Genomic DNA, 57,047 nt, shown 5'->3' on the forward strand with positions numbered 1-57,047 from the left:
TCACCCAGAAAGCGCTGGCCTCGTTTCCACTCGTGCTCGGCTCGCTCGACGACCTGCCCACCTTCGAGCTGGGGAGCGAAGGCGGGACGGCATACCTGGTGAACGTGTCCTCCGGGCTGGTGCCCACGAAGCGGGTGGCGCCAGAGGCGTGGCAGGCCAAGAAGGGAGTGAGCCTGGAAGCAGAGCCCGCGCTACCCCAGGAGGCAGCAGGGGCCTCCCAGCGCATGGCCCTGTACTTCGAGCCGGTGAAGCACAGCTTCCAGGCCCGCTACGGCTCCTCGACGGAACCGGGCACGCGCAGCCGCGCCTTTCACCCGCTGGAGTGGGTGCGCGTGGAAGTCCACGGGCCACAGCCGCGCACCCAGGTCATGACGGCCATGGAGCTGGCCCTGCACGCCTCCCTGCCGGATGAAGCGCTCATCTGGGAGGCGGTGAGCCGCATCGTCGAGATGCACATGTTCTACCACGCCGTGTCCGCCTTGACGAAGGCACCGCTGCCGCCAGGGGTGGCGGCCACCGCCGTTGAAGGTGGCACCGTGGCCACGGCGCAACGGGCGGCGGTACGTCAGTTCGTGGGCCGCATGGCCCTGCTGACGACGCTGGCGGTGGTGGACACCTGGCGCGCGGAGCTGTCGCGGACGGCGGAGGGACGGTCCTTCCTCGCGGTGCATGACCTGGCACTGCTCGCACTGGCCGCGCGGGACATCTCCAAGCTCATCGACTCGGGCATAGGGCGCGAGCTGGCGTACCGGGGTGGGCTGGTGCTGAGCCAGTCTGGCGCCCGGGCCTCCGCGGGACTGCGCGAGTCCGTGGAGTCCATACAGGCCCTGGCCAGGACGTTGGAGCGGACACTCGCCGAGGGCAAGGCCGTTGCGACACCGGACGGACTGCGAGTTTCCCTTCCTGGCGGCGCCGAGGCTTTCAAGCAGGCCTTCTTCGCCATCCGCGGGGAAATGGCCGCCGCACGGGCCCTCGGTGGCATTCGCGGCGCGGGGCTCGCGGCCGAGGAGGCCGAGAAAACGCTGGAAGCGTTGAAGCTGCTGGCGGCGGAGAGCCAGGAAATGGCGCTCGCCTACGGTGCAGTGGCACGGCGTGCGGCGGCGCTGCCGGCCGACAAGGCCCAGGCCTACCTCGCCGCCGTGGAGTCGCTACGCGCCTCCGCCCGTAGTGCGGCGAAGCCGGCGCTGGCGCAGTTGCTGAGACGCTCGGGAGCTCCGAGCCTGAAGGATTCGCTCCCCTTCCTGAGGGAAGCCGAGTGGCTCGTCAGTCACCCGGAACTGGAAGCCGAGGCGGTGGCCGAACTGGTGAGGAAGGCATGCAATGGCAAAGTGGACCTGGGCTGGCTGCGCTCCACGGGACTGACCCTGGAGGACCTCAATTTCATGGCCAGGAACAAGATGACGCCCTGGAAAGACTTCCATCGGGCGGCGGCGGAGCCGGGGGATTTGAAGGCGCAACTGAGGGCGCGCGAGCAACTCCGCGGGATTGCGACGGAGATACTGACAGAGGACAATGCGCGCAAACTCTTTCCGGGCTTTCAGTTGACCGGGCGGCAGGTAAAAATGGAAGGAGGGCATATCATCGATGACGTGCTGACGGCCATGATGGGGCCGAAGCTTCAACATGGGGTGGAAGTCAAGGGTTGGAACGAAAACCGGTGGCGCAAGGCGCTCGACACCTGGCTGGCCAGACAACGCGGCGCCAGGCTCAGCGAACAGCAGGAGACGCTAATAAAGCAGCTTCAGCGCCTGCTCGACCAACTCGCGGATGCGGCGAAGGCACCTCGAGGGAAACCGTTTCTCGTCAGCACAGACAGCTTAAGCGGCCCTACTAGAGCCAAGCTTTTAGATTTTCTGGCAAAAAACGCACGGGGCACAAAGCTCATGCAGGTGGAGGAGGCAAAAATTTTGGAGAAGACGAAACAGTTGCGCGCGGCGCTGAAGTTGCCCGAGGTGCTGCCTGGAGGTGCGCCATGAGTCGGTGGCCTCTCTGGGCGGTCCTGGCTCCAGGCGAGCCCGCACGGTTGGAGAGCCGTGCGCGGGTCATCGTGATGACGGAAGAGGACGAAGAGGACGGAAAAGAGCAGCCCTTCGAGTTCATCCCGGGCAGTGGCCATTACCATGCCATCGTGGGGACGGACCCCAGCGATATCGGAGCCGAGATGCAAATTGCCGAGGCACTGTCGCTCGAATGTGATGAGCCCGTGTACTCGATTGAGCGCGCCAACGACCCTTGGGCCGTCACGGCATGGCGGAATGGAGTGCGAGACATCTTGGATGATAGGGACCCGGACTCTCTGGCGGAGTCCCTCGGTTGTCCGCTACCAGAAAGCGAGAGGTCTTCGGACTCGCCCGTGAGGAAGCCTCTACGAAAGGTCGCCTTGGTGGAAGGCGTCCGAGCGCAAGAGGCACCTCGCGTGCTGGAGGAGGCCGGCGACCCATTCCCTCCGGGACATTACCGATTCGAGGACACACCGCAAGGGCTCCGGATCTCCAGCGAAACAGGCGACATAGGCTTCGCTGACATCACTCTATCAGAGCGGCTTCCTAATGCGACTGCCTATGGAGTGATTGCCTCGCCGAGCTTGGATATGTTCGTTGTCAATGTACTTCGGGGAGGAGACTGCATCGGACAGTTCACGCATCCGCCTGATGATTTTCCGCCCTTCCTGGTTGTCAGCGACATCAAAGGCGAACGTTCACCCGAGCGGATTCTCGCGGCGCTGGGCATCCCCGCAGAGTGGTTCCAGAATGAGTGAGGAGCATCAGCGTAGCCACGTGAGTCCGAATCTGCCGGAGGAGAGGCTGTCTGGAGGTGCTCCATGAGTCGGTGGCCTCTCTGGGCGGTCCTTGCTTCAGGTGAGCCAGCATGGCTGGAGCGCCGTGCCTACGACGCATTGGGGTTGGAAAAGGGTGAGGAGGGCGAAGATGGACCACCTTTTGAGGTGTGCCTGGGACATGGCCGCTATCACGGCCTCGTAGGCTATAACCCCATCGACGTAGGCGCCGAGATTCAGATCGCCAAGGAACTATCGCTTGAAGGCAATGAGCCCGTGTACTCGATTGAGCGCGCTAACGACCCCTGGACCGTCATGTCGTGGCGAAAGGGCACCCCGGATGTCTTGGAGCGCGATCCAGAATCTCTGTCGAATTCTCTCGGTTGTGCGCTGCCAGGAGGCGACAAATCGCCTAACCGAGCAGAGAGACGTCCCTTGCGCAAGGCCGCACTGGTGGAAGGAGTTCGCGCACACGAGGCGCTTCGGGTGCTGGAGGAGGATGCTGGCGAGCCACTCACCCCAGGACGCTATCGGCTCGAGGACACGCCGCGTGGTCTGCTTATTTCCAGCGGAACCGGCGACATAGGATTTGCTGACATCACGGTGTCGGAACGGATTCCCCGTGCCACCATATACGCAGTTATCGCCTCGCCGGACCTGGAGGAATTTATTGTCACCGTACGGCGAGGTGGAGAAGGCATCGAAGAGTTTGCCCAGCCGCCTAATGAACTTCCACGGCTGCCAGTTGTTGGAGACATCAAGGGCGGGAAGTCGCCTGAGCGGATTCTTGCAGCACTGGGCATCCCAGCAGAGTGGTTCCGGAATGAATGACGGGTGCTGGGACGGCTTCGCCCAGGCGCCGGACACCCGGCCGAGCGGAGTAGCCTCGCCCATGTCCACGGGCCCCGCGTCCTCCAGGAAAACGTAAGGGAACGCAATTCCTACGGGTTAGGAGGGCCAGCATGCTGGAGGAAACGAAGCCGTTGCGTGCAGCACTTAGCCTGCCAGAGGACTTGTCCGGAGGTGCGCCATGAGTCGGTGGCCTCTCTGGGCAGTCCTGACTCCAGGCGATCCCGCACGGCTGGAAAGACGCGCCCTGGCCGTCGCGATGCCGGACTGGGATGAAGAGGACGGAGAAGAGCTGCCCTTCGAGTTCATCGCGGGCAGTGGCCGTTACCACGCCATCGTGGGGACGGACCCCATCGACATCGGCGCCGAGATGCAAATCGCCGAGGCCTTGTCGCTCGAATGTGATGAGCCCGTGTACTCGATTGAGCGCGCCAATGACCCGTGGACCGTCATGTCGTGGCGAAACGGTGCACTCGATGTTCTGGAGGACAGGGACCCGGACTCTCTGGCGAAGTCACTCGGGTGTCCGCTGCCAGAAAGCGAGAAGACTTCGGACTCACCCGAGAGGAAGTCGCTGCGGACGGTCGCGTTGATAGAAGGAGTCCGGGCGGAGAAGGCACAACGCGTGCTGGAGGAGGCCGACGATCCGTTTCCTCCGGGGCACTATCGCTTCGAGGACACCACGCGAGGGCTCCTCATTTCTAGCGGTACAGGCAATATAGGGTTCGCTGACATCACCGTTTCGGAACGGATTCCCCACGCGACCGTATATGCGGTGATGGCCTCACCGAACCTGGACGAGTTTTTTGTTACCGTGAGGCGAGGGGGTGAGGGCGTCGAAGAGTTCGCCCAGCCGCCAGGTGAGTTTCCGCGTCTGCGAGTTGTCAGCGACATCAAAGGCGAACGTTCACCCGAGCGGATTCTCGCGGCGCTGGGCATCCCCGCGGAGTGGTTCCGGAATGAGTGAGGAGCATCGGCGTCGCCACGTGAGGCCGAATCTACCGAAGGTGAGGCTGTCTGGAGGTGCGCCATGAGCCGGTGGCCTCTCTGGGCGGTCCTGGCTGCGTGCACCGGACCATCTGGAACACCGATTCCGGGGCAAGTGGAACACTGATTCCGGGGCAAGTGGAACACTGATTCCGGAGCAAGTGGAACGCCCATTCCGGCCATGTGGAACACCGATTCCGGGCAAGTGGAACCACCGGCCAGGTCCTGGAAGGCAGGAGTAGTCCCACCAAGCGACCATGCGCCCATCTCTCGATGACTGAGCAGGCCAGGGGACGTCCCACTCTGCGAGGTCAGCAGCCGACTCTGACCTCTCTGGTCGCTTCCCCCTTCCTTTCGGAATCCGCACATGTTACCTGTAAAGCAAGCGACTCACGAAAAAGGAACGTGATTGAACAGAAACGCGCGATGCAACATGCACCCACTGTAAATTCCCCGTCACTCTCCGTGACGACGTGCGCGTATCCGCGCTCCTTCTTTCCTTTGGTTCGCCGCTCGCCTGGCCTGTCGTCCCCCTCTTCCTGCCTGCATCTCAGGAGTGTTCATGCATCCGCCGCCCAGCTCCGACTTCCCCATCCGTCCCCAGGGACGCGGCGCGCTTCTCTTCCAGGGAAAGCAGCACCGCTACGAGTACCTGCGCACCCTTCTCGAGCACGAGGACTTCAGTCCCACGGCCGTGGCCCGGCGCAAGCCGCTCCGGGGTGACGAGCCCACCTGCGTCGTCATGCTGCGACGCATCGTCATGCCGCCCAGGAAGGAGCGCCGCCAACGCGCCTTGGAGGAGGTCCGGCTCGCCTGCCACCTCGACCACCCGAACATCGCCCGGGTGTTTGGACTGGAGGAGCACGAGGGGCGGCCCTATGTGGTGACGGAGTACGTGGCGGGCTGCTTTCTGGACACGGCCATCGCTGCCGCGCTCCTGGAGCGCCGCAAACTGTCACCCGCCTTCGCGTGCTACATCGCCGCCGAGGTGGCCGATGCGCTCCACCACGCCTGGAATTGCAAGGGTGAAGGTGACCGGCCGCTTCATGTCGTCCACCGGGCAGTGAGCCCCATGAGCATCCGGCTGGGCCGCCAGGGCGAGGTGAAGCTGACGGACTTCGGCGTGGCCTGGTCGGAGCTGACAGGGCGCGTCCACACGGCCCCCCGGGTGTTGCGCGCGGATCTGGCCTACGCCGCTCCAGAAATCATGCGCTTTCACCCGGCAGATGGGCGGGCGGATCTCTTCTCCCTGGGAATGGTGCTGCTGGAAATGCTCGCGGGCCGGTACCCATTGGACCCGCCAGACCTGGCTCTGCCGCAGGATGCATCGCCCGAGGTTGTCCGCTACAACGCCATCACCCAATCGGAGCGCACCACCTGGGCCAGCGTAGGGCAGTTGGCCGAACGCATCCTCCACTTTGACTCCGAGGACGTGGAACGCATGGCCTCGGGCATCCCTGCACAACTCAAGCACATCCTTCACAAGGCGCTGCGCGCCGACCCGGGAGACCGCTACCAGAGCGGAGCCGAGTTGAGCGCGGACCTGCGCTCATATCTTCACCAGGATAGGCCCTTCGGGAAGCGGGAGGCCGCAACGGAGGTGATATCCCTCATCTGCAACAAGACGTCCCCACATGCCACTCACGCCTTTCCCACCGAGAAGGGCGTAGTGCCCGTTCCCGAGGAAGACGTGGCAGACGAGATGTAATCAATCCGGCACGGCACGGACACCATGAGCACCGACAAGAAGGTCGATACGAAGAGGAAGGCACTGGCCAGCCACCTGGGAGACACATTTCGCGAGGCTCGCGAGCGTGCAGGGTTTACTCAGGCAGACGTAGCGGAGCGCGCGGGGATGTCCACCGAAGTGTACGGGAGGTTGGAACGGGGGCTGATGTTTCCCAGCGTCCCACGTATGCGGCGGCTGTGCCAGGTTCTCCGGGAGGATGCCAACACGGTCCTTGGACTCACCGGCCGCAAGGCGGCAGATTGGTTGCAGGAGGCAGTTGACCTCCCGGAGGACACACCGCGGATGCGCCGCATGGTACGCCACCTGCGCCAGTTGGAAGATCATCACGGAGAAGAGGCACTTGAAACCAACGCACTCACGACGTGAGGTGGGCGTCAGCCGTTTCCAACAGTTTGCGCAGCAGCGACAGCCGCTCCGGGGGCCAGCCCTGTAGGATGTGGATGATGCGGCTCAATTCTGGATGCTCACCAGATATGGGGTCGAGCGGGGCTGCCGACTGCTTGCCTTCTTGTTCCCCCAGAGATAGCAGCGTATCCGAGGAAACGCCCAGCGCCGCGCAGATGCGGCGCAGCGAAGGCACACTGGGCATCATATGACCGCGCTCTATCCGGCCGTAAACCCCCGGTTCCAGGTCAACCTTCGCGGCCACTTCCATCTGCGTAAGCCCCAGCCGTAACCGAGCAGCCCGGGCCGCGTCACCTAGCAGGCGTTGCAGCTTCTCGTCCATACCGTCCATCTACTGCATGGAAGACAACCGGGCTCAATCTTTATTTGGAACCAGGGAAGAACACCGCTCCTCGCGGATCGGCGCCCCTCCCCGTCATGACAACACTCCAGCACTACTTCCCAGCCCGAAGCAGCGAGGGCTCCAACGCGACGCACTCCTGCAGCACCGCGATGAGTTTCTCCAAATCCGCAACCGGTACCTCTTGGAAGGAAACGAACGCCTTCTCGCCCTCGGCCCGGACGCGGAGCCCTGTCGTTGTTGGGAAACGCTGGGGCACGAGTTCCTTCAGGACGAGAACACGCAGCCGTTCCCGCCTTCGCACCATTTCCCAGGCGGATTTGCGTCTGGGTGGCGAAACCGCTCGCCGGATGTCTTCCAGGCTACAGTCCGCGAAGGTCTTCACCACCACCGAGCCATCCGGTTGTGGAACCCGGATGTTCAAGAAACCCGGATCCGAATCCGGCCATGCACCCACATAAGCGTGTTGAGGCTGGTGGCAACCTTCTTCAACTCCGCGAGCGCCTCTTGCCTCGTCATGACTGTCACGTGTTCTACCTCCCCTTGTGAAGAGCCCCTGGTCGCGAACACGACGACGGGGAGGGAGGACCGACAAACGGTTCCTCCCTCCCCGCACGCCCGGTTCACCTTACGCGGAAGCCGGCGTCTCCTCGTCCGCGAGGGTGGGCTCGGCGTCGATGCCATCCTGGATGGCCTGCATGAGCCGCGTCAGCTCCGTCATCGGCACGTCCTGCAAACTGACGAGCGTCTTGCCCTCCTTGGTGCGCGAAGACAGGCGGATGTCAGCCACTCCCTCGAACTGGGTGGAGATGCTGTCGGCAATGAACAGCAGCCGAGCCTGATCCGCGACGGGGACGCGGCTCACGGGCGGAGCCCGCTTCGACCGCGTGGCGCGCTCCACATCATCCACGCTGCACTCGGCGAGCGGCTTCTTCTCCACCCTGCCATCATCCTTCGGCACGTCGAGCACCAGGGTGCTCAAATCCGTGGGCACGGTCACGTGGATCGCCTCCAGATACCGCAGGAGCGCCCGCAGGCGGTACATGCCGTACTGCATGCAGTCCTCCACCGTGAAGTTACGCGCCACGATGCCGTAGTTGCCCAGGGTCGACTGCGAGAGCGCCTTCACGTTCCTGCTGAAGTACTCCTGCGCGTTCTGGTAGCCGGCCAACTCCGCCAGCCTCCTGGCGACGACGTGGTTGTAGAGCGTGCCGATCTGGTGCTGGAACGTGCTGCCCTGCCGGGCCAGGTCGACGATGATGTCCTTGATCTCGTCGAGCGTCAGGTCCTCCAGCGTCAGGCCAGGCGCGGCCATCGTCTTGCTGGGAACGGCCATCATCTTCGCGGGAGCGGCCAGCGTCTTCTGCGTTGCCATGTGTCTTCCCCCTCTTTGCGTGGGTAGGACCCGCCGGAGTGGCGAGCCCGGACACAGGCAGAGCAGCCGACGCGCCAACGCTCGAGCCATCTCATTCCAGGGACTTACGGACGAAGCAGCCCCCACTACAGTCCACACGATGCAGTCTCCGTCCGGCTATCGAGACGGTTAGTGGTAGACGTCTACCAGCGATGTGGGCATACATGCGACAACGCGCACGAAGCAGGACAATGTGCGCCATCACTGGTAGACGTCTACCAGTGGGGCCCGCTGAGGCAGGGTACCAGCCAACACAGTCGCACCTGACGCCAGGGGCCCAAGAAGGGAGCAGGCGGCCGGGCGCGACGGGAGAGGTTCTGTTATTCAGGGAACCCCATGACGGACACGCTCCGATACGTCCCGAACGCCAGCCTGGATGCCACCTTCGTCTCCCCGGCCTCCCAGCCCGGAAACGCCCCCGCGTCGATCGCCCCGCCGCAGAGCCCTCCGACGGCCGCCGGGCGGCGCAGCACGGTGCTGCCCCGGGTGGAGTGGGCCGGAGACAAGCCCAACGTGGTTCCCTTCGAGCGCGAGCGCTTCGAGGAGCTGAGCCAGCTGGGCCAGGGCGGCATGGGCGAGGTGGTGCTGCTCAAGGACAACGACATCGAGCGGATGGTCGCCCTCAAGCGCCTGCCCGAGTCGAATGATCTGGATCGCCTGCTGCGCTTCGTGGAGGAGATCCGCACCATCGGGCAGTTGGATCACCCCAACATCGTCCCGGTGCACGACGTCGGTATCGACCACCTCGGCCGCTACTACTTCGTGATGAAGCACCTGCAGGGCGACACGCTCGAGTCCATCATCCACAAGCTCCGCCAGGGGGACCGCGCCACGCACGCGCGCTTCAGCTTCCCCGTGCGTGTGCAGCTCTTCACCGGCGTGCTCAACGCGCTGGCGTACGCGCACCGCAAGGGCTTCATCCACCGCGACCTCAAGCCCGCCAACATCATGGTGGGGCCCTATGGCGAAGTCACCGTGATGGACTGGGGCCTGGCCCGGCGCGTGCGCACCCCGGCGGGCGCGGCCGGCGCTCCGTCCACGGGCAACATGCCTCCCAGCCTGAGGGATGCCGCCGCGCTCCAGACGCAGCTGGGCGCCGTGGTGGGCACGCCCTTCTACATGTCTCCCGAGCAGGCCCGCGGCCAGCACGACGCCGTGGACGAGCGCAGCGACACCTACAGCCTCACCGTGCTCTTCCACGAGCTGCTCTTCCTGCGCCACTACCTGGAGGGCCGTGAGTCGCTGGCGGATGTGCTCGAGGGTGTGCAGAACGCGCCCTCCCCGGCCTTCATGCCGGACTCGAGCCCCCACCAGGCGCCGGTGCCCTCGGAGCTGCGCTGGTTCCTCCACAAGGGCTTCTCCAAGGAGCTGGACAAGCGCTTCCAGTCCGCCGACGAGATGATGCTGGAGCTGCAGGGCGTGATGGAGGGCCGCATCCACGTGCGGTGCCAGCGCACGCTGATGAAGCGCGGGCTCCACGAGGCCCTCCGCTCGGTGGACAAGCACCCGGTCCTGCTCACCGCCCTGGGCACGACGGCCGCCGCGGTGGTACTCGCCTCGTTCGCCCATCTGCTGCTGGTGTTCATCGGCTGACACCCGGGGTCCCGGGAGCGGAGGCGTGTCACTCCAGGGGAGATCCGTGTAGATTTCCGTCCCCGGACGCTGTCGCCGCACTCTCCCAAGGTCCCCTTCCATGGCTTCCCTCCCCCAAGGCCCGGCTCCGGTCTCCCGGGACTCTTCCGGTGTGACCATCGGTGGCGAGAGCTCCGCCGAGGAGAAGCTACGGGCCGGCAATGCCCTGCTGCGGGCCATCTCCGCGGCCCAGGCGGACTTCATCCGCGGGGGAGAGGCCCGGGACATCCTCCAGCGGCTGCTCGCGGGGGTGCTGGAGCTGACGGGCAGCACCTGCGGCGTCATCGGGGAGCTGCTCACCGGCGCCGAGGCCCCGCCCTCGCTGCGGCTCCTCGCCAGCGTTCCCCGGGAGGAGGAAGGCGCCACGTGGGAGCTGGCCGTCACGCGGGACGCACCGGCCCGGGAGCCGGGCACGCCGCGCGCGGTGGTGGGCGCCGTCTTCGCCTCGGGCGCGCCCGTGCAGGGCGGAGGCCCCGGCGCGAAGCACACCTTCCTCGGGCTGCCCCTGGAGTCCGGCGGGGAGCGGGTGGGGCTGGTGGCGCTCACCCAACGCCCGGGCGGCTACGACGCCGGGCTCATCGACTTCCTCCAGCCCTTCCTCAGCGCCTGCGGGGACCTGCTCGCCGGGAGCCGCAACGAGCAGCGGCGGCGGCGCGCCGAGCAGGAGCTGCGTCAGACACAGGAGGCCAGCGCGGAGCGCGTGCGGCTGCTGGCCGAGCGCCTGCGGCTGATGATGGACAGCGTGCAGGACGGCCTGTGGGACCTGGACATGACCACGGGCCGGCTGTTCGCGAACCGGCCCTGGCTGGGCATGCTGGGCTACGCCGAGGGCGAGCTGGAGCACACCCAGGCCACGTGGATGAGCCTGTGCCATCCCGAGGACGCGGACGAGACCGAGCGGCTCGTCCAGGAGCACCTGACGGGTGCCCTCGCGCTCATCGAGCGCGAGCAGCGCATGCGGCGCAAGGATGGCGGGTGGAGCTGGGTGCTGACGCGGGCCCGGGTGGTGGCGCGTGACGAGCAGGGCCGCCCGCTGCGCATGGTGGGCACCAACGTGGACATCACCACGCAGAAGCTCGCCGAGGAGCGCCTGCGCTCGCTGATCCGCACCCTGCCGGACATCGTCCTGCGCCAGAGCGCGGACGGCACCTACCTGGACTACCACGCCCCCCGGCCCGAGGACCTGGCCGTGCCCCCCGAGCGGCTCATCGGCGGCAACATGCGCCATCTGCCGTTCCCCGCGCCCCTGCTGGACAAGATGTTCATGCACCTGGGGCGCGCCATCCGGGAAGGCACCCTGGAGGTCTTCGACTACGCGTTGGAGATGCCGGAGGGGCGCGAGTACTACGAGGCCCGCATCCGCCGCAGCGGCCCCGACGAGGCCGTGTCCATCATCCGCAACATCACCGAGCGCAAGCTGTCCGAGGCGCGCCTGCTGCAGCAGGAGGAGGAGCTGCGGCGCCACCGCGACAGCCTCGAGGAGCTGGTGCGCAACCGCAGCGAGAAGCTGCTCAAGGCCACCATCGAGCTGGAGGAGCAGCAGGCCCAGCTCATCCAGGCCGAGAAGATGGCCTCGCTGGGGCAGATGGCCGCGGGCGTCGCGCATGAGATCAACAACCCGGTCAGCTACGTGATGAGCAACCTGGGGACGCTCGACCAGTACGTCTCCTCGCTCTCGCCGCTGCTGCAGCTGCAGCGCGAGCTGCTGACCCACCCGGACGCCGCCAGCGCGGAGCTGCTCGAGCGCATGGCCGAGCTGTGGAAGCAGGAGGAGGTGGACTACCTGCTCAGCGACATGCCGGAGCTCATCGAGGAGTCGCTGGCGGGCACCCGGCGCATCAAGGAGATCGCCCAGAGCCTGCGCTCGTTCGCCCGCGAGGACACGGGCGAGCCCCAGTTGGTGGACGTGAACACGGAGCTGTCCTCCACGCTGAAGATCGTCTGGAACGAGCTCAAGTACAAATGCGAGGTGAAGCGCGACTTCGGTCCGCTGCCGCCCGTGAGCTGCCACCCCACGCAGATCTCCCAGGTGTTCACCAACCTGCTCGTCAACGCGGCCCATGCCATTGAAACGCGGGGGGAGATCCGCATCCGCACCCGGCACGAGGGCAACGAGGTGGTGGTGGAGATCGCCGACACCGGCAAGGGGATGACGCCGGAGACGCTCTCCAAGCTCTTCACGCCCTTCTTCACCACCAAGCCGCGCGGCCAGGGCACGGGCCTGGGGCTGTCCGTGAGCTACGGCATCATCGCCAGGCACAAGGGCCGCATCGACGTGCAGAGCCAGCCGGGCCAGGGCAGCACCTTCACCATCCGCCTGCCCGCCGCGCAGCGCTGAGCCTCGCGGCACCCAAGCTCAACGCCGCAACCCGGCCGCGTTCAACGGCAGCCGCAGCCGCGCGCGGCCCCCCGGGCCCTCCGTCCGGTTCTCCAGACGCAGACTGCCCCCGTGCGCCTCGGCGATCTGCCGGCTGAGCGCCAGGCCGATGCCACTGCCCTCCGGCTTCGTCGTGAAGAAGGGCACGAAGAGGTTGGCCGTGTCCGCCAGGCCCGGGCCCTCGTCCTCCACCCACACCTCCACCGCGTCCGCCGACGGGGCCGTCCACGACACCCACACCCGGCCCTGACGCTCGCGCGCCGCGTCCACCGCGTTGCGCACCAGGTTGATGAGCAGCTGCTCCAGCTGATCTCCATCCGCGCTCACCGCGAGCATGGGCCCCGGGCGGACCTCCACCGCCAGCCGCGTCTCCAGCGCCGCCACCCGCCGCACCCAGGGGTCCACCTCCACCGGCGAGAGCCTCGGCGGCGGCAGGCGCGCCAGCCGGGCATAGGCGGACATGAAGCGCCCCAGCGCCTCGCTGCGCCGCGCGATGATGCCCAGGCCCATCCGCGCGTCCTCCTCCCAGTCCGCCGGCCGCGGCACCAGGGACAGCGACTCCTTCAACGAGTCCGAGATGGAGTGGATGGGCGTCAGCGAGTTGTTGATCTCATGGCTCAACACCCGGACCATCCGCCGCCACGCCTCGCGCTCCTCCTCGCGCAGCGCCAGCCGCAGATCCGCGAGCACCACCAGCTGGTGGGGCAGTCCGCCCTGCCGGAACGTCCCCCGGCGCAGCTCGTACGGCCCGCCCTCCACGGCGAAAGCGCGCGTGAGGCGCCGCGGCACCGGGCCCTCCAGCAGCTCCGCCAGGCCGAGCCCCTCCGCCTTCTGGTTCATCAGCCGCGCGCGCGGCAGTCCAAGCAGCCGCTCCCCGGCGCGGTTGACGAGCTTCAGCGTGCCCTCGCCATCGAAGGTCAGCACCGCGACGTCGATCTCCTCCATCACCTGGGTGAGGAGCACGTCCGCCTCCACGGCCCCCAGCCGTTGCTGGCGCAGCGTCTGGGCCAGGGTGTTGGTCTCCAGGTACACCTCGCCCAGGGGATCTCCCCCCCGCGCACCGCGCCCGCGCACCGAGTAGTCCCCCTCGCGCAGGGCCGCGAGCAGGTTGGCCACCGTCTGCAGCGGCCGGGTGACGCGCTCGCGGACGGCGAACGCCGCGCCCAGGTACACACCCACCACCAGGACGGTGAGCGTCCAGCACACCTTCGTGCTCGCGTCGCCCCCCCACAGGAGCACGAGCGCGGTGAGGGAGCCCGGCAGTCCCGCCAGCAGCGCCAGCAGGATCCAGCTCGCGCGCCCCGAGCGCCATGCGGATGCCCATCTCCCGGGTGCGCAGCGCCACCGTGTAGGACATGACGCTGTAGATGCCGATGCTCGAGAGCACCAGGGCCAGCACCGCGAACAGGCCCACCAGCCCCAGCACGAACCGGCGATCCGCCAGCGAGCCCTCCACCAGCGAGTCCATGGAGGCCAGCCCCGACAGCGCCTGATCCGGGTCCATCGCCTTGAACTCCTCGCGCACCCGGGGCACCAGCGCGTCGGTGTGGCCCTCGCCCCGGACGGCCAGCGTCAGCGAGCGGGCCACCTGGGGCAGGAACTCGTCCGGCACCTGCAGCAGCGGGAAGTAGAACTGGAAGGCCGCGTGCTCCGGCTCTCCAAGCCCATAGGCGATGACGTGCTTCGCCACCCCGATGATCTCGAACTCCCGGTCGCCCATGGAGAGGATCTTCTGCCCCAGCGCGCTCTGACCGGGGAAGAACCGCTTCGCCAGCACCTCGTCCACCACGACCACCGGTGCGCTCCCCACGCGATCCGTGGGCTGGAAACCCCGGCCCTCCAGCAGCGGGATGCCCATGGACTCGAAGAAGTTGGGCGCGGTGAAGAAGATGACCGCCTGCGGCGACTCGCCCTTCTCGGGAGGCGGCCGGCCCGCGCTCCGGAAGCTCGAGTCCGACAGGTCGAGCAGCGGCATCCCGTTGGAGTACGTGGCCACGCGCACCCCGGGCATCGCCGCCAGCCGCTCACGGGACTGCTCGATGAAGCCTCGGAGCGACTCCGCGCCCGGGAAGCGTGTCTGCGGCGCGGACATGCGCAGGATCAGCAGGTTCTCGGGCTTGAAGCCCAGCTCCAACCCCTTGAGCTGGACGAAGGTGCGCGTGAGCAACCCCGCGCCCACGAGCAGCGTGAGCGCCAGGGCCACCTCGGCCACCACCAGGGCATCGCGCGCCCGGCCCCGGAAGCGAGCCGCCCCCGCGCCCGTGTCCTTGAGCGTCTCCACCAACGACACCTGGCTGGCCCGGAACGCCGGCAGCAGGCCGAGCAGCACCCCCACGCCGAGCGACAGCACCAGCGTGAAGGCCAGCACCTTGCCGTCCACGGCGAAGGTCGCGGTGGTGGGAATGCCCTCCGGCCGCGAGGCCGCGAGCAGGTCCACGCCCCACAGCGCGAGCACCAGTCCGAAGCCACCGCCCACCAACGCCAGCAGCGCGGACTCCACCAGCATCTGGCGGATCAACCGGCCGCGCCCTGCCCCCAGCGAGGCGCGGATGACCAGCTCGCGCTGGCGCGCCGTGCCCCGGGCGAGCAGCAGGTTGACCACGTTGATGGCGGCGATCAGCAGCACGAAACCCACCGCCGCCATGAGGGCCAGCAGGCTGGGACGCAAGTCCCTCACGAGCCGCTCATGGAGCATCGACAACCGCGGCAGCACCTTGCTGTTGGAGTCCGGGTGGGCCTCCTGCAGCCGCTTGCCGATGGCCTCGAGGTCCGCCCGCGCCTGCTCCAGCGTCACGCCGGGCTTGAGCCGGCCCAGCACGTACATGCCCGGGTGGTTGCCCCGCTGCTCGAAGAAGCGGCGCTCCGTCCGGGCCAGGGGCACCCAGATGTCCTGGGCCGCGTAGAACTGGAAGTCCTGGGGCAGCACGCCCACCACGGTGTGCGGCACGCCATCGAGCGTCAGGGTCCTGCCGAGGATGTTCGGGTCCTGGGCGAAGCGCCGCACCCAGAAGCCATGGGAGAGCATCACCACCGGAGGCCCGCCGAGCACGTCCTCCTCGGGAAGGAAGTTGCGCCCCAGCACCGGGCTCACGCCCAGCAGCGGCAGCATCGAGGCGCTCACCAGCCGCGTCCCGAGCCGCTCGGGGATGTCCACCCCGGTGAGATCGAAGGCCCCCGTCCGGAAGGCGGCCAGGTCCGTGAAGGTCCGCTGGCCCGCCCGCCAGTCCATGAAGTCGGGGATGCTCACCGTCATCGCCGGGAAGCTGGGCGTGCCCTCCTGGATGAAGACGAGCTGCTCGGGCTCCTCGTACGGCAGCGGGCGCAGCAGCACGCCATTCACCACGCTGAAGATGGCGGTGTTTGCGCCGATACCGAGCGCCAGCGTGAGCACCGCGGCCACCGTGAAGGCCGGGCTCTTGCGGAGCATGCGCAGCGCGAAGCGAGCATCCTGGAGGAGGGTATCCATGGGGGTTCCCGGGGAAGGAACTGCGGAGGCGCTGCGGTTCCGCGGGGGCGCCGCGGTTCAGCGGAGGCGCTCGTCCTGGACGACGCGGCCGTCGAAGAGGCTCACCATGCGCGTGCCGAGCCGCGCCTGGTTCGGATCGTGCGTCACCATGATGAGGGTGGCGCCGCTCTTGTGGAGCTCGGAGAGCAGCTGCATCACCTGCTCGCCATTCTTGGAGTCGAGGTTGCCGGTGGGCTCGTCGGCCAGGAGGATGAGCGGCTCTCCGGCCACGGCGCGCGCCACGGCCACGCGCTGCTGCTGACCGCCGGAGAGCTGCCCCGGCATGTGCCGCGCCCGGTGGCCCATGCCCACCCGCTCCAGCGCCCGCTCCACCCGCTGGCGGCGCTCCTCCGCGGACATGCCCCGGTAGGTGAGCGGCAGCTCCACGTTCTCGTAGACGGACAGATCGCCAATGAGGTTGAAGCTCTGGAAGATGAAGCCGATGTGCTGGTTGCGCACCAGCGCGCGCTCCGCCGGGGACAGGTCCAACACCGAGCGCCCATCCAGCAGGTAGGTGCCCTGGGAGGCCGTGTCCAGCAGGCCCAGCAGCGCCAGCAGCGTCGTCTTCCCCGAGCCCGAGGGCCCCACGATGGAGACCCACTCGCCGGGCCGCACCGCGAAGTGGACGTCGGAGAGCGCGTGCGTCTCCACCTCCTCCGTCTCGAAGACCTTGGTGATGCCCTCGAGCTGCAGGAGGGCCTTCTGCTGCGCCATCGAAGGGGTTTCCACCGGAGCCGTCTCCTGGACCTGAACCGACGTCATCGTCATCGCCGTCATCGCAGACTCACCCGATCCACCGCGTCCCACGCGGTCATGTCCGAGAGCACCACCTGGTCTCCCTCGGCGAGGCCCTGGACGACCTCGATGGAATTCACCGAGCCCCGGCCCAGCTGCACCGGAACCCGCACCGCCTCGTCACTGCCCGGCACCAGCTTGAAGAGCGACACCGTGGCGTTCGGCTGGGCACCCGCCGGCCGGCCCATGGAGAGCACCTCTCCCAACCGCTCCAGCTCCACCGTGCCCTCCACGGTGAGATCCGGCCGCGCGCCCTTGGGCAGCTCGCCCGTGAGCATCACCTCCACCCGCACCGTGCCCTGGCTCGCCGCCGGAGCGATGCGCGCCACCGTGCCCTCGACGATGCCATTGCGCGTGTCCACCTCCGCGCGCTGGCCCACCACGATGTCCCGCGCCTGCGTCTCCGCGATGCGCAGCTCCGCCTTCAACCGCTCGGGCTTCACCACCTTGGCCAGTACGGTGCCCGGCGTCACCCATTGCCCCAGCTCCAGCGGCAGCTCCGACAGCACCCCGGCCTCCCCCGCCTTCACCTGCATGGACTCCACCTGCGCGCGGCGGAAACGCGCCACCGCCTTCAGCCGCTCGATCTGCCCCTGCTGCGCCGCGAGCTGCTCGCGCGTGCTGGACTGCAGCACCGCCAGCCGCTGGCGCTCGAGGCCGAGCCGCGTGGTCATCTCGTCCGCCTTGCCCTTCACCTGCTGCACCTCCAGCTTCGGCACGAAGGCGCGATCCATCAGCGCCACGGTGGCCTGGGCCTGGCTCTCGGCATTGGTGGCCTCGGTCTCCAGCGTGGCGAGGGCGGCCGCCTGGGAGATGCGCTGCGTCTCCAGGTTGGTGCGCAGGGAGATGAGCTCCGCCTCCGCGCTGGCCAGCTGGCGCTCGGCCTCCAGCGCCTGGAGCTGGACGTCCGGGTTGGACAGCTCGAGCAGCGGCGTGCCGGGCTCCACGGCCGTGCCGGGCCGGACGTGGATGCGCTCGACGCGGCCGGCGGTGTCGGCGGTGAGCCAGCGGATGCGCTCGGGCACCAGCGTGCCCGTGCCCTTGACCTGGCGGATCATCGGCCCGCGCTTCACCGTGTCGAGCCACACCGTGCCGCGCTCCACCGTGGGCGCGGCGGACCGGAGCCGCGAGAGCCCCACCGTCACGCCGAGGAGCACGAGCACACCCAGGCCCATGAGGAGCCAGGGCTTGCGTTGATTCTTGGGTTTCTTGGGAATGTCCACGTCCGAATCCTTGAGCGAAGGGCGTGCCAGCCCCGGACACCCGCTCAAGTCCTTGAAATCACTCGGAGAGACAGAGGGCTCCCGAGGGGTGCTACCCGGTTGTGGAAAGCGCCGTCCCAGGAACGAACACCGAGGCCCGCCCGCTCCGCGGCCGGGCGGGCGTGATGAAACCATGATGAAGAGCGGAGAACCGCATGCGGCACCATGAGGGCCACATCCGGATGATGGGTCGTGTCTCCCCGTTGCCCGAGGTGGCTCCGACGATGAAACACGCCCTGAGAAGTGCCCTCTGCTGTGTCCTGCTGCTGCTGTCCGCGCCGGCCCTGGCCGATAGCGTCATCATCGGCACGGTCATGTCCGCCGAGAACAAGAAGCCCATCGCGGACGTGGTGGTCACCGCCACCTCCCCCAACCTCATGGGCGAGCAGGTCGTGGTGACGGACTCCGAGGGCAACTACCGCATCCCCCAGCTGCCACCGGGCGTCTACACCCTGCGCTTCGACAAGGAGAACTACAGGCCGTTCTCCCGCTCGGACATCCCATTGCGCCTGGATCGCACCGTCCGTGTGAACGTGGAGCTCCTGCCCGAGAGCTTCGCCGAGGAGATGATCGTGGTCACGGGCGGAGGGAGCAGTGCGCCACCCCTCGACTTCGGCGCCATCGGCAGGAGCATCAGCGACTTCTTCAGTGGGGGAAAGAAGAACGCCAACCCGCCTCCGCCCCCGCCTCCTCCTTCGTCCAACCCCACCCCGGCGCCTCCGACGCCCGAGCGCACCGTGACGCTGCCCCAGCAGCCCTTCTCGGACATGTACTTCCAGAGCTACGGGGTGAACCCGACCATCGACACCGAGGAGGAGCGCTTCTCCACCTTCTCCGTGGACGTGGACAGGGCCTCCTATGCGCTGGCGCGCGGCTACCTGGAGCGGGGAGCGCTGCCGGATGAGCAGGCGGTGCGGGTGGAGGAGTTCGTCAACAGCTTCGACTACGGCTACAGGAGCGACCCCGAGGCCCCCTTCAGCGTGCACGTGGAGGGCTTCCCCTCGCCCAGCCGCAAGGGCTACCACGTGGTGCACATCGGGCTGAAGGCGCGCGAGGTGAGCCGGGAGGAGCGCAAGCCCGCGCACCTGGTCTTCGTCATCGACGTGTCCGGCTCCATGAACATCGAGAACCGGCTCGGGCTGGTGAAGCGGGCGCTGAAGCTGCTGGTGGACGAGCTGGACGAGCGCGACCGGGTGTCCATCGCCGTCTATGGCTCGACGGCGCGCCCGGTGCTCGGGCCCACGAGCGCCTTCGAGAAGAACAAGCTGTTCGCCGCCATCGACGGCCTCTCCTCCGACGGCGCCACCAATGCCCAGGCCGGCATCGAGCTGGGTTACTCCATCGCCTCGGAGCACCTGCTCGAGGGGGGCATCAACCGCGTCATCCTGTGCTCGGACGGCGTGGCCAACAACGGCATCACCGACGCGGATGGCATCTGGGAGCGGGTGCGCGCCCAGGCCTCGAAGGGCATCACCCTGACCACCGTGGGCTTCGGCATGGGCAACTACAATGACGTGCTGATGGAGCGGCTGGCGCAGGTGGGCGAGGGCAACTACGCGTACGTGGACCAGTTGGAGGAGGCGCGGCGCATCTTCGTGCAGAACCTCACCGGCACGCTCCAGGTGGTGGCCAAGGACGTGAAGCTGCAGGTGGAGTTCGACCGCAAGGCGGTGGCCCGCTACCGGCTGGTGGGCTACGAGAACCGGGTGCTCGCCAAGGAGCAGTTCGCCGATGACCGGGTGGACGCGGGCGAGGTGGGCGCGGGCCACAGCGTCACCGCCATCTACGAGGTGAAGCTGCGCGAGCCCGCCGAGTCCTTCGCCACGCTGCGCATCCGGTACAAGGCGCCGGAGGGCGGCGACTCGAAGGAGATGGAGAAGCACCTGCCCTCGAGCATCCTGCGGCCCGCCTACGGCCGCACCGCGCCCCCCACGCGCCTGTCCTACGTGGCGGCCGCCTTCGCCGAGAAGCTGCGCGGCTCGTACTGGGTGCGCACGCTCTCCTGGCCCCAGCTCGTCTCGCTGTGGGAGGAGCTGGACGAGCCCCTGCGTGACCGGCCGGACGTGAGGGAGCTGGGCGCGCTCATCCGCAAGGCGCAGGGGCTGGACCGGCGCACGGATCGCTTCGAGCAGCTCGCGCCGGTGGTCTCCATGGACTTCGACCGCGTGCCGGTCATCAAGTAGAGAGCGTCCATGTTCCGCCGGCTGCTGCCCACCCTCTCCGCCCTCGTGCTCGGCCTGGCCGGGCTCGGATGGGGTCTGTGGCAGCTACAGCGCATCTTCGCCACCGAGCGCGAGGATGCCCGGGCCTCGCTCCACTCCCGGCGCGAGGCCCTCGCGCAGTACGCGCTCGTCTCCCTGAGCCAGACGTTGAGGGAGAAGCTGGAGGAGGCAAGGCCCGCGCTGGAGCTCGCCGCGGCCGATCCGCTCGCTCCCGCCGGAGGGCTCTACCTGCGCGAGCGCGGGGAGCAGTTGCTGCCACGGCTGGCCCTCTTCGACGTGGGAGAGGACTCCCCGGCCCGCGACCGGTACATGCGGCTGCGCGCGGGCAAGGAGCCCCCCGAGGACGCGGAGGACCCCTGGACGGAGCGGCTCGCGCTGATGCGCGACCTGGAGCGGGCGCTCGAACGCCGGGATGCGCGGGCGGTGACCGACACGCTCGTGGCCTTCCTGCAGCACCGCGTCCGGTACGTGCTGGCCTCGACGCGGGACGTGCCCGGCTTCCTGGTGGTGCTGGAGTCCCTCGCGGCGCGGGCGATCCCCGAGCGCCCCCTCATGCAGTCGCTGTTGCACCATGGGATGGAGGACAACCAGGGCCACCGGCTGGAGGGATTGCAGCGGCTGCTGCTCCTCAAGCGCTCGCGCTTCACCCGTCCGGACTTCTACTTCCTGCACGAGCGCGTGGTGGAGCTGTCCAGGCGGACGGGGACGCCGGTGATCGAATTCGAGGCGCGCACCGCGGAGCTGGCGGCCACGCCCCTGCCCCTGCCCGAGTCCCTGCCCGGTCCGGTGCTGGTGCGCTCCGGTTGGTACCTGGAGCCGAAGGACAAGGACCACGTCCGGGGCGTGGCGGTGACGCCCGAGGCGCTGCTGGACATCCTCACCCGGGAGATGCGCGAGCGCGGGCTGCTCGGCCCCGAGGGACACGTGCGGCTGCTCGGGACGGAGGAGATGCTGCCGCTGGCGAACCTGCCCCTGGGGGTGGAGACGCCGGTGTGGGAGCAGGAGGAAGCGGCGCTGGAGCAGCGCTACCGGTTGAAGACGGGCATGGTGGTGCTGTGCGCGGGGCTGGCGCTGACCATCGCGGGACTCGCCTTCGTGGCGCAGCACCGCAAGTACCGCTTCCTGGAGCTCAAGAGCGACTTCGTGGCCACCGTGTCGCACGAGCTGCGCACGCCGCTGGCCTCCATCCGGCTGCTGGCCGAGACGCTCGAGTGGCGGCTGGCCCAGGGGGCCGAGACGAAGGACTACCCCGCGCGCATCATCCACGAGGCGGACGGGCTGGGATTCCTGGTGGAGAACCTGCTGTCGTTCAACCGGATCGACAAGGGCCGGTGGGTGCCGCACCTGTCGTTGGTACGGCTGGACGAGCTGGTGGCCACGCTGCGGAGGGACCTGGAGGCCTGGGCGCGGGTGCCGGTGGAGTTGACGGCCGACGTGGGCGAGCGCGAGCTGCTCGCGGATCCGCAGTTGATGCGGCTGCTGCTGGCGAACCTGGCGCGCAACGCGTGTGCCTACAACACGCGCAACCCGGTGTGCCTGCGCGTGGAGGCGCTCGCGGACGGACGGGTGCGCTTCTCGGACAACGGCGTGGGCATTCCCGAGGCCGAGTGGGAGCGCATCTTCGGCGAGTTCTACCGGTTGCGAGGACAGGGACGGGAGGTGCCCGGCAGCGGGCTCGGCCTGGCGCTGTGCCGGCGCATCCTGCGGCTGCACGGGGGAGAAATCCGCGTGGCGGCCTCCAGTCCCGAGGGAACCACCTTCGAGCTCACCTTTCCGGAGAGGCGCTGAATGACTGCCACGACTCCCGCCATCCTGCTGGTGGAGGACGATCTCAACCTGCGGCTCGCGCTGCGCGACAACCTGGAGAACCAGGGGGGCTACGGCGTGGAGGAGGCCACCACGGTGGCCGAGGCCCGCGCGCACCTGGCCCGGCGTGCGTTCCAGCTCATCCTGCTGGACGTGATGCTGCCGGATGGGGACGGCTACACGCTGTGCCGGACGCTGCGCCAGGAAGGGGTGACGACGCCGGTGCTGATGCTCACGGCGCGGACGCTCGAGGACGACGTGGTGCGGGGCTTCGAGGCGGGAGCGCAGGACTACCTGGGCAAACCCTACCGCCTGCGCGAACTGCTGGCGCGGGTGGGCGCGTTGGTGCGGCGAGGCGGAGGCGTGCCTGTGCAGGTGCTGCGCTTCGCGGGCTACCGGATGGACCTGGACCGGCGCAAGGTGGAGACGCCCGAGGGGAAGACGGTGGAGCTGACGCGCACCGAGTTCGACCTGCTGGCCTTCTTCGTGCGCGAGCGTGAGCGTGTGCTTCGCCGGGATGAAATCCTCGACGCGGTGTGGGGGCGGGACGTGGTGGTGGACCCGCACACGGTGGACAACTTCGTCTCCAGCCTCAAACGGAAGCTGGGGTGGAACAGCGCCTCACGGTTCGCGCTCCAGACGGTGCGCGGCGTGGGCTACCGCATGGAGATCGAGGGCGCGTGAGCCCTGCCTGAACCCGGGGAGAGCCAGGGACATTCAAGGCAGGTTGCCCGGCTCACTCGTGAAGAGGGCATGGAAGAGCGTCGTATTCGGAGGCTCCTTCCACTCCACGAAAAGCGGAACAGGGACTTCCGCGATATCGCGAGGAAGCGCACTGACGCCAAATACTGCTTCGATTCTTCTGGCGATGACGTCGGCCGGGAATCTCATACCGGGTGGGAGTGGCTCGAAGACAATCCTTGGATTGGACCGCGAGGCGCCCGTTCGTTCGTATTCTACGCCGTAGATGATGTAGACAGGTGCCAAGATGCTGACGCACCCCACGACGGCCTGGTCGAAAGACGGCGGCGGGGTTCCTTTTACTGGGTACGCGATGCAACGAAAGCTGGCATCGGCCGTCGTCACGACATTCCCGATGCTGAAGCCAGGAAGCTCCTGCTGGAGGTCCTTCAAGAATGCCTTCCAGCGCTCAACCTTTTCGAGTTCCCGCTCCCATAATGCCTGAAGCCTTTCGGTCTCGGGACTCTTCTCCTGCCTGAGATAATAGTCCTTATCCGAGCGCCAATAGCTTCGCGCGATACCGAGAAGTTGTTCCGCTGAAAGTGGCATCGGCTCAGGGGCTGAACTCGCCAAATATAACGGGCCTGGTCTTCTTGTCACACACTCTCGTCACCCGTGCCCCTCCGATGGCGGCATTCAGCAGCGCACCATAAGTTGTCTTGAATGTTTCGCACAAAATGCCAAGGGGAGGATCCGGCTCCCTTGCTGCCGCACCAAGAACGCTGATTGCTGCTTCGTTGGCGCAATCCGCCGCGAGGCGCTGCGCCAGGGAGATCGAGACAGGTCCGTCCCTGTTTTCGATGGGAACCTCAACGCCGAATTTGCAGAAGAAGAACTCTCCCGTGGTTCCATTCTTGATCCTGGCGTGGACACATGCCGCGCGCCAACCATCCGCTCCTGGAACGGTCTTCTCGACGATCGTGACGAACTGAAAATGGCTTGGCTGGATTCGCCCGGTGACACACCCAGACAAGAGCGAAAGCAACAGGAGCAAAGCAGGGAGCCAAACGATCTGCCCAGGCATGTTCAAGGCTTCGCCCTCATGCACACGCAATGGACCCTCTACCTACCTCGTGTGGAACGAGTCGGTAGGAGTGACAGGGTACGACACCTCTCGACAAAGGAGCTGCTCCAGATCCCAACAACGTTGGAGTTATCAACAAATGCGGGGCGAGCAGGGCCTGTGAAGTATCTCACCCTGCCCACGAGCCCGCGGGCGGTGTGTCGGCGATGTGGCGATGTGCACTGTATGGACGCGAGCCCGCTCCCCCCTTGCGGCTCATGCAGGGAGTGCAGGGGCTCGCGAGGAGGGGGAACGACATGGAGCGCAAGTGGTGGAGAGCAGGCATTGCCCTGCTCGCGGTAGTGGGTCTCGTTCACTGCGGAGTGGTGCCTCCGGAGGGCGAGCAGGAGGACGGGCTCCCACAAGAGGAACACGCGGCATCCGAGGAGCCACTCAGCGCCTCCTGGCGCTCCGGCTCCTCCCAGGGCGCGACACGCTGGTTCCGGCATCCCCGGACTCCTTTCGACGCGGAGTCCCTCGCCATCGTCCAGGATGCCGACCGGAACGTCATCGTCTCTGTGAGTGTGGGAGGGACGATCGAATTCGAACCGGGCCACCCGCTGGGACGAGGCATCCCGGAGGAGCGGCTCATCGCCGTGGCGAAGTACGCGCCGGACGGGAGGCTGCTCTGGGCCCGCACCTTCGAGGTGACACCCGGCTCGAGCCCGGACTTCCTCCACGCCTTCGCGACGGCACTCGCGGTGGATCGTGAGGGCCACATCGTGCTCGCTGGCTCCCAAACCGGCACGATCGACTTCGGAGGCGGTCTCCTGCCCTCCGGGGCCTTCCTCGTGAAGCTCGATCGCGAGGGCGGACACGTGTGGTCCAGGCATTTCCCCAGCGATGTGGCACGGCCCACCTTCCGCGCGGAGAAGCTGCTGACGGACCGCGAGGGAAACATCGGCCTGGCCGCCACCGTGGTGGCGACGATGGACTTCGGCGGGGGGCCTCTCACCCTCCGGGGCCAGCCCGTCTTCGTGCGCTTCTCGCCCGAGGGAGGGTTCCTCTGGGCCTTCGTGGATGACCGGACGGGTTTCCCGCGCGATGCGGCCGTGGACTCGGAGGGCCGGTTCATCCTCGCCGGCGGCCGCGAGGATGGGCCCTTCGTCTACAAGCTCGACAGGGATGGCACACGGCTCTGGGAGCGGCGCCCGGTGGGCGCGAACGCCTCGCTCGCGGGAGTGGCGGCCTGGGGCAACCGCATCGTCCTCACCGGGGTCTTCGCCGGCTGCGTCAGGTTCGATGGAAGGCGGCTGTGCACTCCGAGCCGGAATGATCCCAACGAGAGCGATGGGCTCCTGCTCGCCTACACGGCGGATGGCGAGGAGCGCTGGGCGCGGCATTTCGGACGGGCCAGTGGCGCCATCGCCGTGGACCCACGCGGCAGCGTCGTGGTGACGGGGGTCTACGAGGATGGAGACCGGATCGGCTCGCGGCGGCTGCGGGGAGAGCCTGGCGCGAACAACGTCTTCGTCGCCCGCTTCGACAAGGGCGATGGCGATCTCCGGTGGATCCGCACCTTCCCGGGGCCCTCCGAGCAGTTCGCCCCCGATGACATCTCCGTGGACAGCCGGGGCGAGAGCGCGCTCCTGGCGACCTTCTCCGCGCCGGTGACCCTCGAGGGCACGACGCTGGTCCCCGAGGGAGGCCGGGACTTCTTCATCTTGAAGCTCGCGCCCTGAGCGCGGCTCGGCGGGAGGGAGGCCCGGAGGCACACCGCCAGGACAACCCGAGGCATCCCTCCCCTCCGCACCGGATGTGCCCGCCCGGCTGGGCATGCGTGGACGATTTCTCTCTCGGACACACGCCCTTCTCCAGGGCATACACTCCCGCCGTGCTCAAGATTCCGGCTGACTCCGCTTCGTGGCTGTCCACCCTGCTGTTGCTGCTGCCCCTCGCGTTCGCCGCCCGGTCCAGGTCGCGGCCTCCCCCTCCAGCACCGAAGCGGCCCTCGTCGTGGCTCCCGCTGCTGCTGGTCGGCGGAATCCTGGTGCTGATCGTGCTCGGCGTGTGGGCCTCCCGGCCTCCCTCTCCCCCACCCGTCCAGCCGCCCTCCCCAGGAGCCCAGGGCCGTGCCCCCCTGGAGCCCCCAGGCGTGTCGAAGGAGCAGTTCCGGGCCCAGGTGGAGCAGCTCTGCCCACGCTTCGCCGCCATCAGTTGGGGCCAGGCCGAGCAGCCCTCCCAGTTGGCCCGGCAGCTCATCAGCATGGAGTGCATGAGCCGGCTGTGCGCGCCCCCGGCTGGCGCCGACGCGGGCGGCTCCTCCTTGAGCCGCGAGCTCTCGCCGATGTGTCAGGAGATCCTGCCGCTGATCAGGGGAGAGCCCGGAATGGCGACGGTGACCCGCTCCTACCGTCTGGCATGTCCCGAGGTCGCCGTGCCCTGGTCCGAGCGCCCCTGGAGCCCCAGCACCGAGCTGGGCTTCTACACCGCCGTCCGGCCCTGTCTGGAGCGCATCTGCGAGCGGATGCTGGCGCCCCAGGGCATTCCCCCCAAGTACTGCACCCTCGCCGCGGACATCGCCGAGGGGCTCGGGGACGTGGGGGCCGTGGCCCGGCTCCGGCAGCGGGCCCAGGCGCTCCAGGCGATCAACGAGGCGCAATGGCAGGAGCTCTCACCCGAGCAGCGCGAGGTGGCGGAGACGGACCAGGACATGAGGGTCCTCGCCAGGCGATGGGGCGAGGCCTGTGCCCAGGGGATGAGCAGGTACTGTGAGTCCCTGGCCCAGTACTGCCGCCTCGAGGGCTCTCCGCCGGACGTGTGCCCCGCTCAAAACGACGCGGGGAAGGCCCCATGAAAGGCGTCCTCCTCTTCCTGCTCCTGCTGGCCCTGCTCCTGGCGGGGATGCTGTCCATCGTCTTCCACACGCTGAAGACGGGCATCTCCCCCATGCCCACCTCGGGGAAGGTGCGCCGCCAGGTGCTCTCCCTGCTGCCCACGGAGCTGGAGGGCACGCTGCTGGAGCTGGGCTCCGGCTGGGGCACGCTGGCCTTCGCGCTGGCGGACCACTGCCCTCGGGCCCGCATCGTGGCCTTCGAGCTGTCCCCGCTCCCATACGCCTTCTCGCGCCTGCGCCAGCGGCTCGCCCCGCGCCCCAACCTCCGGCTCGTGCGCGAGGACTTCTTCCGGGCCCCCTTCGCGGAGGCCTCGGCCATCGTCTGCTACCTCTACCCCGGAGCCATGAGCCGCCTGGCGCCCAGGCTGTCCCAGGAGCTCGCTCCCGGCACCCGCATCCTCAGTCACACCTTCGCGCTCCGTGGGTGGAAGCCCCTGCGCACGCTCGTCGTCGACGACCTGTACCGCACGCCCATCTACCTCTACGAGGTGCCCGCCCGGGAGGGCTGAATCCCCTCTCCTTTCCTCGGAAGTCATCCCACCGACCTGCCCTGAGAGGTCCTCCGCACCTGCCAGACCCACCGGATACGATTCCCCTCGTCGCCGCGAGACAACCGCGGCGCATCAAGGGAGGGACTCGTGGCGGACATCGCGGACGGCGCCCAGGTCGAGGTGCAGGGCTCTGGCTCCAAGCCGTACATCCTGAAGAACACCGGTGGTGTGTACTCGTGCTCGTGCCCTGCGTGGCGCAACCAGTCCATCCCCATCGAGCGGCGGACGTGCAAGCACCTGCGCAAGGTCCGGGGGGATGCGGCGGAGGACGCCCGCGTGGGCGGCTCGGACTCCAGTGCCGCGGCGAAGCCGGCGCGCAACGTCCGTCCCAAGTCCGGCGCGAACACGGTCGTGGGCGCGGAGTCCGGCGAAGCCACCGCCCCCGCGTTGCTGCTGGCCCACTCGTGGGAGAACGACGTCGATCTCACCGGCTGGTGGATGAGCGAGAAGCTCGACGGCGTGCGGGCCTGGTGGGACGGCAAGCAGTTCTACTCGCGCCAGGGCAATCCGTTCCTCGCGCCCGACTGGTTCACCGCGAAGCTGCCCGACCATCCGCTCGACGGCGAGCTGTTCGGCGGGCGCAAGAAGTTCCAGCGCACGGTGAGCATCGTGCGGCGGCAGGACCGGAGCGATGACTGGAAGGAGCTGGCCTTCGTCATCTTCGACGCGCCGAGGCTGGAGGCGCCCTTCGAGGAGCGGCTCGCGTACTGCCAGCGGTACGTGGAGGACGTGGCGCCTCCGTACGCCGAGTGGCTGGAGCACCAGACCTGCAAGAGCGTGGCGCACCTGCGCGAGGAGCTGGCGCGCGTGGAGGGCCTGGGCGGCGAGGGGCTCATGCTGCGCAAGCCGGGCTCGCGCTACGAGGCGGGCCGCTCGCACACGCTGCTGAAGGTGAAGAGCTTCAAGGACGACGAGGCGCGCGTGGTGGGGCACACGGCGGGCGCGGGCAGGCACAAGGGCCGGCTGGGCGCGCTCGAGGTGGAGTTGCGCGACGGCACCCGCTTCTCCGTGGGCACCGGCCTCTCGGACCAGGAGCGGGAGAACCCGCCGCCGGTGGGCACCCTCATCACCTTCCGCTACCAGGAGCTCTCCAACGACGGCGTGCCGCGCTTCCCCTCGTATGTGGGCGTGCGCATCGACGCCGCGCCCTTCGAGCCCACGGCCCGGCGCAAGCGCTCCTGAGCCGGGATTTAACCTTGCTCGGGCTCCGGGGTTTCTCCGGACAGATGACGCCGGGATGCCGTCCCGGCGCGTCCCCTCGAAGGAGAGTCCGCCATGCGCCTGAAGCTCGCCCTGTCCGCCACCGTTGCCTCGCTGCTGTTCTCCGCTCCCGTGCTCGCCCAGGAGCCCGCCGCTCCCACCGGCCAGGAGGGGCACCCTGGAAAGCACAAGCACAAGAACAGGGACGAGCGGATGCTCCGCAAGCTCGAGCGCATGGAGCGCCGGCTCACCCGCGCCGTCGAGCGCGGCCGCCTCACGCAGCAGCAGGCGGACGCGTTCCTCGCCGAGGCCCGGCAGCTCCGCGCCGATGCCCAGGTGCAGCTCCAGGCCAGCGGGGGCCAGTTCACCGAGGAGCAGAAGCAGCAGCTCCGGGAGCGCAAGCAGGCCCTGCGCGAGAAGATCCACGCGGCCCTGAAGGCCACCCAGCCCCAGCAGGCCCAGTAGCCCACCCGGCCTCATGAGGGCCCCGGAGCGGCGGCTTCCAAACCCGTGGGAGTCAGTTCGTCCAGAGGGGTGGTCCGCGTCGATGTGGCACGAGGCGCACGAGGCGGTGCCGTTGCCGGACAGCTTGGGTTGACGACGTAGAGCGAGCCGGAGACATCGTGCAGCGCCAGGCCGCGCGGGCCCCGCTTGGTGCGCGGGTTGACGGTGGCTCCGGTGGACGGGCCCACCTCCACCCGGGCCACCACTCAAGTTTTTCAGCTCAAACCATCTCCGGGGCTCCAGGCCCGCGGAAGGAGGAGCCCTCCCGTTCCGCGGGCCCGGCGAGCCGGGCGCCGTTCACCGGCTCGTGACGGAAGACGCCCGCCTACTTCGCGTCCTCGGCCGTGCGGTTCTTCATCAGGGTGGGATCGCCGAGGAAGCCGGAGAACATCAGCCGGTTGGGCGAGCACCTGCCGGCATCGGCCACCTTGCCGGGCGTGGAGTTGTCGACGAGCACGGAGGTGACGGCGTTGGGAGCGGCACCGGGGTTGCGCTCCAGGAAGAGCGCGGCGAGCCCCGCGACGTGGGGCGAGGCCATGGACGTCCCACTGAGGGGGCGGGTGGCGGAGTCATCGGAGATCCACGCCGAGGTGATGTTGTCACCCGGAGCGAAGACATCCACGCAGGCGCCCCAGTTGGAGAAGGAGGCGCGCTTGTCGGACGTGGTGGTGGCGCCCACGGTGATGGCGTTGGGGCTGCGGGCCGGAGAGCGCGCGCAGGCATCCTGGTTCTCGTTGCCCGCCGCGACGACGAAGGTGACGCCCGAGGCGATGGCCTTGGCCACGGCCTCGTCGAGCGCATCGCTCTTGCCACCGCCGAGGCTCATGTTGGCCACGGCGGGGAGCTGCCGGTTCCTGGTCACCCAGTCCACGCCGGCGATCACCCCGGAGGTCGAGCCGGAGCCGCTGCAGTTGAGCACGCGCACCGCGTGGAGCTGGACGCTCTTGGCGACCCCGTAGACCTGGCCCCCCACGGTGGCGGCCACGTGCGTGCCATGGCCATTGCAGTCATTGCCCTTCTGGCCATCCGAGAAGGCGTCGAAGACGGCCCGCGCGCGCCCGCCGAACTCGGCGTGCGAGACACGGATGCCGGTGTCGATGATGTAGGCGTTCACGCCCTTGCCGCTGGCGCTGTAGAGGTAGGTCTGGTCCAGGGGTAGGTCGCGCTGATCGACCCGGTCGATGCCCCAGGTGGCCTCGGGCTGGCGCTCACCGATGGCGCGCATCACCCCGTTCTCCTCCACGTACGCCACCGAGGGGTCGGCGGACATGGCCCGGGCCTGCTCCGGGGTCATCCGGGTGGCGAAGCCCCGCAGCGCGTGCTCGTACGTGAGGAAGGAGCTGCCGCCGTAGCGCGCCGAGAGGCTCTCCGCGGCCATGGCGGGGGCGAGGCCCTTCTCCCCCTCGGGAGGCGCCTTGAGGACGACGATGTACTCGCCCTGCACGGGCCGGACGGCGGCGATGAACTTCCCCTCGCGAGCCATGGACTCCACGGAGGCGGTGGGGCAAGGCGCCTCGGGCGGCAGCGGAGGCGGCTTGGGAAGAGTCACGGCCGGGCACCCCAACAGCACGGACATGGACACAGCGGACACGGCCATCCACGACACCGTACGAAGACGCATCGCTTTCCCCCTGTTGCTTGGAAATAGAAGTCTACCTGTTTCATTTTAATGAGACGTCTGACGCCCCATTTCCTGTCCACACAATCCACCGCCTGTTCAATAGCAGACATGCGGTGGATGTCGGATGACCGTCTGCCATTGGCTGCTACTTCCGGGGTGGAGGCTCCGCGGCGCGGGGAGTCTCCGGCGAGGGCTCGCGCTTGAAGGGGCTCCAGGAGACGGCCACCTCCTGGCCCGCTGCGTCATGGCCATACAGCTGATCCAGGAGCTGTTTGATCTCCGGCGGGGCCTCGGAGGCGCGCACCGTCACGTAGCCGCGGAACCCCCCGTTGCCGAGCTCCTCCTCCACCTGGAGCACCTCGCGCCAGGGACGCATGGAGGTATCCGCCTGACCGTCCCAGTGGAGGGAGATGCGCTCGAGCCGCTCCCAGGTGACGCGCTTCCCTTCCGGGACGCGGATGACCACGTCGCTGCGCCAGCCGCCCTCGGGAAGCGGGCGCCAGCGGGAGACGCGCAGCTCGACGGGAGGAGGCTCGGAGGGAGGCTGCCCACGCGTGAGCGCGAACGCCGTGGCCTCCAGGGGCCCACCCCGGTCGAGCCGGGCCTGGAGCCGCACGGGGAAGCTCTTGATCTCCTGGGGGCCGAGCGCCTCGAGGGAATAGGCGTGCTCGGCGCGGGGCTCGGAGGTGGTGGAGGTGGTGCCATCCCCGAAATCCCACGCGTATGCCGTGATGCGCGCACTGCCCTGGTAGAGGGCCTCGAACGCGAAGCTCCCCTGCCCTCGCTGGACCACCGAGATGCGCAGGGGCTCGTTGCGCTGGGCCTGCTGCTCGCCGCACCGGCGCACGTCGAGCTCCACTTCCCGCTCGGCCAGCACGCCCACGCGCCGTCCGCCGAGGTCCTTGCAGACCTGGAAGCGCACCCGGTACGTGCCGGCCGTCTCCGGCGCCCGCCATGGGAGCGCGGGCCCGGGATGCAGCTCGGCGCCGCTGCCGGCCACCGGCCAGACCCAGCGGTAGACCGCGCCGGGCTCGGGCTCCCCTCCGAGACGGGCGGACAGGTGGATGGATTCGCCCGCGCACACCCACGGACGGTCCGTGTCGATTCCGTCGATCACCACACTGGACGTCAACGACACGCGCTCCTCGTTGAGGGCCGCGGAGAGCGCCTCACCCGAGGCCGCCAGGGACGCGGGCACGGGTGGCACGGGCGGCGGTGGTGACGGAGCGGGAGGCGCTGGAGGTGGGACCTCCGGGGCGGGGAGACGGCGCTCGGGGACAGCGGGAGGCGGAGACGGCGCCTCGCTGACGGGCCGGGGCCACACCGCCACGACGAGCGCGAGCAGCAGCGCCGTGGCGGCGAGACCCACGACGACGCGAGCACGCGCCCTGGCCGCGGGACGCTCGGGGGTTCCGGGGGGCACGGGGGCGTTGGACACGGAGGACTAGAAGCCGAAGTCGTTCAGGTGGCGGCGGTAGCCCTGCGAGTTGGGCCGGTACCACTGATCATCCCAGCCCTTGAACTCCACATCATCGAGCAGCCGCTCGGTGGCGCCGTTGAGGGTGACGGAGTTGATGAGCTGCACCGTGGTGGAGCCCACGTTCCGGGAGACGAGCCGGTTGGAGGTGGCGGTATCGAGATACTGATAGGTCGTGCGGCTGCAATAGTCCTGGAGGAAGCAACCACTGTCACAGGTGCTCAGGTTGTTGTAGGTGGCGTGTTTGTCTTCAGCGACGTAGAGCGTGGGCCAGCCGCGAGAGGAATTGCGCGAGTCGATGGCCGTGTCGTACTCGAGCTGTCCATACGAGTACCAGGCGGACGAGTCACAGCTGCTCTTGCGATGGGCGGACAGGTAGGCCCAGTCGAGGTACCACTTGCCGCCGGAGTAATGGACCTCGAGGATCTGGAACTCGGGGTCTCCGTCGTGGCCGGTGGTGACCCCGGAGTCCTCGAAGAAGGTGTCCATGTAGAACACCTGGAGCGTGCGGGTGGAGAAGCTGGTGCTCTTCACGGCGTAGTACGGGCGCCGGGCGAAGCCGCTCTCGCCGCTGTCGAACCAGAAGAGGGGCATGAACCAGAAGGCGACCTGGTACTCACAGTCGTCGTTGAGACCATCGCGGTCGGCATCCGTGCCGGTGCCCCAGCAGTTGTCCCCATAGGGGATGGTGGAGAGCCCCTCGGCGTGGGCCGGGCCCGGCAGGGCGAGGAACAATCCCAACGACAGGACCGCGATTCGGGTGAAACGGTTCATTCGAGAACCTCGGGGAAGGAGGGGCGCGTATGTTACACGCCCACGGCCCCCCGAGGATCTCCAGGCCCTCAGCCCTGGCGCAGCACGAGCAACCGCGGCTCGGTCATGTCCTCGATGGCGTACTTCACGCCCTCGCGCCCCAGTCCCGAGCCCTTCACGCCGCCGTAGGGCATCGTGTCGACACGGAAGCTCGGCACGTCTCCCACGACGACGCCCCCCACCTCCAGCTCGTCCCACGCCCGCATCGCCCGCGACAGGTCGTTCGTGAAGACACCCGCCTGAAGCCCGTAGCGTCCGGCGTTCACCTCGCGCAGCGCGTCATCGAAGGAGCCGAAGGGCTGGAGCAGCACGACCGGACCGAAGGCCTCCTCCGCGCTCAGCGGCTCGTCGGCGGGCACGCCGACTCGAGCAGGTCGAGGTTCTCCTCGCCGGGAAGTCCAAAGACGCAGCGCACGCCCTCCGCTTCGAGGGCTTTGACGAACAGATCCGATGCCTTCATGGGCTCTCTCCTCCGGTACGCGACAAGATCTACCCGCGGCCCTCGATTCGTACATTCGTTTGTTCCCATGGAGCCGATAGGCATTGCCTATGATGGAGGAATGGAGCTCCGTCACCTCCGCTACTTCTCCGCCGTCGCCGAGACGCTGCACTTCGGACGTGCCGCGCGGCGCATCCACGTCTCGCAGCCCACGCTGTCGCAGCAGATCCGCCAACTGGAGGAGGAGCTCGGCTCACCGCTCTTCGAGCGCGCGCGCAGTGGCGTCCGGCTGACACAGGCGGGGGAACTGTTCCGCACCTACGCCTCGCGGGCCCTGGAGGACGTGGACGCGGGCCGGGTGGCGGTGAGCGCGCTGCGCGGACTCACCACGGGTGCACTGCGCGTGGGCTACCCGCCCAGCATGCGAGGAGTCGTGGTCCCCGCCCTGACGGCCGTGCTGCGCAGGCACCCGGGCCTCGCGCTGAGCGCCGAGGAGGCGGTCGTACGTCGGCTGGAGCGGCGGCTCTCGGAAGGCAAGCTGGACGTGGGGCTGGGGTATGCACCCGCGCGCTCACCGGACCTCGACGCCGAGCCCCTCTTCGACAGCCGGCTCGCGCTCTTCGTCGCGAAGGGGCACCCGCTGGCGGGAGCGGAATCCGTGGCCTTGCGGCAGCTGAAGGACGAGCCATTCGCGCTGCTCTCGCCGGGGCTGCGCGTGCGCGCGCGTGTGGACGTCTGGTTCGACGCCATGCGGTTCACGCCGAACATCGCGCTGGAATCGAACGCGGTGGCCACCGTGCTCGCCATCGTGCGCGCGGGGCTCGCCATCACCGTGCTCCCCGAGCCCCGGCTGGCCGATGCCGAGCGCCTGGTGGTGAAGCGGCTCGCCCCCGCGCCGCGATCCGAGCTGGCGGCGCTCCTGTGGCGCAAGGGCGCGCCCCGCACGCCCGCGGCGGAACTGTTCGCCGCGGAGGTGCGCGAGCGCGCGAAGGAGGTCGGAGCCTGAGGGCTCAGCCGCCCTTGGGGAAGTCGCGGCAGGCCGCGTCGTAGTCCCGCCACCAGCCCTCCAGGGCCTTCATGTCGGTGGGCCGGGGCTCGTCACCCGCGCCCGCCATGTCCAGGTAGGCGTGCAGCAGTGGGCGGAAGTGCGGGTGCGCGCACTTCTCGATGATGTCCACCGCGCGCCGCTTGGGCGAGCGGATGTCCATGTTGAGCGCGTAGCCGTGCTCGGTGACCACGCACTTGATGTCGTGCTCCGTGTGGTCGATGTGCCGCACGTACGGCATCACGCAGCTCACGACGCGCCCATCCTTCAGGGGCCGCGTGGACGGCGTGTGCACGATGCTCAGGTAGGCATTGCGGAAGAAGTCTCCCGAGCCCCCCAGCCCGTTGACGATGCGCGAGCCGTCGATGTGCGTGGAGTTCACGTGCCCGTAGATGTCCACCTCGATGGGCGTGTTCATCGCGATGACGAACAGCCGCGAGATGATCTCCGGGCTGTTGGACAGCCACATGGGCCGCAGCACCAGCTTGTCGCGGCAGCGCTCGAACAGCTCCATGAAGCGCCGGCGCCCCTCGGCCGAGAAGGACACCGCCGTGGCCGACGCGTTCTCGAACTTCGCGTCGTCCTCCACGTAGCGCAGCATTCCGTCCTGGAAGACCTCGGTCCAGAAACGGATCTTCTGGAACGGGGACGCGTAGAGCTCGCCGATGATGGCGTTGGCCACGTTGCCCACGCCGGACTGGATGGGAGGCAGGCGCTTGCCCCAGCCGAACTGCTGGCGGCACTGCATGAGGAAGTCGATCACGTTCTGCGCGATGCGGCGGTCCGTGTCGCTCGCGGCCTTGAAGGGCACCGGGTGGTCGGGCGTGACGGACTCGACGACGGCCACCACCTTGCTGCGGTCGAACTCGACGTAGGGGGTGCCGATTCGGTCGCGCACGTTCACCAGCGGCAGCGGCCAGCCCACCTTGGGGTGCACGGCGGGCAGGACGATGTCGTGGAAGCCCGTGTAGTCCGGCGACGCGGTGTTCACCTCGAGGATGATCTTCCGCGCCCGGGCCAGTGCCTCGGCGGAGACGCCCACCGACGAGGACAGGACGACACTGCCGTCCTCGCGGATGCGCGACACCTCGACGACGGCGACGTCGATCTCCCCGTAGAAGCCGTACATCAGGTTGCGCGCGAAGGCGGACAGGTGGACGTCGGTGAAGTCCATCTCGCCCGAGTGGATGAGCTTGCGCGACACGGCCGAGGACATGTACGGCCCGCGCTTGCGGATGAAGGGGGCCATGGGGCCCTCGACGTCATCCGAGAGCGAGGCACCGCTCAGCAGGGTGATCCGGGCCTCGGGCGCCGTCCGGGCCAGGTGCCTGGCGAGCGCCGGGAAGAAGGTCTTCGGCTCTCCCGACTTGGTGAAGCCGCTGATGGCCACCGTGTTGCCATCGGTGACGTGCTTCACCGCTTCCTCGACCGGAACGACCTTGGCCAGCAGTTCAGCGTTCTCGACTCGGTCTCGCAGTGTGGTCATGCCCCAATGCTGCATCCTCCCGCGTCCCACGCAAGCGCTCTTAGCAGGCCTCCAGGCTCATGGTGGGGTAGCGGCCCGTGGCCACCTTCCAGGCAGGCATGGCCACCACCGGGCGCGCGGCCAGCACGTGATCGAGCGCCAGCAGGGCGAAGATGTCGGAGAGGACCGGGACGTTGTACGCGATGGGCCGCGGGCCCGCCTGATCCGGAATGGACAGGAACCGGCCATCCGCCTGCTGCTGGCGGACGAGGTACCTCACGCCGCGCTGGATCGGGGCGGGCTCGTCGAAGTGGCTGAGGGCAATCAGCGCGTATGACGTGCTGATGGGATCGCTGGCGTCGCCGGCCCGCTGCCCCCAACCGCCGTCCACGTTCTGCGAGCGCCGCAGGTAGTCCAGGGAGTACTCCTCGGCGAGCTCCACCATCATCCGCAGCCCGGAGGCGCTCTCCGGCAGCAGCCGCATCGCCAGCAGGGCGCGGAAGATGGCGTTCGTCTCGCTCAGGCTCCAGCTCCGCTCGAAGCTCCCATCCGCCTTCTGGTGGGTGACGATGTAGCGAATGCCCTGCGTGATGAGCTCGGCGTGCTGCTCGCGGTTGGGCGCCAGGGCGTTGAGCGCGCCCGCCGTCATGGCGACCTCCGACTTGCTCCCCGCGACGAACGTCGGGAAGCCCCCGTCACCGCCCTGCATGTCCACCAGGTACGCCTCGGCCTGGGAGATGGCGTGGGCATGGCGCTCCGGATCCAGGGCCCGCAGGAACTCCAGGCAGTACGCCGTGTCGTCCACGTCCGTCTGGTGCACGTCCTCGGCGTAGGCCCAGCCCCCATCCGGCTGCTGCTCGCCCACGAGGTAGTCCGCCATGCGGTACAGCAAGGACTTCCTGGCCCCCGCCTCCACCAGCGCCAGCCCCGCCGTGGCCGTGCAGAAGATCTCCATCCCGGTGATGAAGGGAATGCCACCATCCGCGTTCTGCACCGAGACCAGCAGGGCGATGCCGTTCTGGACCGACTCGCCGCGCCGCGGGAAGTGACGCAGCGCCAGCAACGCGAGGATGTTGGCCAGCAGGTGCTTCTCCCAGGCCCCCTCCGTGCTCTGGGTGGCCGTCAGCAGCTCCACGTCCTCGGCGCGGATCCACTCGGGGTAGCCGCTCCCCACCGCATGGAGGATGCGCAGCGAGGCCACCGTCACGGTCGCCCAGCTCTGGTACTTCTCCTCACCACTGCTCGCGAAGTCCTCCGGCGTGAGCACGGAGTCGAACGGCGCCAGCCCCAGCTCCGCCATGAGCACGCTGAACATCATCCGCTTGCGCCGGTTGGTGAAGTGATCGAAGCGCGCCAGGTACGCCCGGACCGCCTCCGCGTCCTGGGGCGTGCTCTCCCCCAGCGCATGCCGGCGCAGCACCGCGTGCAGGGGATCCTCCCGCTCGTCGATGCACTGGGCTCGCAGGTAGCCTTCGATCCGCTCCCGCACCTCCGAGAACAGGCCCAGCTGCTCCAGCAGGTGCAGGCTCAGCACGGACTCCAGGATGCGGCTCTCACACTGGCCCCGCACACACCCGTCCTCCCCCACCTGCGTCTCCAGGTACTCCCGGAGCTGCTCCCTCGCGACCACGGCCCCGCGCGCCCAGGGGCGCTGTGCCGGCCGGCCACTCTCAAACGCGGGGACATTCATGTACGGGGAGGTGCGCATCGGGAGGCCCTATCGAAGCGGGAGCGCGGCTGCTCGGCGACAATGTGACTGGATAATTTCAATAAACCAGAAAAGGGTATGGAGCAACCCTCTTGAGTCACTTTCTACTCAGTGACGACCTCACACATTGAGAAATGAGCACGGCCTCGGATCAATGTTTTGAAAAGGCCAGGAATTGAGAGCCTTTACGGCATGAATGGCTCCCGGCCGCGCGACGAAAAAGGACCGTGCGGCAAAATTCATGCGGGAGAGATGGGTCCTGACGCACCCAGCCCTGACGAAGCCGAGCGCCAAGGGCTGGCCGCGACGAAGGCGGACGCGTGGCGACAGGCACGCTGGGAGCGGCCCGGCATACCTGAGAGGTCGAGTGGGAGGTCAGCCCCGGGGCGGGGACTCGGGAGCGGGCGCCGCGAGCAACATCCGGGCGCGCTCGAGCACATCCTCCCGGGTGGCCACGGCCCAGCCGCGCCGCTGGGCGAGCACCCGTAGGGCGGGCTCGGGCTCGAAGGCCAGGGGCAGGCCCAGGCGCTCGAAGAGGGCTGAGTCGGTGATCGAATCACCCAGGGCGAAGCACCGCTCCAGGCGCACGTCCTGCCCGCGCGTCACCGCGTCGAAGATCCGGCGCTTCTCGCCCAGGGCGCCCGAGGACAGGTCCACGGCTCCCGTGTAGTGGCCCTCGCGGCGGGTGAACAGGGCGCCGCACGCCTGGGAGATGCCGAGCTCGTCGGCGACGCACTGAATCATCTCCTGGGGGCTTCCCGAGATGATGACACTCCAGTAGCCCGCCTCCCGCAGCAGGCCGACCAGGGGCCGCACGAAGCCGAAGAGCTTGTGGCGCTCCTGCTCCCACACCTTGCGGGCCAGCGCGTCGACGGTGTCACACCGGGCGCCCTCGAGGGCCTGGGCATAGAGGGGATAGGCGCGGCTGGCCATGGTGGAGAAGTCGATGAGCCCCTGCTTGTACTGGCGGAGGACCTCGAACACACCCTCGGCCCGGGTGCGGTGGCAGACCCCCGCGGCCATCAGGGCCCGCAGCAGCTCGACGCCCAGGGCTCCCGGGTAGAGCGTTCCATCGACGTCGAGAACCGCAGCCTTCAGCTCGTTGCTCATCCCCATGGCGCCTCTGCGGCGGTTATACCCGAATCCCGGGAATTGGCCCACCGCCGGGCCAGACCTCCGAGGTCACATGCCTTCATTGACACCCTGGTGGCGGGCTGACTACCGTCATGACGACATGCCGGACACGTCGACTCGCGGGTTGTTCAAGCAGTTGTTCCTGGTGCAGCAGCTCAACAGCGTCTCCTGCATGCCCGTGGTGGTGTGGCTGGTGTCGCTGGTGATGGGGCTGACGCCAGACCAGGCCTTGCGGACGGCGGCCGTGCTGCTGCCGCCCGCGGCGTTGATCTTCGGGCTCGGCCTGCCCGTCGCGCTCATCGCCTTCACGTGCCGGTGGGCCCTCACCGAGCGCCCGGGTGAACGTCCCGGTGAGCGGCTGGCGAGGATCCTCAAGGTGCCCCGGGTGCTGGAGGTGGGGTGCCTGCTCATCTACATGACGGGGGCCGCCACCTACACCGGACTTCCCAGCCTCTATTACGGCAAGGGGCTGCTGCCCATGCCGGTGGCCATGCTCGTCATCGCGCTGATGGCCAGCCTCAACATGGTGTGGACGCGCATCGCCTTCGAGCGGCTGCTGCGGCCCCTGGCCCTGGCGGAGTTCACCCGGTATCCGAACCTGGTGCTCAACGAGCGAGGCTTCCTGTGGCCGCGCTATGGCTGGTACCTGCCCCTCACCTTCGGGCTGTTCGTGGCCACCACGCTCACCACCACGGTGGTCATCATCTGGAAGGTGGCCGAGGAGAACGTCACCCAGCTGCTGGCGAGCATCTACACCGTGCCGGATCCGGGGGCGGCGATCCGTGCGACGGTGACCCAGCTGTTCGATCAGCTCGGACTTCCGCTGCTGCTGGTGGGCGCGTTCCTGGTGTGCATCGCCGCGCTGGGCGCCTGGAACGTGGCCAAGCACCTGGAGACCGGTGCCAACGCCGTGCGGGACGCCATCGAGGGCCTGGCCTCGGGCAACCCCCGCTTCCCCGAGTGGGTGACCACCGACGAGGTGGGAGATCTCTCCCAGGCGACGGCCCGCGCCTTCGAGCGGCTCAAGCTGCTGACACAGACGCTCGGTGAGTCCGCCCAGCAGCTGGGCACGTCGGCCCGGGAGCTGGGCAACTCGAGCCGGCAACAGAACGAGACCATCACCCGGCAGGCCGCGGCGCTGCACGAGACGCACGTGACGGCGCAGGAGCTCAAGGACACGTCGCAGCTGGCCTCCAAGCGGGCCGAGATGATCCTCCAGCAGATGGTCGAGGCGGAGTCCATCGCGCAGACGGGCGAGACGGTGCTCGATGGCAGCCTGAAGGGTCTGGAGCAGATCCGCTCGCAGGTGGCGGCGATGGCCGATCGCATCCGCTCGCTCGACGCGCATACGCGGCAGATCGCCCACATCACCACCACGGTGAAGGACCTGGCGGACCGGTCGAACATGCTGGCGCTCAACGCCGCCATCGAGGCGGTGCGCTCGGGCGAGCACGGCAAGGGGTTTGGCGTGGTGGCGCGGGAGATCCGCTCGCTGGCGGACCAGTCCATCCAGTCCACCCACCGCGTGCGGCAGCTCCTCGAGGACATCAGCGAGTCCATCCGGACGACGGCCACCATGACGGAGCAGGGCTCGGAGAAGGTGGGCGAGAGCCTGGAGCAGATCCGCTCCTTCGGGCACAGCATGCGCCAGCTGTCCAACCTGGTGCAGAACAACGCGGCGTCGGTGAAGCAGATCTCCGCCGCGGTGGGTCAGCAGGGCACGGGCATCGAGCAGCTCTTCACCGCGGTGACGGCCCTCACGGAGATGATGGAGGAGACCATCACCCGCATCCGCGCCACGGATCAGTCCATCAACGTGGTGAGCGACGTGGCGAACAACGTGGGCACCTTCGTCAACAGCTACAACTGGAAGGCGTGAGCGATAGCGGTCGGCCCTGAGCCACCGCTGCTTGGGGACTACGCCACGGGCTTCCTTCTGAGACGCGACAGGTGCTCCTCGCCGAGTTCCACGAAGCGCCGCGCCAGCTCGGCCTGGCCCTCCGCGCCGTGCTGCAGCAGGTACGCCAGCTCCGAGGGCAGCAACGCCTTGACGGTGACGAGCTTCACCTCCCCATACGGGGTGGAGAAGTGACCCGGCAGCGAGCGTGACGCCACGCCCAGCAGCACGGCCACCCTGCCCTCTCCGATGACGAGGGCTTTAGGCATGCCCTTTCCGGACACCTCCATGGAGAAGAGGCCCGCCTTCACGCTCTCGCGCACGTGCTCGTGCCCGGCGACTTCATCCGCCACACGCTCCAGCAGCATCAGAGGCCACCCCTTCGAGATGTCCTTCACGGCTGCGTCCACCTCCAGGGCGAGCTCGAGACCGAAGCCCACCGAGGGCTCCAGGCGCTCGATGAAGGGGTCCGAGAGTCCGTGCGTGACGAGCAGCGTACGCCCCGCCTCGCGACGGATGACGCTCCAGAGCTGCCGCTGGCCCGGCCACGAGCCGCTCATGGCGATGGGCATGAAGACCTCTTTGTCCAGCGACCCCAGGGTGCGCCAGGCCGCCTCACGAGCGGTGGCCGCCGTCTCCAGCAGCTCGCGGCTCTTCCGGTTCCTCGTGCGCTCCTCCGCGCTGAGGGTGCTGGGGCCGGTGACCTCCTTGAACTTCGGCCCCGTCGCGCCCAGTTCCTCGAGGGCCTCCTTGATGGCCTCGGAAACGATGATGGCGACCTTCCAACCCCAGGTACGAAACACCTGGGCATCGCCCACCCTCGTGGGGTCTATCCGCATGCCGATCACGGACCGATACCCTCCGAGTTGGTCCGGCAAGCCATGCTCAGGTGTCACGTAGCGCACCTCGTCGGAAGCCTCATCGTCGATGCACTTCACGACGCGCGTGATGTTGAGGAGGACATACGGCTCGCTCTGCCCGCTTACCTCCACCGGAATGAGTTGCACATCGCTGGGGGCCAGCCTGGCGAACACGGCGGCCACCCTGGCATGGACCACGGGGATGGTTGCACCGGCCACAAAGGAGAAGTCGAGCGCCTTGCCAGGGGCATAGAGCGGAATCCGAGTGTGACCTGAAAGGTGAGCGGACTCGCCCCGCTCAAAGAGCCAGGTACGAAGCTCCTGATTTCCCTCATCCAGGGGGCTTCCCAGTGCCCACCGGTTCGGGATGTAAACGTCTTCGAACAAGTCGAAATACCGCTTCGCCATGAAGAACTCCTAGGGCGATGCCCCACTGGTCAGCAGCTTATGGAGCAAGCTGCCCGTGTCGGAGATTTCCGCAGCCAACTCACGGAGTGCTTGCCTCAATGCTACGGCACATGCCTGCTGATTGGGGCAGTTCTCCGTCGCGGTCTTCAGGTGACGAAAGACGGCTTGATGGTACGCCTCGGGATGAGGACCTCTGTGCCCAGGCAGTGAAACCGTATTCGCCGGGTCCTTCATGGACATGCCCGCCTTGTCGAAGATCGGCTTGAATGCCTTTGTCCAGGGACCACCGCGCAAGGTGGACTTCTCGTTCTCGATGGTGGCGATGTGGTGGAGTTCTGCCTTCCTATTCGAGGGAGCTGTACGTGCCGGAGTTCCCGCCGGAGAGCCCCTCGCGGCCATGCTCAAGACGTTGGCGGGCAAGACGACACTGAAGGTGCCCTCGGCCACGGCAACCTTCACCCTGTCGGCTTCCTGCACAGACGTGAGTACGTCGCGGATACCGGCATGGGACTCGAGCGCACCGGCGGCTTGCGCGAATCCCGGCAGCGCCGGGGCCTTGGACACCAGCGCCGTCGTCTCTCCCACCGCCGCCGTGCCCAGCAGGAGGAGAATCCGCACACTGTTGGGGCCGATGACCTTGCCGAACCGCTCACCCGCCTCGCGCAGCTCCGCGAACGTGCTGGCCTCCGCGGCCTCCTCCCACAGCCGGAACCACGCCCGTATCAGGTCGAACAGCTCCCACCCGAGATACCCCCACATCAGCACGGCCAGTGCAGCGGCCACGCTTTTAGAAACGGGCTCGGGCGCCGCGACCAAGGCCATGTATCCGATGAGGGTGAGGCTCAGTGCCGTCCACAGCTGCGACGTGGAGAACATGGAGCGCAGCTCCGCGTCCCGCGCCTCCAGCGCCGCGTTCACGGAGAGCGCCAGGGCCAGGTCGCGCTTGTCCTCGCCGTCCAGGCCCGGCCCGTCCTTGAACAACCCGAGACAATCACCCGGAGTGCCTTGCCGCTCGCAGAAGTTCCCGTAGGAGCGCGCCAGGGGCGTGCGCCACGCCTCGCCCGTGAGCGGAGCGGAGGCCAGGGCCAGCTTCCGGTGGAGGTAGAGCGGCACAGGGCAGTCGGCCAGCCGCAGCGGCACGTTCAGCACCAGGGTGGCCAGGGCCGCATCGAGGTCGGAGTCGCTCACCCGCACCGCCCCGAATCGGGTGGGCAGGGAGAGGCGAACCCGCTCGTCCCCGATCGTTCCCTCCGACGCCTCCGCATTCGCGACAGCCGCGGACGCCGGCGCGTCCTCATGGGAACGGGGCGCCGCACGAGGAAGGCTCGTGACACACGCGGAGTGGAGGAAGAGGACGATGAGGGCCCATGCGCCCAACCAGGGGCGCCGCCGCGCACCACCCGGGCGCAAGTCAACGAGACGGGTGGACACGGCCGCGGCTCCAGTGGGGGACGGGCCCCGGAATGACAGGCCCGGAAACGAAAAAAGCCCCCGAGTCACTTGGACTCGGAGGCTCTTTCGGAGTGCCCAGGGCGGGATTCGAACCCGCACACCTTTCGGCGCCACCCCCTCAAGATGGTGTGTCTACCAGTTCCACCACCTGGGCATTTCCGGCGCGGTCTCGACTGAGTGAGTCGCCCCGGAAACAACGCGGCCTCTAGTACCACGAACCGCGCTGTCTGCAACAACGAATTTTCAACCGCCTCGCCACCCGCTTTCTTCCGCGGGTGGCCGCCCGCCTACTGCCCGGGCGCCGGAGCGGGAGCCGGAGTCTCGGCCGGACGCGGCTGCTCCACGCTGCCCGGAGCCGCCGGAGCCGAACCCGAGGGAGGCGCCGCCTCCTGCGGATTGGCCGGAGGCACCTGGCCCGCCGGAGGAGCCCCACCCCCCAGCTGCTCCGTGCCCTGCTGCGGGGCCGCCGGAGCCGGCTGCGTCGCCGCAGGCTTGTTCGCCAGCGAGCCCGCCACCGACGTGCGCATGCCCACGAAGGACAGGCCCAGCGACGTCAGGAAGAACATCGCCGCGCAGATGCCGGTGATCTTGGTCAGGAAGGTCGTCGCGCCGCGGCCACCGAAGGCGCTCGTCGCGGCACCGCCACCCAGGGCCGAACCCATGCCGGCGTCCTTCCCGGGCTGCAACAGGATGACGAAGATCATGAACACGCACAGGAGGACGTGCACGATCGTCACGAAGGTCAACATGCTTTAAGCTCTTCTTTCCGGTCCTGGATGAAAGGCCGCGCAGCCTAACCGAACGGGCTGGCCGGTGACAATCTTCCTGAGATCACACCCCGCCCTTCGCGATCGCCGCGAAGTCGCCCGCCTTCAGGCTCGCCCCGCCCACCAGTGCCCCGTCCACGTCCGGCTGGCCCAGCAATTCCGCCGCGTTGTCCGGCTTCACGCTCCCGCCGTACTGGATGCGCACCCGGTCCGCCGTCCCCCGGTCGTACAGCCGCACGAGCTGCTCGCGGATGGCCCGATGCACCTCCTGGGCCTGGGCGCTCGTGGCCGTCCGGCCGGTGCCAATCGCCCACACCGGCTCATAGGCCAGGACGAAGCCCGCCACCTCGGCCGCCTGGAAGCCCTTCAGCGCCCCCGCCACCTGCCGCTCCACCACCTCCAGGGTGCGGTGGGCCTCGCGCTCGGCCAGCGTCTCGCCCACGCAGATGATGGGCGTCATCCCCGCCCCCACCACCGCCCGGGTCCGCTTGTTCACCGTCTCGTCCGTCTCGCCGAAGTACTGCCGGCGCTCGGAGTGGCCGACAATCACGTAGGCGCACCCCACGTCCTTCAACATCGCGGCGGACACCTCGCCGGTGTACGCCCCGCTGGCCTCCCAGTGGCAGTTCTGGGCGGCCAGCTTCACCGCGGAGCCCTCGAGCTCCTTCGCCACGGCCTGCAACGACAGGAACGGCGGCGCCACGGCCAGCTCCACCCGGTCTCCCGGAAGCGAGGCCACCAACCCCTTCAGTTCCCGCACCAGGGCGAGCCCCTCGGGGATGGTCTTGTTCATCTTCCAGTTGCCGGCGATGAGCTTGCGTCGCGCCTGTGCCGCCATGAGGACTGCCTCCGTGGTGTTGGGTACGGCCGACTACTTCGTCTCCAGCGCCTTCACGCCCGGCAGCTCGCGCCCCTCGAGGAACTCCAGCGAGGCACCGCCACCGGTGGACACGTGGCTGAGCTTGGGCGCCAGCCCCATCTGGGTGACGGCCGCGGCGCTGTCTCCGCCGCCGACAATCGTGATGGCGTCCTTGTTGATGGCCATGGACTCCGCCACCGTGCGCGTGCCCGCGGCGTACTTCTCGATCTCGAACATGCCCATGGGGCCGTTCCACACCACCGTCTTCGCGCTCTTGATGTGCTCGGAGTACATGGCCCGCGTCTTCGGGCCGATGTCCAGGCCCATCAGGTCCGCGGGGATGGCGCGGTCGGCCACCTCGCGCACGGGGCCCTTGTCCGTGGGCTCGGTGCTGCACACGTGGTCCACGGGCAGCACCAGCGACGTCTTCAGCCGCTGCGCCGCCTCGAGCATGCGCGTGGCCAGGGACAGCTTGTCCTCCTCCACGCGGCTCTTGCCCACTTCAATCCCCTGCGCCTTGAGGAAGGTGTAGGCCATGGCGCCGCCGATGAGCAGCGCGTCCACCTTGGGCAGCAGGCTCTCAATGACCTTGATCTTGTCGCTCACCTTGGAGCCGCCCAGGATGGCCACGAAGGGCTTGGTGGGGTTCTTCAGCGCCCCGCCGAGGTACTCCAGCTCCTTGCGCATCAGGAGGCCGGCGCCCTTCTCCTTCACGTGGGGCACCATGCCCGCGGTGGAGGCGTGGGCGCGGTGCGCGGTGCCGAAGGCGTCGTTGATGTAGACGTCGGCGAAGGAGGCGAGCTCGCGCGCGAAGGCGTCGTCGTTGGCCTCCTCCTCCTTGTGGAAGCGCAGGTTCTCGAGCATGAGCACCTGGCCGTCCTTGAGGTCCTTCACCAGCTTGCGCACGCCGTCACCCACGCAGTCGTCGGCGAGGATGACCTCGTGCTTGGCGCCGAGCAGCTCGCTGAGGCGGCTGGCGGCCGGCTCCAGCGAGAGCTTCGGGTCCGGCCCCTTGGGGCGCCCGAGGTGGGAGGCCAGAATCACCTTCCCGCCCATCTCCAGGGCGCGCCGGATGGTCGGCAGCGCCTCGCGGATGCGGGTGTCGTCGGTGATGCGCTTGCCCTCCAGGGGAACGTTGAAGTCCACCCGGATGAAGACGCGCTTACCGGTGAGCTGCATGTCGTCGATGTAGCGGATCATCTCGGTCCTCCCACTCGGAACGCCCGTTGTACTGGCTGACTACAGACCCTTGGAGGCGAGGAACTTCGCCGTGTCCACCATGCGGTTGGAGAAGCCCCACTCGTTGTCGTACCAGGCCATCACCTTGAGCAGGTTGTCGCCCATGACCATGGTGTTGGTGGAGTCGAAGATGGAGGAGTGCGGGTTGCCGTTGTAGTCGACGGAGACGGTCAGCTCCTCGCTGTACTGGAGGATGCCCTTGAGCGGGCCCTCGGCGGCGGCCTTGAAGGCGGCGTTGACGGCGTCCACGGTGACGCTCTTGCTGGTCACCACGGTCAGGTCCACCAGGGACACGTTCGGGGTGGGCACGCGCACGGCCTGGCCGTTCATCTTGCCCTTGAGCGCCGGGAGCACCTCACCGATGGCCTTCGCGGCGCCGGTGGAGGCGGGAATCATCGACAGCGCGGCGGCACGGGCGCGGCGCAGATCCTTGTGCGTGAGGTCCAGGATGCGCTGGTCGTTGGTGTAGCTGTGGATGGTGGTCATCACGCCCTTCTCGATGCCGAAGCTGTCCAGCAGCACCTTGCCCAGCGGCGCCAGGCAGTTGGTGGTGCACGAGGCATTGGAGAGGATGTGGTGCTTCTTCGCATCGTACTGGTCGTGGTTGATGCCGTAGGCGATCGTCAGGTCCGGGCCCTTGGCCGGGGCGGAGATGATGACCTTCTTGGCGCCCGCGCCCAGATGCTTCTCGGCGCCGTCGCGCTCGGTGAAGCGGCCGGTGCACTCGAGGACGATGTCCGCGCCCAGGGACTTCCAGGGCAGCGCGGTGGGGTCCTTCTGGGCGGTGACGGCGATCTCCTTGCCGTCGATGATGATGGCCTTGTCCGTGGCCTTCACGGTGCCCTGCCAGGTGCCGTGCACGGAGTCGTACTTGAAGAGGTGGGCCAGGGCGGCCGGCTCGTCCAGGTCGTTGATGGCGACGAAGTCGAGGTTCTCCTTGCGGCTCAGGGCGGCGCGAAGCACGCAGCGGCCGATGCGACCGAACCCGTTGATGGCAATCTTGGTGGCCATGTCTCAGTCTCCTTAGAGAAAGTGGAAAGACGAGGTTGGAAAGCTCACAGGCACACGACGGGCCGTACGGCCTCCCGCCGTGGGAAAGGGCGGCCGACCGTAGGCATGTGACGCACGCGAGTCAACGCTCTGTGAAGAGAGAACGACGACGCGTCCGCCGTAGCTGAACAGTGGACAGGAGTAACAGCCACGCAACGGACGCACCGCCGCCCGCTCGGCAGCCACAGCCCGTCTCCGCGCTTTCGTAGGAGCCGGGAATGCGCTCCACCGAGCAGGGCGCGGGGCTCATGGGGGCACGGACGACGGCGCCCGGAGGCAGGACCTCCTCTCCATCGGGTGGCGTGGGGGCCGAGGCCAGCACGCCCGCCCGGGCCAGGAAGGCCCCCATGAGCCAGGCCCGGCGCTCGGGATTGACGATGCCCTCGAAGGGCACGCTCAGGAAGAGCACCTGCCCGCCCGGCGCCGAGGCCACCGCCGCGGCCGAGTCCGTCCCGGCATAGCCCAGCACGGGAGAGCCCCCCTCCAGCGGGAGGAGCACGTCCGTCATCCCCACCGGGAAGGAGCCTCGCAGCCCGTCGTCGAGCAGCGAGTGGGAGAGGCCCGGGAGCCAGCCCTCGGAGAGCCCATTCACCAGCAGGGCCGACGAGCCGCAACCCGGCAGCACATGGAGGATGTCGGTGAGGAAGGCCCGCGCGTCCTCCCCCCCCACCGCGAGCGCGGAGGCCACATGGCTGCCCGAGAGCAGCAGGTGCCCGCCGCCCGTGACGAAGGTGCGCATCATCGCCTGCTCGGCGACGGTGGGGCCCTGCCCCCCTGCCCCTCCCCGCCCGATGAACCAGTCCAGCACCCGGTAGCCCACCGGGGTGAGCAGGCCCGCGGAGATCGCCTCGCTGGTGGCTCCGTCGAAGGCCACCGCGTGCCGCGCCACCGCGTCCCCGTGACGCCGCAGGGCCGTGCCGTCATTCATGGCCTCCAGGAGCTCGCGCAGCGGCGTGCCCAGCCCGTAGGCCGAGAGGTCCTCGGCCCGCGCCAGCTCCGCGTCCAGGCGGCGGAAGGCGTTGACCACCAGCACCTCGGAGACCTTGCCCGCCTCCGGGACGCGCACGCCCACCACGTCCGAGGGGAAGGACTCGCCCCCCTCGTTGAGGGAGGCCACGCGGAAGTAGCGCGTCGTGCCCGCCGGCAGGGTGATGGAGAAGGACGTGGACGCCACCTCGGAGCCCCCGTCCCAGGCCAGGCCGTCCGCGCTCTCGTAGACGCGGTAGCGGGTGGCCGCGTGCCCCCCCAGGTCCACCGCATCCACGGGGGGCTCGGCCCACTTCACCTCCACCCGGCCACTGCCCGCGTGGCGCGCCACCAGGGCGGCGGGCGGCTCGGCCGGCAGGCGCACCGGCTGACCGTCCCGCGCGGCGAAGTACTTGATGAGGCCCTGCAGCATGGCGCGCGCGGCCACCCGGCGGAACTCCGGCTGCTTCAGGTGCACGGCGTCCGCGGGATGGTCATGGTAGGCCACCTCCACGAGCACCGCCGGCGTCTCCGGGTTGTGGGCCGGGTTCAACTCGCCGAAGTTGGCCGAGCGCAACGCGCGCACCCGCCAGTTCGGGTCGACCGCATTGCGGATGTCCTGCCGCAGCTCGTCCAGCAGCGCCCGGGCGAGCACGTCGCTGCCCGGCACTCCCGTGAAGTTCAGCGTGCCGTCCACGGGATTGGGCCCGTAGACGTAGACCTCGGTGCCGCGGAACCGGTCATCGGGCGTCGAGAGCCCGGAGGCATTCGTGTGCCAGGCGACGTAGACGGCGTCCTCCCCGTCCTCATGGAGCCAGGCGGCGAAGCGCGAGCGCGAGGTGACGTCGTCGTTGCGCTCGTTGGAGAGCGCGTTGATGCCCGAGGGCGCGAACACCGCGGGCGGCGCCCCGCTGAACTGGGTGTGGTAGCGCGCGCACTCCTCGAAGCGGGGGCGCGGCAGGGGCGCGAGCGTCCCGTCACCGATGACGCCCGTGCCACCGCCGATGCGTACCGCGTCCAGCGACAGGGTGCCCGACTCCGCCGAGTCGTTGAGCGCCACCACCGAGGCCGTCTCGGGATGCTGGCCCGCGCGGAAGTAGAAGCGGCCCAGCAGCACCCACGTTCCACCGTGGCGGCGCTGGTTCACCCGGAAATGGCTCTCGCCGCCCGCGTGCCGCACCACGTAGTGCGCGTCCGGGACGCGGCCCGGGTCCGCCCCATACGAGACGTACACGTGATAGGCGCCATCCGCCGGAATCACCGGGGCCCAGGTGGCCTCCGCCGTGGCGGTGGGCGCGGCCGTCATCAGCCGGTGGTCCCCGAGCTGGAAGGGCTGCACCGCGTTCCCCATCGGCACCGGCGGAGGACCCCAGCCGGGCGTGGCGGAGGTGAAGAACTCCGTGGCGCCAGTCTCCGAGTAGCCCGCGGCCCCGTTGTCGAGGAGGACCATGCGCGGGTTGAGGTCCGACTCGCGCACGGGAATCACCGTGGCGCCCGCGCCCGTGAGCATCGGCAGCAGGTACTGGTTGAGCGTCTCGATGGAGACCAGGTCCTCGACGACGTCGTTCGTGTTGCCCCGCTGGGTGGCCCACCGGCCCAGGGGCGAGCTGCGATAGAAGCCGTGCCCCGGGCTCAGGTAGATCGTCTTGCCCGACAGGGCCCCCGTGCGGATGCGCGTCTGCGGCACGCCCGCGAGCGCCGACACGGAGCCCCGGGGATCCTCGCGGCGCACCAGGGGCGGCTCGGAGGGCAACCAGCGGGTTTCGAAGGACCTCGGGCCCGGGAGCGGCACATAGACGGCACCCGGCGGCTCCAGGCCGCAGTCTTGGGAGAAGGAGCCATCGTCCTGGGCCTGGCTCGTGCCCGGCAGGCAGAGCAGCGAGACCAGCACCCAGGCGGTGGCACGTACGTGAGCAGGAAGGGCCATGAGGGGGCGGACGTTAGGCCCCGGCGCGAGGGTACGCCAATCAAACCGTGAGTGCCTGCCTGCTCTCCCGCTAACCTGCTTCCTCGATGAGCTCTCCCGCCCTATCCCCTCCGCTTCCACCGCCCGAGAAGCCGCAGCCGCCGCCCCATCCTCCCCGGGGTGGCTCCGGCATGCTGGCCTCCTTCGTCCATGCCTGGAACGGGCTCATCCACACCGTCGTGCACCAGCGCAACATGCGCGTCCACCTCGTCTCCGCGCTCCTCGTGGGCCTGGTGGGCAGCGGCATCGAGCTGGGACTCGCCGAGAAGGTGACGCTCATCTTCTGCGTCCTCCTCATCTTCTTCGCGGAGATCCTCAACAGCGCGCTCGAGCACCTGGTGGACCTGGCCACCCGCCACTTCGACGAGAAGGCCCGCCTCACCAAGGACGCGGCCGCCGCCGGTGTGCTGGTGCTCGCCACCGGCACCGTCGTCATCTTCGCCGCCATCCTCGTGCACAACTGGCAGACGGTGCTCAACAGCGGGCCTCGAATCGCCCGTCAGGTGGCGCTCGGCCTGCCGCTGGCCCTGTGCGTGCTCGTGCTGGTGCTCCCCCAGCCGCGCTCCGTCTGGGTGGACAGGCTGGCCTTCGTGGGCGGCGCCGTGCTGCTCGGTGCGCTCGCGCCGCGCACCGCCAGCTCCGTCTTCACCGCCATGAACGCCGGGTTGCTCGTCGTCGCCGGGGCCGCGGCCCGCCAGCGCCGCCTCGAGCGCGCCCGCCCCCACCGCTAGGAGCGGCGGAACGCGGGCAAAAAAAAAACCGGCTCCAGGCCGGTTTCTTCCTCGCCACCTGGAGGGACGCTCGAGCCCCGGGACCTGCCCGGAGCCCGGCTACCCGCCAGGGACAGCGCCAGTCTACCCGCTCAGGCTTCCTTGCGGAACTCCGGCCGGACCTCGGCCGTTGCCTGGGCAACGTTCTCGCCCTTGATGTCCTCCGTCACCAGGTCCAGCAGCTCCGTGGCGATGCCGATGATCTGCATGGGGGTGTAGCCGCTCGCGCGCAGCTGGTTGAAGAAGGTACGGGCGAGAATCCGGGTGCCCTGCTTGTCAGTACTCAAGGACGTGTCCTCCGAGATGCGGTGGGACCGCGTAATCACTGGCGGTTCCTTCTTCAACCGGCGTGCCAGCAGCCACCTTCCTGACGAATTCTCCATGCACTTCGGGTGGTTGAGAGAATCCAGGGGCGGGCCGGGTCGTCCGGAGATGCGAAGGGGCGTTCGCACCCCTCGCTTCGTCCAGGGGGAGGGCATGCGAGGGGTGCATCGTCAAGTTCGCACCCGCTCGCTCCTCGGGTGTTCAATAGCTTGCATTCGGGGGCTGGGGTGACGCACATACGCGCCCCCTGTCCCCGGCTTCAGGAGAAGAGCAGCGCATGGCGTATCGAGTGAACAACATCGGGCTGTGGTTGGACGAGCCGGAAGAGCTGCTCGGCCAGCGGGCGGCCGAGAAGCTCGGAGTGACCCGCTCGGACCTGGCGTCCGTGCGCGTCGTGCGCGCGGTGCTGGATGCTCGCAAGAAGGGCAGCCCCCGCTACATCTATACGCTGGAGGTGGAACTCGCCCCGGGCCGGGCGCCCAAGCGGCTGCCGCCAGACGTCGGGGAGACGGCGCCTCCGCCCGAGCCTCCGCAACGCGTGAAGGAGCCGGAGCGCATGCCGCTCATCATCGGCACCGGACCCGCGGGACTCTTCGCCGCGCTGGGGCTACTGGAACGCGGCGTTCGCACCATCCTCATCGAGCGCGGTCGCGAAGTCGTGGCCCGGCGGAAAGATGTGGCGAAGCTGATGCGGGACGGCTCGCTGGACCCCGAGAGCAACATGAACTTCGGGGAGGGTGGGGCTGGCGCTTATACCGACGGCAAGCTGTCCACGCGCATCAACCACCCCATGGTGCGCAAGGTGATCGAAACGTTCGCCCGCTGCGGCGCGCCGGACCACATCCTCATCGAGGGCAAGCCGCACATCGGCTCGGACCTGCTGCCGGGCGCGGTGGCGAAGCTGCGCGATGACCTCATCGCCGGGGGCTGCCAGGTGCTCTTCGAGCACAAGGTGGAGGACGTGCTCTACCGCGACGGCCGGGTGTCCGGCGTGCGGCTGACGGACGGGCGCACGCTGGAGAGCGATCGGGTGGTGCTCGCCCCGGGCAACTCGGCGCGCGAGCTGTACGAGCGCTTCGCCGCGGACGGGCGCGTGGTCATCGAGCCCAAGCCCTTCGCGCTCGGCTTCCGGGCCGAGCACCCGCAGGGGCTCATCAACTCCATCCAGTACGGGAGCGCGGCGAAGAATCCGAAGCTGCCGCCCGCCGACTACAAGCTGGCGGAGAACCTGGACGTGGACGGAGAGGTGCGCGGCATCTACTCGTTCTGCATGTGCCCCGGCGGCATCGTGGTGCCCACGCCCACCCAGGACGGGCTGCAGTGCACCAACGGCATGAGCAACTCGCGCCGCAACGCGAAGTACGCCAACGCGGGCATCGTCGTCACCGTGTCCGTGCAGGACTTCGAGCGCGAGGGCTTCAGCGGCCCGCTCGCCGGCCTGGAGTTCCAGCGCCACTGGGAGGCCAAGGCGTACGAGCTGGGCGGGGGCAAGTTCTACGCCCCCGCGCAGACCATTCCGGACTACCTCGCCGGGCGCGTGAAGAAGGACCCGGGCGGCACCAGCTACCGGCCGGGGCTCGCGCATACGGACCTCAACACGCTCTTCCCCGAGCGCCTCACACAGTCGCTGAAGCAGGCGCTCAAGGCGTTCGACCGCAAGATGCGCGGCTTCGTCAGCGACGAGGGCAAGCTCATCGGCATCGAGAGCCGCACCAGCTCGCCGGTGCGCATCACCCGCGGCGAGGACATGCAGTCCGTGTCGATGCGCGGGCTCTATCCCGCGGGCGAGGGCTGCGGTTACGCTGGCGGCATCGTCTCCTCGGCCATTGATGGACTGCGCGTGGCTGAGCAGATTGCGAGCGAGCTCGCCTGAGCCACGGGAGGGTGTCATGGGCTACCGCGTACGCACACCGGAGGGAGAGCTGGCCTACCCCACGTTGAGGGACGTGGAGGTGGCGTACATCCAGGGGCTGGTGGAGCCCACCGATGAAGTGCTCGAGGATGGACACTCCACCTGGCGCAAGGCGGCGAGCATTCCGGCGTTGGCCCGGGCGCGTCCCGAAACGAAGGGGCTCGCGGGGCGGACGCAGATGTTGAGCGTCATCCTCGCCGTGGCCCTGGGAGCCGGGGCGCTGACGCTCGTCATGAGCGACTCGTGGCCCCGGCGTGGACTGGGCATCGTCCTGGCGCTGGCCATGAGCGTGGTCCTCACGCGGATGACCGCCAAGGCCCACAAGCGGCCCGCGCCTCCGAGGGACTGAGCCCCTATTTCCCTTCCTTCCCCTCTCCCTTCGGGAGAGGGGATATTGGCTCCCCCGCTCCCCTGCCCCACGAGCGGGCACTCCCGCCCTCCCCGCATCGAGTCCCCAGCCGCCGCATGTTTCCCCCCATTGAGGGCACATGGCGCGCGGCCAGCACCGCGCCCGCGCAGAGGGGAGGACGGCCTTGTTCAACACCTATCTGTCCCGCGAGGCGGCACGCAGGCTGAAACACGGCGCCCCCTGGGTGCGCCGCGAGGACATCGTCTCCATGGAGGGCACGCCCTCCGCCGGTGAGGCCGTGCAGCTCCGGGACGAGGACGGACAGGTGCTCGGGCTCGCGGATGTGGACCTCGAGTCCTCCTATGCCGTGCGCCGGCTGGGGCTCCCGGACGAGTCCGCCGAGGGCATCATCCCCCGCCACGTCCGCCACGCCTTCGAGCGCCGCGCCCGCATGGTGGATGACCCGCGCTTCTGCCGCTCCATCAACGACGACGGCGACGCCCTGCCCGGCCTCATCGTGGACCGCTACGACACGCACCTCGTCGTCCAGACGCTCACGCGCGCCATGGACGCCCGGCTGCAGGAGATCACCCGCGCCCTCGTGGAGGTCTCCGGCGCCGAGTCCGTGCTGCTGCGCAACGACACCGCCCGGCGCCGCCAGCTCGGCCTGCCCGTGCAACGGCCCCACGCCCTCTTTGGCAACCCGCCCCGCTGGAGCCGCGTGCTGGAGCTCGGCGCGCGCTTCACCGTGGACCTCACCTACGGCCCGGGCGTGGGCTACCCCTACGATCAGCGCGAGCTGCGCCGCTTCCTCGGCCGCCTCTCCCAGGGTGCGCGGGTGCTCGACCCGAGCTGCCACGTGGGCGGCCTCTTCGTCCACGCCGGCCGCCACGGCGCCCGCTCCATCCTCGCCTTCGACAGCGACGCGGACACCGCGGACCTCGCCCGCGAGAATGGCGAGGCCAATGGGCTCCTGGGGCGCCTCCAGGTGGAACGCGGGGACGCCCTCTCCGTGCTGCGCGGCATCCACGACACCTTCGACCTGGTGCTCCTGGACACCCCCGAGGCCAGCTCGCCGCAGACCTTCGTCGAGCAGGTGCGCCTGGGCCTGCGCGCCACCCGCCACGGGGGCACCCTGCTCGTCGTCGGCTACCACCCGCCCCTGCCCACCGGCGGCTTCGACGACCTCATCGCCGAGGCCTGCGAGCAGGAGGGACGCATGGGCTTCCGCTTCGCCCGGCTCGGCCTGCCGCCGGACCACCCCACCCTCGTGGGGTTCCCCGGCACCGACTACCTGTCGGGCATCGTCATCGAGGCCAGCTGAGCGGCCCGCGGACGCCTACTTCTTCGTGGCGGTGGCGTGCTTGCGCACCGCCCGGAGCACGTCCGGCACGGACGTCTTGTTCGCCCGGTCGGCGATCCACTTCGGCAGCGAGCCGCCCGGATCCGTGTAGAGGTAGTAGGTGACGAACGTCTTCTTCCCCTCCTCGCGCGGCTCCAGCAGCCAGTAGCCCGTGTTCAGCTTCACCCGCACCACACCCTGCTTCTCGGGGGGCGCCCCCTCGGTGGCCGCCGTCCAGGCCGTCTTCAGGAAGCCCTTTCCGTCCTTCCAGTCCGACTCGTCCCGGATGCGGATGATGAAGTCCCGCTTGTCCACCAGCGGGGCGTTCACCAGGCAATAGAACACGGTGATCTTCCCGTCCTGCTCCGAGGACAGCACCCGGCTCTCCTCGGTGTAGGGCATGGTTTTCGTGTAGTGGCCGTAGTCACGGATGACCCGCCAGACGTCGTGGGCGGGGGCATCCACCAGGGCGGTGGCCTTCACCTCGGAGACGGAACCCCCCTCGGGAGTCCGGGCCAGCACGGAGATACCGTCGTCACGGGCCACCTGCTGCCAGGCCGGTTCAGGGGCGCCAGTCAACAGCACCAGCAGGGAGAGAGCGGGAAGTAGGGACATGAATCCATCCTAACCGCCTGGGTGGTGGTAGTGTCGCCGCCCGCGTATGACGACCGATAACCCGTCCGACAATTCCCCCACTTCCTCTCCCACCGACGCCTCCGTGGAGCAGGTGCGCAAGGTGTATGCGAAGGACCTGCGCGAGAAGGACTCCGTCAACACCGTCTTCCGCGTCACCAGGAAGGAGCGCGTCACCGCGCGCAGCGGCAAGGTGTTCCTCTCCGTGGTGCTCGTGGACAAGAGCGGAGAGATCGACGCCCGCGTCTTCGACAAGGTCGAGGCGCTCGAGCCCACGTTCTCCACCGGTGACTACGTGCTCGTGCGCGGCAACGTCATCGGCTTCCACGGCAAGTCCCAGGTGGTCATCGAGGCCCTCGAGAAGCTGGACCCCGAGCCGCTCGACCCCCAGGAGTTCGAGCCGCCGGCCCGTGAGGAGCAGCCCGCCCCCAAGGCCGCCGCCCCCGCTCGTGAGGAGCAGCCCGCCGCCCCCAAGCCCGCCCGCGAGGAGCAGGCCGCGCCCAAGGCGGGCGGTGAGGGAGGCCACAGCGGCGCCCGCGCCGTGGGACAGATCCGCGAGCTCATCACCGAGCGCGTGAACGACCCGAATGTGAAGGCGCTGCTGCTGGCCTTCCTGGATGACACGCAGATCGCCGCGGGCCTGCCGCACGCGCCGGCCGCCAAGGGCATCCACCACGCCTACCGGGGCGGACTGGCCGACCACCTCCTGTCGGTCATGCGGCTCACCCTCCGCGTGGCGGACCACTACCCCATGGCGGACAGGGACTTGCTGCTCGCCGGTGCCTTCCTCCACGACGTGATGAAGGTGGCGGAGATCTCCCCGGACAAGGGCTTCGAGTACACCGACGAGGGCAAGCTGGTGGGCCACCTCGTCATGACGGCGCAGAAGATCCGCGAGAAGACGCTCGGGATTCCCCACTTCCCGCCGCTGCTGGAGCAGCACCTCACCCACCTCGTGCTCGCGCACCACGGGCGGCTGGAGTACGGCTCGCCCAAGCTGCCGATGACCCTCGAGGCGCACATCGTCCATGCGCTCGACTCACTGGACTCGCGCATCGCCTCGTGGGTGGAGGCCATGCAGCGCGACCCCAACGACAAGTGGACGGAGAACCTCAAGCTCTACGACCGCCAGCTCTGGAAGGGCCCCGTGCCCACGTCCCGGGGCCGTGCGCCCGTGGAGGGTGGCCGCCGGAAGGGCAAGGAGGGCAAGAAGCCCAAGGAGCGTCCGGAGCGGGCCCCGGGTGCCGCCGCGGGCGAGGGCCAGCAGGCGCCGCGAGCCGAGCGTGCCGAGAGGCCCGAGCGAGCCGAGAGGCCCGAGCGTCAGGAGAAGCCGCGCGAGCCCCGGCCGCCGCGGGAGCCGCGCGAGGGACGGGAGCCGCGTGAGCAGCGGGAGCCTCGGGAGCCTCGGGAGGCGCGCGAGCCCAAGCCGCCACCGCGTGAGCGGGTGGACGTTCCCAAGGAGCTGACGTTCAAGCCGTTCAGCGTGCTGACGGCGCCGAAGGCGGAGCCCACCGACAAGGGCGGTGGGGAGGGCTC

General features: G+C 68.7%; 47 protein-coding genes, 1 tRNA gene and 3 pseudogenes (1 of these 51 running past the window's edge). 23 read left to right on the forward strand and 28 right to left on the reverse strand.

Annotation, left to right across the window (positions count from 1 at the left end):
- The 6 genes from AC16DP_RS08810 to AC16DP_RS08835 all read left to right on the forward strand — a co-directional run.
- The coding region (locus AC16DP_RS08810; protein WP_483956672.1) for a hypothetical protein at window positions 1-1,976 on the forward strand (1,976 nt) is incomplete at its 5' end.
- A gap of 74 nt (window positions 1,977-2,050) precedes the next feature.
- Window positions 2,051-2,758, forward strand: coding sequence for a hypothetical protein (locus AC16DP_RS08815; protein ID WP_329731717.1), 708 nt, complete (start codon window positions 2,051-2,053; stop codon window positions 2,756-2,758).
- 63 nt (window positions 2,759-2,821) lie between these two features.
- Entirely contained in the window at window positions 2,822-3,607 is a 786-nt protein-coding gene (locus tag AC16DP_RS08820) for a hypothetical protein (RefSeq protein WP_329731718.1), read from the forward strand.
- A gap of 199 nt (window positions 3,608-3,806) precedes the next feature.
- On the forward strand, window positions 3,807-4,592 hold the full coding sequence (locus AC16DP_RS08825) for a hypothetical protein (protein ID WP_329731719.1): 786 nt from the start codon (window positions 3,807-3,809) through the stop codon (window positions 4,590-4,592).
- 582 nt (window positions 4,593-5,174) lie between these two features.
- Window positions 5,175-6,320 carry a serine/threonine protein kinase gene (locus AC16DP_RS08830; protein ID WP_329731720.1) on the forward strand — a complete coding sequence of 382 codons (1,146 nt, stop codon included), beginning with the start codon at window positions 5,175-5,177 and terminating at the stop codon, window positions 6,318-6,320.
- 24 nt (window positions 6,321-6,344) lie between these two features.
- Window positions 6,345-6,728 (forward strand): helix-turn-helix transcriptional regulator, encoded by a 384-nt coding sequence (locus tag AC16DP_RS08835; protein WP_329731721.1) that lies wholly within the window; start codon window positions 6,345-6,347, stop codon window positions 6,726-6,728.
- On the opposite strand, the gene AC16DP_RS08840 is transcribed toward AC16DP_RS08835, so the two are convergent.
- From AC16DP_RS08840 to AC16DP_RS08850, 3 genes are all read right to left on the reverse strand, one after another.
- Window positions 6,718-7,089, reverse strand: coding sequence for a helix-turn-helix domain-containing protein (locus AC16DP_RS08840; RefSeq protein ID WP_329731722.1), 372 nt, complete (start codon window positions 7,087-7,089; stop codon window positions 6,718-6,720). The two genes, AC16DP_RS08835 and AC16DP_RS08840, sit on opposite strands and share 11 nt — an antisense overlap.
- A gap of 112 nt (window positions 7,090-7,201) precedes the next feature.
- Complete coding sequence (locus AC16DP_RS08845; RefSeq protein WP_483956673.1) at window positions 7,202-7,495, reverse strand: hypothetical protein; 294 nt, start codon at window positions 7,493-7,495, stop codon at window positions 7,202-7,204.
- A gap of 240 nt (window positions 7,496-7,735) precedes the next feature.
- A complete protein-coding gene (locus AC16DP_RS08850) occupies window positions 7,736-8,482 on the reverse strand; it encodes a hypothetical protein (protein WP_329731723.1) in 747 nt (248 codons plus the stop codon).
- A gap of 375 nt (window positions 8,483-8,857) precedes the next feature.
- On the opposite strand from AC16DP_RS08850, the gene AC16DP_RS08855 reads away from it, so the two are divergent.
- Window positions 8,858-10,114: a serine/threonine-protein kinase gene (locus tag AC16DP_RS08855; RefSeq protein ID WP_329731724.1), complete on the forward strand. Its 1,257-nt coding sequence runs from the start codon at window positions 8,858-8,860 to the stop codon at window positions 10,112-10,114.
- Between the two features lie 151 nt (window positions 10,115-10,265).
- Window positions 10,266-12,491, forward strand: coding sequence for an ATP-binding protein (locus tag AC16DP_RS08860; protein ID WP_329731725.1), 2,226 nt, complete (start codon window positions 10,266-10,268; stop codon window positions 12,489-12,491).
- Between the two features lie 18 nt (window positions 12,492-12,509).
- On the opposite strand, the gene AC16DP_RS08865 is transcribed toward AC16DP_RS08860, so the two are convergent.
- The 5 genes and pseudogenes from AC16DP_RS08865 to AC16DP_RS08885 form a co-directional block, all read right to left on the reverse strand.
- Entirely contained in the window at window positions 12,510-13,220 is a 711-nt protein-coding gene (locus AC16DP_RS08865; protein WP_329731761.1) for a sensor histidine kinase, read from the reverse strand.
- Window positions 13,221-13,316: 96 nt separating this feature from the next.
- Window positions 13,317-13,475 (reverse strand): annotated as a pseudogene (locus AC16DP_RS08870) (PAS domain-containing protein); the annotation flags it as partial.
- 406 nt (window positions 13,476-13,881) lie between these two features.
- Window positions 13,882-15,996, reverse strand: a pseudogene (locus AC16DP_RS08875) (ABC transporter permease); the annotation flags it as partial.
- Between the two features lie 57 nt (window positions 15,997-16,053).
- The gene (locus tag AC16DP_RS08880; protein ID WP_414640773.1) at window positions 16,054-16,797 is read right to left on the reverse strand and encodes an ABC transporter ATP-binding protein; all 744 of its coding nucleotides are present in this window, start codon (window positions 16,795-16,797) and stop codon (window positions 16,054-16,056) included.
- A gap of 11 nt (window positions 16,798-16,808) precedes the next feature.
- The gene (locus tag AC16DP_RS08885; RefSeq protein ID WP_329731726.1) at window positions 16,809-18,053 is read right to left on the reverse strand and encodes an HlyD family secretion protein; all 1,245 of its coding nucleotides are present in this window, start codon (window positions 18,051-18,053) and stop codon (window positions 16,809-16,811) included.
- 263 nt (window positions 18,054-18,316) lie between these two features.
- Here AC16DP_RS08885 and AC16DP_RS08890 point away from each other — a divergent pair, with 263 nt between their 5' ends.
- The 3 genes from AC16DP_RS08890 to AC16DP_RS08900 are packed head-to-tail and all read left to right on the forward strand — an operon-like array spanning window position 18,317 to window position 22,804.
- Complete coding sequence (locus AC16DP_RS08890; RefSeq protein ID WP_329731727.1) at window positions 18,317-20,275, forward strand: YfbK domain-containing protein; 1,959 nt, start codon at window positions 18,317-18,319, stop codon at window positions 20,273-20,275.
- 9 nt (window positions 20,276-20,284) lie between these two features.
- Complete coding sequence (locus AC16DP_RS08895; protein WP_329731728.1) at window positions 20,285-22,102, forward strand: sensor histidine kinase; 1,818 nt, start codon at window positions 20,285-20,287, stop codon at window positions 22,100-22,102.
- Window positions 22,103-22,804 carry a response regulator transcription factor gene (locus AC16DP_RS08900; protein ID WP_329731729.1) on the forward strand — a complete coding sequence of 234 codons (702 nt, stop codon included), beginning with the start codon at window positions 22,103-22,105 and terminating at the stop codon, window positions 22,802-22,804.
- A gap of 33 nt (window positions 22,805-22,837) precedes the next feature.
- Here AC16DP_RS08900 and AC16DP_RS08905 read toward each other — a convergent pair whose 3' ends face one another.
- The gene (locus tag AC16DP_RS08905) at window positions 22,838-23,410 is read right to left on the reverse strand and encodes a hypothetical protein (protein ID WP_329731730.1); all 573 of its coding nucleotides are present in this window, start codon (window positions 23,408-23,410) and stop codon (window positions 22,838-22,840) included.
- A 4-nt stretch (window positions 23,411-23,414) separates the two neighbouring features.
- Window positions 23,415-23,885: a hypothetical protein gene (locus AC16DP_RS08910; RefSeq protein WP_329731731.1), complete on the reverse strand. Its 471-nt coding sequence runs from the start codon at window positions 23,883-23,885 to the stop codon at window positions 23,415-23,417.
- Between the two features lie 296 nt (window positions 23,886-24,181).
- Between AC16DP_RS08910 and AC16DP_RS08915 the strand changes: the two genes are divergently transcribed.
- The 5 genes from AC16DP_RS08915 (at window position 24,182) to AC16DP_RS08935 (ending at window position 28,976) form a co-directional block, all read left to right on the forward strand.
- Window positions 24,182-25,606: a hypothetical protein gene (locus tag AC16DP_RS08915; protein WP_329731732.1), complete on the forward strand. Its 1,425-nt coding sequence runs from the start codon at window positions 24,182-24,184 to the stop codon at window positions 25,604-25,606.
- Between the two features lie 98 nt (window positions 25,607-25,704).
- Window positions 25,705-26,721 (forward strand): hypothetical protein, encoded by a 1,017-nt coding sequence (locus AC16DP_RS08920; RefSeq protein WP_329731733.1) that lies wholly within the window; start codon window positions 25,705-25,707, stop codon window positions 26,719-26,721.
- Entirely contained in the window at window positions 26,718-27,269 is a 552-nt protein-coding gene (locus tag AC16DP_RS08925) for a class I SAM-dependent methyltransferase (RefSeq protein WP_329731734.1), read from the forward strand. Before AC16DP_RS08920 ends, AC16DP_RS08925 begins: the two co-directional genes overlap by 4 nt.
- A 129-nt stretch (window positions 27,270-27,398) precedes the next feature.
- A complete protein-coding gene (locus AC16DP_RS08930; RefSeq protein WP_329731735.1) occupies window positions 27,399-28,493 on the forward strand; it encodes a DNA ligase in 1,095 nt (364 codons plus the stop codon).
- 93 nt (window positions 28,494-28,586) lie between these two features.
- The gene (locus tag AC16DP_RS08935; RefSeq protein WP_329731736.1) at window positions 28,587-28,976 is read left to right on the forward strand and encodes a DUF6076 domain-containing protein; all 390 of its coding nucleotides are present in this window, start codon (window positions 28,587-28,589) and stop codon (window positions 28,974-28,976) included.
- 364 nt (window positions 28,977-29,340) lie between these two features.
- Here the strand turns inward: AC16DP_RS08935 and AC16DP_RS08940 are convergent, their stop codons facing one another.
- The 5 genes and pseudogenes from AC16DP_RS08940 to AC16DP_RS08960 form a co-directional block, all read right to left on the reverse strand.
- Window positions 29,341-30,636 carry a S8 family peptidase gene (locus AC16DP_RS08940; RefSeq protein ID WP_329731737.1) on the reverse strand — a complete coding sequence of 432 codons (1,296 nt, stop codon included), beginning with the start codon at window positions 30,634-30,636 and terminating at the stop codon, window positions 29,341-29,343.
- A 145-nt stretch (window positions 30,637-30,781) separates the two neighbouring features.
- Complete coding sequence (locus AC16DP_RS08945) at window positions 30,782-32,074, reverse strand: PKD domain-containing protein (protein ID WP_329731738.1); 1,293 nt, start codon at window positions 32,072-32,074, stop codon at window positions 30,782-30,784.
- 6 nt (window positions 32,075-32,080) lie between these two features.
- Complete coding sequence (locus tag AC16DP_RS08950; protein ID WP_329731739.1) at window positions 32,081-32,887, reverse strand: hypothetical protein; 807 nt, start codon at window positions 32,885-32,887, stop codon at window positions 32,081-32,083.
- 68 nt (window positions 32,888-32,955) lie between these two features.
- Window positions 32,956-33,285, reverse strand: a complete 330-nt coding sequence (locus AC16DP_RS08955; protein ID WP_329731763.1) for an aldehyde dehydrogenase family protein — start codon at window positions 33,283-33,285, stop codon at window positions 32,956-32,958.
- A 2-nt stretch (window positions 33,286-33,287) separates the two neighbouring features.
- A pseudogene (locus tag AC16DP_RS08960) lies at window positions 33,288-33,386 on the reverse strand (thiamine pyrophosphate-binding protein); the annotation flags it as partial.
- Window positions 33,387-33,486: 100 nt separating this feature from the next.
- Here AC16DP_RS08960 and AC16DP_RS08965 point away from each other — a divergent pair.
- Window positions 33,487-34,371 carry a LysR substrate-binding domain-containing protein gene (locus AC16DP_RS08965; RefSeq protein ID WP_329731740.1) on the forward strand — a complete coding sequence of 295 codons (885 nt, stop codon included), beginning with the start codon at window positions 33,487-33,489 and terminating at the stop codon, window positions 34,369-34,371.
- A gap of 4 nt (window positions 34,372-34,375) precedes the next feature.
- Here the strand turns inward: AC16DP_RS08965 and AC16DP_RS08970 are convergent, their stop codons facing one another.
- From AC16DP_RS08970 to AC16DP_RS08980, 3 genes are all read right to left on the reverse strand, one after another.
- A complete protein-coding gene (locus AC16DP_RS08970; protein ID WP_329731741.1) occupies window positions 34,376-35,896 on the reverse strand; it encodes an acetyl-CoA hydrolase/transferase C-terminal domain-containing protein in 1,521 nt (506 codons plus the stop codon).
- A gap of 40 nt (window positions 35,897-35,936) precedes the next feature.
- Window positions 35,937-37,583 (reverse strand): prenyltransferase/squalene oxidase repeat-containing protein, encoded by a 1,647-nt coding sequence (locus AC16DP_RS08975; RefSeq protein WP_329731742.1) that lies wholly within the window; start codon window positions 37,581-37,583, stop codon window positions 35,937-35,939.
- Window positions 37,584-37,958: 375 nt separating this feature from the next.
- Window positions 37,959-38,693 carry an HAD family hydrolase gene (locus tag AC16DP_RS08980; RefSeq protein ID WP_329731743.1) on the reverse strand — a complete coding sequence of 245 codons (735 nt, stop codon included), beginning with the start codon at window positions 38,691-38,693 and terminating at the stop codon, window positions 37,959-37,961.
- A 76-nt stretch (window positions 38,694-38,769) separates the two neighbouring features.
- On the opposite strand from AC16DP_RS08980, the gene AC16DP_RS08985 reads away from it, so the two are divergent.
- Window positions 38,770-40,596: a methyl-accepting chemotaxis protein gene (locus AC16DP_RS08985; protein WP_329731744.1), complete on the forward strand. Its 1,827-nt coding sequence runs from the start codon at window positions 38,770-38,772 to the stop codon at window positions 40,594-40,596.
- Between the two features lie 38 nt (window positions 40,597-40,634).
- Here AC16DP_RS08985 and AC16DP_RS08990 read toward each other — a convergent pair whose 3' ends face one another.
- From AC16DP_RS08990 to AC16DP_RS09025, 8 genes are all read right to left on the reverse strand, one after another.
- Entirely contained in the window at window positions 40,635-41,882 is a 1,248-nt protein-coding gene (locus AC16DP_RS08990) for an imm11 family protein (RefSeq protein WP_329731745.1), read from the reverse strand.
- 9 nt (window positions 41,883-41,891) lie between these two features.
- Window positions 41,892-43,313 (reverse strand): AHH domain-containing protein, encoded by a 1,422-nt coding sequence (locus tag AC16DP_RS08995; protein WP_483956674.1) that lies wholly within the window; start codon window positions 43,311-43,313, stop codon window positions 41,892-41,894.
- 93 nt (window positions 43,314-43,406) lie between these two features.
- Window positions 43,407-43,488 (reverse strand) — tRNA-Leu (locus AC16DP_RS09000).
- A 133-nt stretch (window positions 43,489-43,621) separates the two neighbouring features.
- Complete coding sequence (gene secG / locus AC16DP_RS09005; protein WP_329731747.1) at window positions 43,622-44,083, reverse strand: preprotein translocase subunit SecG; 462 nt, start codon at window positions 44,081-44,083, stop codon at window positions 43,622-43,624.
- Window positions 44,084-44,165: 82 nt separating this feature from the next.
- Window positions 44,166-44,939 (reverse strand): triose-phosphate isomerase, encoded by a 774-nt coding sequence (gene tpiA, locus AC16DP_RS09010; RefSeq protein WP_329731748.1) that lies wholly within the window; start codon window positions 44,937-44,939, stop codon window positions 44,166-44,168.
- 33 nt (window positions 44,940-44,972) lie between these two features.
- Window positions 44,973-46,160, reverse strand: a complete 1,188-nt coding sequence (locus AC16DP_RS09015; protein ID WP_329731749.1) for a phosphoglycerate kinase — start codon at window positions 46,158-46,160, stop codon at window positions 44,973-44,975.
- A 39-nt stretch (window positions 46,161-46,199) separates the two neighbouring features.
- On the reverse strand, window positions 46,200-47,210 hold the full coding sequence (gene gap, locus AC16DP_RS09020; RefSeq protein WP_329731750.1) for a type I glyceraldehyde-3-phosphate dehydrogenase: 1,011 nt from the start codon (window positions 47,208-47,210) through the stop codon (window positions 46,200-46,202).
- Between the two features lie 121 nt (window positions 47,211-47,331).
- Complete coding sequence (locus AC16DP_RS09025) at window positions 47,332-50,142, reverse strand: golvesin C-terminal-like domain-containing protein (RefSeq protein ID WP_329731751.1); 2,811 nt, start codon at window positions 50,140-50,142, stop codon at window positions 47,332-47,334.
- An 86-nt stretch (window positions 50,143-50,228) separates the two neighbouring features.
- On the opposite strand from AC16DP_RS09025, the gene AC16DP_RS09030 reads away from it, so the two are divergent.
- Window positions 50,229-50,912: a diacylglycerol kinase family protein gene (locus AC16DP_RS09030; protein WP_414640772.1), complete on the forward strand. Its 684-nt coding sequence runs from the start codon at window positions 50,229-50,231 to the stop codon at window positions 50,910-50,912.
- 131 nt (window positions 50,913-51,043) lie between these two features.
- Here the strand turns inward: AC16DP_RS09030 and AC16DP_RS09035 are convergent, their stop codons facing one another.
- On the reverse strand, window positions 51,044-51,238 hold the full coding sequence (locus AC16DP_RS09035) for a hypothetical protein (protein ID WP_329731753.1): 195 nt from the start codon (window positions 51,236-51,238) through the stop codon (window positions 51,044-51,046).
- Between the two features lie 314 nt (window positions 51,239-51,552).
- Between AC16DP_RS09035 and AC16DP_RS09040 the strand changes: the two genes are divergently transcribed.
- The 3 genes from AC16DP_RS09040 (at window position 51,553) to AC16DP_RS09050 (ending at window position 54,860) form a co-directional block, all read left to right on the forward strand.
- Complete coding sequence (locus AC16DP_RS09040; protein WP_329731754.1) at window positions 51,553-53,148, forward strand: NAD(P)/FAD-dependent oxidoreductase; 1,596 nt, start codon at window positions 51,553-51,555, stop codon at window positions 53,146-53,148.
- A gap of 16 nt (window positions 53,149-53,164) precedes the next feature.
- Window positions 53,165-53,536 carry a hypothetical protein gene (locus AC16DP_RS09045; protein WP_329731755.1) on the forward strand — a complete coding sequence of 124 codons (372 nt, stop codon included), beginning with the start codon at window positions 53,165-53,167 and terminating at the stop codon, window positions 53,534-53,536.
- A gap of 184 nt (window positions 53,537-53,720) precedes the next feature.
- Window positions 53,721-54,860: a class I SAM-dependent rRNA methyltransferase gene (locus AC16DP_RS09050; protein ID WP_329731756.1), complete on the forward strand. Its 1,140-nt coding sequence runs from the start codon at window positions 53,721-53,723 to the stop codon at window positions 54,858-54,860.
- Window positions 54,861-54,875: 15 nt separating this feature from the next.
- Here the strand turns inward: AC16DP_RS09050 and AC16DP_RS09055 are convergent, their stop codons facing one another.
- On the reverse strand, window positions 54,876-55,493 hold the full coding sequence (locus tag AC16DP_RS09055; protein WP_329731757.1) for an START domain-containing protein: 618 nt from the start codon (window positions 55,491-55,493) through the stop codon (window positions 54,876-54,878).
- 46 nt (window positions 55,494-55,539) lie between these two features.
- On the opposite strand from AC16DP_RS09055, the gene AC16DP_RS09060 reads away from it, so the two are divergent.
- Window positions 55,540-57,047: the 5' portion of a 3'-5' exoribonuclease YhaM family protein gene (locus AC16DP_RS09060; RefSeq protein WP_329731758.1), read on the forward strand. The gene runs 16 nt beyond the window's last position; 1,508 of the gene's 1,524 nt are visible here — the first part of the coding sequence; its start codon is at window positions 55,540-55,542; its stop codon lies beyond the right edge, outside the window.

It is taken from the genome of Archangium sp. (assembly GCF_057119385.1).

What these genes read in the sequence shown, in the direction of transcription:
- AC16DP_RS08815 (WP_329731717.1), top strand. Translation starts at nt 2,051, where the DNA reads ATGACGGAAGAGGACGAAGAGGACGGAAAAGAGCAGCCCTTCGAGTTC.
- AC16DP_RS08820 (WP_329731718.1), top strand. Translation starts at nt 2,822, where the DNA reads ATGAGTCGGTGGCCTCTCTGGGCGGTCCTTGCTTCAGGTGAGCCAGCA.
- AC16DP_RS08825 (WP_329731719.1), top strand. Translation starts at nt 3,807, where the DNA reads ATGAGTCGGTGGCCTCTCTGGGCAGTCCTGACTCCAGGCGATCCCGCA.
- AC16DP_RS08830 (WP_329731720.1), top strand. Translation starts at nt 5,175, where the DNA reads ATGCATCCGCCGCCCAGCTCCGACTTCCCCATCCGTCCCCAGGGACGC.
- AC16DP_RS08835 (WP_329731721.1), top strand. Translation starts at nt 6,345, where the DNA reads ATGAGCACCGACAAGAAGGTCGATACGAAGAGGAAGGCACTGGCCAGC.
- AC16DP_RS08840 (WP_329731722.1), bottom strand. Translation starts at nt 7,089, where the DNA reads ATGGACGAGAAGCTGCAACGCCTGCTAGGTGACGCGGCCCGGGCTGCT.
- AC16DP_RS08850 (WP_329731723.1), bottom strand. Translation starts at nt 8,482, where the DNA reads ATGGCAACGCAGAAGACGCTGGCCGCTCCCGCGAAGATGATGGCCGTT.
- AC16DP_RS08855 (WP_329731724.1), top strand. Translation starts at nt 8,858, where the DNA reads ATGACGGACACGCTCCGATACGTCCCGAACGCCAGCCTGGATGCCACC.
- AC16DP_RS08880 (WP_414640773.1), bottom strand. Translation starts at nt 16,797, where the DNA reads ATGACGTCGGTTCAGGTCCAGGAGACGGCTCCGGTGGAAACCCCTTCG.
- AC16DP_RS08890 (WP_329731727.1), top strand. Translation starts at nt 18,317, where the DNA reads ATGAAACACGCCCTGAGAAGTGCCCTCTGCTGTGTCCTGCTGCTGCTG.
- AC16DP_RS08895 (WP_329731728.1), top strand. Translation starts at nt 20,285, where the DNA reads ATGTTCCGCCGGCTGCTGCCCACCCTCTCCGCCCTCGTGCTCGGCCTG.
- AC16DP_RS08900 (WP_329731729.1), top strand. Translation starts at nt 22,103, where the DNA reads ATGACTGCCACGACTCCCGCCATCCTGCTGGTGGAGGACGATCTCAAC.
- AC16DP_RS08905 (WP_329731730.1), bottom strand. Translation starts at nt 23,410, where the DNA reads ATGCCACTTTCAGCGGAACAACTTCTCGGTATCGCGCGAAGCTATTGG.
- AC16DP_RS08910 (WP_329731731.1), bottom strand. Translation starts at nt 23,885, where the DNA reads ATGCCTGGGCAGATCGTTTGGCTCCCTGCTTTGCTCCTGTTGCTTTCG.
- AC16DP_RS08915 (WP_329731732.1), top strand. Translation starts at nt 24,182, where the DNA reads ATGGAGCGCAAGTGGTGGAGAGCAGGCATTGCCCTGCTCGCGGTAGTG.
- AC16DP_RS08925 (WP_329731734.1), top strand. Translation starts at nt 26,718, where the DNA reads ATGAAAGGCGTCCTCCTCTTCCTGCTCCTGCTGGCCCTGCTCCTGGCG.
- AC16DP_RS08935 (WP_329731736.1), top strand. Translation starts at nt 28,587, where the DNA reads ATGCGCCTGAAGCTCGCCCTGTCCGCCACCGTTGCCTCGCTGCTGTTC.
- AC16DP_RS08940 (WP_329731737.1), bottom strand. Translation starts at nt 30,636, where the DNA reads ATGCGTCTTCGTACGGTGTCGTGGATGGCCGTGTCCGCTGTGTCCATG.
- AC16DP_RS08950 (WP_329731739.1), bottom strand. Translation starts at nt 32,887, where the DNA reads ATGAACCGTTTCACCCGAATCGCGGTCCTGTCGTTGGGATTGTTCCTC.
- AC16DP_RS08965 (WP_329731740.1), top strand. Translation starts at nt 33,487, where the DNA reads ATGGAGCTCCGTCACCTCCGCTACTTCTCCGCCGTCGCCGAGACGCTG.
- AC16DP_RS08970 (WP_329731741.1), bottom strand. Translation starts at nt 35,896, where the DNA reads ATGACCACACTGCGAGACCGAGTCGAGAACGCTGAACTGCTGGCCAAG.
- AC16DP_RS08975 (WP_329731742.1), bottom strand. Translation starts at nt 37,583, where the DNA reads ATGCGCACCTCCCCGTACATGAATGTCCCCGCGTTTGAGAGTGGCCGG.
- AC16DP_RS08980 (WP_329731743.1), bottom strand. Translation starts at nt 38,693, where the DNA reads ATGAGCAACGAGCTGAAGGCTGCGGTTCTCGACGTCGATGGAACGCTC.
- AC16DP_RS08985 (WP_329731744.1), top strand. Translation starts at nt 38,770, where the DNA reads ATGCCTTCATTGACACCCTGGTGGCGGGCTGACTACCGTCATGACGAC.
- AC16DP_RS08990 (WP_329731745.1), bottom strand. Translation starts at nt 41,882, where the DNA reads ATGGCGAAGCGGTATTTCGACTTGTTCGAAGACGTTTACATCCCGAAC.
- secG (WP_329731747.1), bottom strand. Translation starts at nt 44,083, where the DNA reads ATGTTGACCTTCGTGACGATCGTGCACGTCCTCCTGTGCGTGTTCATG.
- tpiA (WP_329731748.1), bottom strand. Translation starts at nt 44,939, where the DNA reads ATGGCGGCACAGGCGCGACGCAAGCTCATCGCCGGCAACTGGAAGATG.
- AC16DP_RS09015 (WP_329731749.1), bottom strand. Translation starts at nt 46,160, where the DNA reads ATGATCCGCTACATCGACGACATGCAGCTCACCGGTAAGCGCGTCTTC.
- gap (WP_329731750.1), bottom strand. Translation starts at nt 47,210, where the DNA reads ATGGCCACCAAGATTGCCATCAACGGGTTCGGTCGCATCGGCCGCTGC.
- AC16DP_RS09025 (WP_329731751.1), bottom strand. Translation starts at nt 50,142, where the DNA reads ATGGCCCTTCCTGCTCACGTACGTGCCACCGCCTGGGTGCTGGTCTCG.
- AC16DP_RS09030 (WP_414640772.1), top strand. Translation starts at nt 50,229, where the DNA reads ATGAGCTCTCCCGCCCTATCCCCTCCGCTTCCACCGCCCGAGAAGCCG.
- AC16DP_RS09040 (WP_329731754.1), top strand. Translation starts at nt 51,553, where the DNA reads ATGGCGTATCGAGTGAACAACATCGGGCTGTGGTTGGACGAGCCGGAA.
- AC16DP_RS09045 (WP_329731755.1), top strand. Translation starts at nt 53,165, where the DNA reads ATGGGCTACCGCGTACGCACACCGGAGGGAGAGCTGGCCTACCCCACG.
- AC16DP_RS09055 (WP_329731757.1), bottom strand. Translation starts at nt 55,493, where the DNA reads ATGTCCCTACTTCCCGCTCTCTCCCTGCTGGTGCTGTTGACTGGCGCC.